Annotated in this window: 54 protein-coding genes, 1 tRNA gene and 1 pseudogene (2 of these 56 running past the window's edge); 32 read left to right on the plus strand and 24 right to left on the minus strand. The window is 64.6% G+C overall.

All coding sequences use genetic code 11. The annotated features are described in order from the left end of the window. Positions 1-481 carry the 3' portion of an outer membrane protein assembly factor BamD gene (locus B6V73_RS07250; RefSeq protein ID WP_075775738.1) on the plus strand. Its footprint begins 368 nt before the window's first position, so only the last 481 of its 849 coding nucleotides appear in the window; its start codon lies beyond the left edge, outside the window; its stop codon occupies positions 479-481. A gap of 21 nt (positions 482-502) precedes the next feature. Then, positions 503-2152: a DNA repair protein RecN gene (gene recN, locus B6V73_RS07255; RefSeq protein ID WP_088724888.1), complete on the plus strand. Its 1650-nt coding sequence runs from the start codon at positions 503-505 to the stop codon at positions 2150-2152. Between the two features lie 55 nt (positions 2153-2207). Here recN and B6V73_RS07260 read toward each other — a convergent pair whose 3' ends face one another. Next, positions 2208-2600, minus strand: a complete 393-nt coding sequence (locus B6V73_RS07260) for an SgcJ/EcaC family oxidoreductase (RefSeq protein WP_075775597.1) — start codon at positions 2598-2600, stop codon at positions 2208-2210. Beyond that, positions 2597-3973 (minus strand): FAD-linked oxidase C-terminal domain-containing protein, encoded by a 1377-nt coding sequence (locus B6V73_RS07265; RefSeq protein ID WP_088724889.1) that lies wholly within the window; start codon positions 3971-3973, stop codon positions 2597-2599. Before B6V73_RS07265 ends, B6V73_RS07260 begins: the two co-directional genes overlap by 4 nt. 178 nt (positions 3974-4151) lie before the next feature. Here B6V73_RS07265 and B6V73_RS07270 point away from each other — a divergent pair, with 178 nt between their 5' ends. Together B6V73_RS07270 and B6V73_RS07275 are read left to right on the plus strand one after the other, a co-directional pair. Next, positions 4152-5540: a bifunctional enoyl-CoA hydratase/phosphate acetyltransferase gene (locus tag B6V73_RS07270; protein ID WP_088724890.1), complete on the plus strand. Its 1389-nt coding sequence runs from the start codon at positions 4152-4154 to the stop codon at positions 5538-5540. Beyond that, positions 5537-6709: an acetate/propionate family kinase gene (locus B6V73_RS07275; protein ID WP_088724891.1), complete on the plus strand. Its 1173-nt coding sequence runs from the start codon at positions 5537-5539 to the stop codon at positions 6707-6709. Before B6V73_RS07270 ends, B6V73_RS07275 begins: the two co-directional genes overlap by 4 nt. 133 nt (positions 6710-6842) lie before the next feature. On the opposite strand, the gene B6V73_RS07280 is transcribed toward B6V73_RS07275, so the two are convergent. Both B6V73_RS07280 and cobT read right to left on the minus strand, forming a co-directional pair. After that, on the minus strand, positions 6843-8642 hold the full coding sequence (locus tag B6V73_RS07280; protein WP_088724892.1) for an aminopeptidase P family protein: 1800 nt from the start codon (positions 8640-8642) through the stop codon (positions 6843-6845). Next, complete coding sequence (gene cobT, locus B6V73_RS07285) at positions 8642-10519, minus strand: cobaltochelatase subunit CobT (protein ID WP_088724893.1); 1878 nt, start codon at positions 10517-10519, stop codon at positions 8642-8644. The genes B6V73_RS07280 and cobT overlap by 1 nt, the downstream gene beginning before the upstream one ends. Before the next feature lie 257 nt (positions 10520-10776). Between cobT and B6V73_RS07290 the strand changes: the two genes are divergently transcribed. Next, positions 10777-11376: an NAD(P)H-dependent oxidoreductase gene (locus B6V73_RS07290; RefSeq protein ID WP_088724894.1), complete on the plus strand. Its 600-nt coding sequence runs from the start codon at positions 10777-10779 to the stop codon at positions 11374-11376. Positions 11377-11483: 107 nt separating this feature from the next. Here B6V73_RS07290 and B6V73_RS07295 read toward each other — a convergent pair whose 3' ends face one another. Both B6V73_RS07295 and cobS read right to left on the minus strand, forming a co-directional pair. Then, on the minus strand, positions 11484-12071 hold the full coding sequence (locus B6V73_RS07295; protein WP_168174874.1) for a hypothetical protein: 588 nt from the start codon (positions 12069-12071) through the stop codon (positions 11484-11486). Continuing rightward, positions 12068-13039, minus strand: a complete 972-nt coding sequence (cobS, locus tag B6V73_RS07300; RefSeq protein ID WP_075775590.1) for a cobaltochelatase subunit CobS — start codon at positions 13037-13039, stop codon at positions 12068-12070. The genes B6V73_RS07295 and cobS overlap by 4 nt, the downstream gene beginning before the upstream one ends. Before the next feature lie 175 nt (positions 13040-13214). Here cobS and B6V73_RS07305 point away from each other — a divergent pair, with 175 nt between their 5' ends. From B6V73_RS07305 to B6V73_RS07315, 3 genes are all read left to right on the plus strand, one after another. Beyond that, positions 13215-13613: a DUF4177 domain-containing protein gene (locus tag B6V73_RS07305; protein ID WP_088724895.1), complete on the plus strand. Its 399-nt coding sequence runs from the start codon at positions 13215-13217 to the stop codon at positions 13611-13613. A gap of 259 nt (positions 13614-13872) precedes the next feature. After that, a complete protein-coding gene (locus B6V73_RS07310; protein WP_075775588.1) occupies positions 13873-14493 on the plus strand; it encodes a DnaJ domain-containing protein in 621 nt (206 codons plus the stop codon). 211 nt (positions 14494-14704) lie between these two features. Further along, positions 14705-15829 carry a PQQ-dependent sugar dehydrogenase gene (locus tag B6V73_RS07315; RefSeq protein WP_206185568.1) on the plus strand — a complete coding sequence of 375 codons (1125 nt, stop codon included), beginning with the start codon at positions 14705-14707 and terminating at the stop codon, positions 15827-15829. Positions 15830-16060: 231 nt separating this feature from the next. On the opposite strand, the gene B6V73_RS07320 is transcribed toward B6V73_RS07315, so the two are convergent. Together B6V73_RS07320 and B6V73_RS07325 are read right to left on the minus strand one after the other, a co-directional pair. Then, positions 16061-16813 carry an SDR family oxidoreductase gene (locus tag B6V73_RS07320; protein ID WP_088724896.1) on the minus strand — a complete coding sequence of 251 codons (753 nt, stop codon included), beginning with the start codon at positions 16811-16813 and terminating at the stop codon, positions 16061-16063. Positions 16814-17039: 226 nt separating this feature from the next. Continuing rightward, positions 17040-17972 (minus strand): hydrogen peroxide-inducible genes activator, encoded by a 933-nt coding sequence (locus B6V73_RS07325; protein WP_088724897.1) that lies wholly within the window; start codon positions 17970-17972, stop codon positions 17040-17042. 189 nt (positions 17973-18161) lie between these two features. Here B6V73_RS07325 and B6V73_RS07330 point away from each other — a divergent pair, with 189 nt between their 5' ends. From B6V73_RS07330 to B6V73_RS07340, 3 genes are all read left to right on the plus strand, one after another. Continuing rightward, complete coding sequence (locus tag B6V73_RS07330; protein ID WP_168174875.1) at positions 18162-18386, plus strand: DUF465 domain-containing protein; 225 nt, start codon at positions 18162-18164, stop codon at positions 18384-18386. Between the two features lie 61 nt (positions 18387-18447). After that, positions 18448-18645, plus strand: a complete 198-nt coding sequence (locus B6V73_RS20755; protein WP_088720228.1) for a hypothetical protein — start codon at positions 18448-18450, stop codon at positions 18643-18645. Between the two features lie 78 nt (positions 18646-18723). Next, complete coding sequence (locus B6V73_RS07340) at positions 18724-19551, plus strand: DUF6544 family protein (RefSeq protein WP_088724899.1); 828 nt, start codon at positions 18724-18726, stop codon at positions 19549-19551. 25 nt (positions 19552-19576) lie between these two features. Here B6V73_RS07340 and B6V73_RS07345 read toward each other — a convergent pair whose 3' ends face one another. Both B6V73_RS07345 and B6V73_RS07350 read right to left on the minus strand, forming a co-directional pair. Next, entirely contained in the window at positions 19577-20488 is a 912-nt protein-coding gene (locus B6V73_RS07345) for a CPBP family intramembrane glutamic endopeptidase (RefSeq protein ID WP_240504113.1), read from the minus strand. A gap of 31 nt (positions 20489-20519) precedes the next feature. Then, positions 20520-20855 (minus strand): DUF1992 domain-containing protein, encoded by a 336-nt coding sequence (locus tag B6V73_RS07350; protein WP_088720231.1) that lies wholly within the window; start codon positions 20853-20855, stop codon positions 20520-20522. Between the two features lie 488 nt (positions 20856-21343). Between B6V73_RS07350 and B6V73_RS07355 the strand changes: the two genes are divergently transcribed. After that, entirely contained in the window at positions 21344-22960 is a 1617-nt protein-coding gene (locus B6V73_RS07355; RefSeq protein ID WP_088720232.1) for a Na/Pi symporter, read from the plus strand. Between the two features lie 83 nt (positions 22961-23043). On the opposite strand, the gene B6V73_RS07360 is transcribed toward B6V73_RS07355, so the two are convergent. Genes B6V73_RS07360 through B6V73_RS07370 form a run of 3 tightly spaced genes read right to left on the minus strand, consistent with a single transcriptional unit; the run spans position 23044 to position 25968 of the window. After that, complete coding sequence (locus B6V73_RS07360; protein WP_075775579.1) at positions 23044-23841, minus strand: SDR family oxidoreductase; 798 nt, start codon at positions 23839-23841, stop codon at positions 23044-23046. Between the two features lie 21 nt (positions 23842-23862). Further along, on the minus strand, positions 23863-24834 hold the full coding sequence (locus B6V73_RS07365; RefSeq protein WP_088724900.1) for a Gfo/Idh/MocA family oxidoreductase: 972 nt from the start codon (positions 24832-24834) through the stop codon (positions 23863-23865). 27 nt (positions 24835-24861) lie between these two features. After that, positions 24862-25968 carry a mechanosensitive ion channel domain-containing protein gene (locus B6V73_RS07370; protein ID WP_088724901.1) on the minus strand — a complete coding sequence of 369 codons (1107 nt, stop codon included), beginning with the start codon at positions 25966-25968 and terminating at the stop codon, positions 24862-24864. A gap of 484 nt (positions 25969-26452) precedes the next feature. Between B6V73_RS07370 and B6V73_RS07375 the strand changes: the two genes are divergently transcribed. Next, complete coding sequence (locus B6V73_RS07375) at positions 26453-26722, plus strand: hypothetical protein (RefSeq protein WP_143597882.1); 270 nt, start codon at positions 26453-26455, stop codon at positions 26720-26722. A 58-nt stretch (positions 26723-26780) separates the two neighbouring features. Here the strand turns inward: B6V73_RS07375 and B6V73_RS20950 are convergent, their stop codons facing one another. Next, complete coding sequence (locus B6V73_RS20950; protein WP_199224674.1) at positions 26781-27125, minus strand: hypothetical protein; 345 nt, start codon at positions 27123-27125, stop codon at positions 26781-26783. 124 nt (positions 27126-27249) lie between these two features. After that, positions 27250-27477 carry a hypothetical protein gene (locus B6V73_RS07385; protein ID WP_088724903.1) on the minus strand — a complete coding sequence of 76 codons (228 nt, stop codon included), beginning with the start codon at positions 27475-27477 and terminating at the stop codon, positions 27250-27252. Between the two features lie 372 nt (positions 27478-27849). On the opposite strand from B6V73_RS07385, the gene B6V73_RS07390 reads away from it, so the two are divergent. Continuing rightward, entirely contained in the window at positions 27850-28350 is a 501-nt protein-coding gene (locus tag B6V73_RS07390; protein WP_233243130.1) for a sigma-70 family RNA polymerase sigma factor, read from the plus strand. A 33-nt stretch (positions 28351-28383) separates the two neighbouring features. On the opposite strand, the gene B6V73_RS20760 is transcribed toward B6V73_RS07390, so the two are convergent. The 3 genes from B6V73_RS20760 to B6V73_RS07400 form a co-directional block, all read right to left on the minus strand. After that, the gene (locus tag B6V73_RS20760) at positions 28384-28542 is read right to left on the minus strand and encodes a hypothetical protein (RefSeq protein WP_157771597.1); all 159 of its coding nucleotides are present in this window, start codon (positions 28540-28542) and stop codon (positions 28384-28386) included. Positions 28543-28727: 185 nt separating this feature from the next. Further along, on the minus strand, positions 28728-29315 hold the full coding sequence (locus tag B6V73_RS07395) for a BON domain-containing protein (protein ID WP_088724904.1): 588 nt from the start codon (positions 29313-29315) through the stop codon (positions 28728-28730). Between the two features lie 143 nt (positions 29316-29458). Next, the gene (locus tag B6V73_RS07400) at positions 29459-30640 is read right to left on the minus strand and encodes an MFS transporter (RefSeq protein WP_088724905.1); all 1182 of its coding nucleotides are present in this window, start codon (positions 30638-30640) and stop codon (positions 29459-29461) included. 290 nt (positions 30641-30930) lie between these two features. On the opposite strand from B6V73_RS07400, the gene B6V73_RS07405 reads away from it, so the two are divergent. The 3 genes and pseudogenes from B6V73_RS07405 to B6V73_RS07415 form a co-directional block, all read left to right on the plus strand. Further along, the gene (locus B6V73_RS07405; protein WP_168174876.1) at positions 30931-31596 is read left to right on the plus strand and encodes a sensor histidine kinase; all 666 of its coding nucleotides are present in this window, start codon (positions 30931-30933) and stop codon (positions 31594-31596) included. After that, complete coding sequence (locus tag B6V73_RS07410; RefSeq protein ID WP_240504114.1) at positions 31574-32293, plus strand: Crp/Fnr family transcriptional regulator; 720 nt, start codon at positions 31574-31576, stop codon at positions 32291-32293. The genes B6V73_RS07405 and B6V73_RS07410 overlap by 23 nt, the downstream gene beginning before the upstream one ends. Positions 32294-32710: 417 nt before the next feature. Further along, positions 32711-33184 (plus strand): annotated as a pseudogene (locus B6V73_RS07415) (IS3 family transposase); the annotation flags it as partial. Between the two features lie 140 nt (positions 33185-33324). On the opposite strand, the gene B6V73_RS07420 reads toward B6V73_RS07415, so the two are convergent. Beyond that, positions 33325-34347, minus strand: a complete 1023-nt coding sequence (locus B6V73_RS07420) for a LacI family DNA-binding transcriptional regulator (protein ID WP_088720240.1) — start codon at positions 34345-34347, stop codon at positions 33325-33327. A gap of 172 nt (positions 34348-34519) precedes the next feature. Here B6V73_RS07420 and iolG point away from each other — a divergent pair, with 172 nt between their 5' ends. The 11 genes from iolG (at position 34520) to B6V73_RS07475 (ending at position 46522) form a co-directional block, all read left to right on the plus strand. Next, positions 34520-35515, plus strand: a complete 996-nt coding sequence (iolG, locus tag B6V73_RS07425) for an inositol 2-dehydrogenase (RefSeq protein WP_088724908.1) — start codon at positions 34520-34522, stop codon at positions 35513-35515. 142 nt (positions 35516-35657) lie between these two features. Beyond that, positions 35658-36584 (plus strand): sugar ABC transporter substrate-binding protein, encoded by a 927-nt coding sequence (locus tag B6V73_RS07430; protein WP_088720242.1) that lies wholly within the window; start codon positions 35658-35660, stop codon positions 36582-36584. Between the two features lie 121 nt (positions 36585-36705). After that, positions 36706-37809 (plus strand): ABC transporter permease, encoded by a 1104-nt coding sequence (locus tag B6V73_RS07435; RefSeq protein WP_088720243.1) that lies wholly within the window; start codon positions 36706-36708, stop codon positions 37807-37809. Between the two features lies 1 nt (position 37810). Beyond that, positions 37811-38632 (plus strand): ATP-binding cassette domain-containing protein, encoded by an 822-nt coding sequence (locus B6V73_RS07440; RefSeq protein ID WP_088724909.1) that lies wholly within the window; start codon positions 37811-37813, stop codon positions 38630-38632. Between the two features lie 41 nt (positions 38633-38673). Further along, positions 38674-39822 carry a Gfo/Idh/MocA family oxidoreductase gene (locus B6V73_RS07445; protein WP_240504115.1) on the plus strand — a complete coding sequence of 383 codons (1149 nt, stop codon included), beginning with the start codon at positions 38674-38676 and terminating at the stop codon, positions 39820-39822. Continuing rightward, positions 39819-41738: a 5-dehydro-2-deoxygluconokinase gene (iolC, locus tag B6V73_RS07450; protein ID WP_088724911.1), complete on the plus strand. Its 1920-nt coding sequence runs from the start codon at positions 39819-39821 to the stop codon at positions 41736-41738. The genes B6V73_RS07445 and iolC overlap by 4 nt, the downstream gene beginning before the upstream one ends. Before the next feature lie 95 nt (positions 41739-41833). Then, on the plus strand, positions 41834-43690 hold the full coding sequence (gene iolD / locus B6V73_RS07455; RefSeq protein WP_088724912.1) for a 3D-(3,5/4)-trihydroxycyclohexane-1,2-dione acylhydrolase (decyclizing): 1857 nt from the start codon (positions 41834-41836) through the stop codon (positions 43688-43690). Between the two features lie 102 nt (positions 43691-43792). Next, entirely contained in the window at positions 43793-44707 is a 915-nt protein-coding gene (gene iolE, locus B6V73_RS07460; protein ID WP_088724913.1) for a myo-inosose-2 dehydratase, read from the plus strand. Positions 44708-44711: 4 nt separating this feature from the next. Next, entirely contained in the window at positions 44712-44915 is a 204-nt protein-coding gene (locus tag B6V73_RS07465) for a hypothetical protein (protein ID WP_078542413.1), read from the plus strand. Next, positions 44912-45718: a 5-deoxy-glucuronate isomerase gene (gene iolB / locus B6V73_RS07470; RefSeq protein WP_088724914.1), complete on the plus strand. Its 807-nt coding sequence runs from the start codon at positions 44912-44914 to the stop codon at positions 45716-45718. Before B6V73_RS07465 ends, iolB begins: the two co-directional genes overlap by 4 nt. A gap of 24 nt (positions 45719-45742) precedes the next feature. After that, positions 45743-46522 carry a TIM barrel protein gene (locus B6V73_RS07475; protein ID WP_088720250.1) on the plus strand — a complete coding sequence of 260 codons (780 nt, stop codon included), beginning with the start codon at positions 45743-45745 and terminating at the stop codon, positions 46520-46522. A gap of 232 nt (positions 46523-46754) precedes the next feature. Here B6V73_RS07475 and B6V73_RS21325 read toward each other — a convergent pair whose 3' ends face one another. From B6V73_RS21325 to B6V73_RS07495, 5 genes are all read right to left on the minus strand, one after another. Beyond that, positions 46755-46886 carry a hypothetical protein gene (locus B6V73_RS21325; RefSeq protein WP_276206793.1) on the minus strand — a complete coding sequence of 44 codons (132 nt, stop codon included), beginning with the start codon at positions 46884-46886 and terminating at the stop codon, positions 46755-46757. 100 nt (positions 46887-46986) lie between these two features. Then, complete coding sequence (locus tag B6V73_RS07480) at positions 46987-48288, minus strand: MFS transporter (RefSeq protein ID WP_088724915.1); 1302 nt, start codon at positions 48286-48288, stop codon at positions 46987-46989. Positions 48289-48753: 465 nt separating this feature from the next. After that, a tRNA-Gly gene (locus B6V73_RS07485) sits at positions 48754-48827 on the minus strand. A gap of 155 nt (positions 48828-48982) precedes the next feature. Further along, positions 48983-49543 carry a fasciclin domain-containing protein gene (locus B6V73_RS07490; protein WP_088720252.1) on the minus strand — a complete coding sequence of 187 codons (561 nt, stop codon included), beginning with the start codon at positions 49541-49543 and terminating at the stop codon, positions 48983-48985. Between the two features lie 168 nt (positions 49544-49711). After that, positions 49712-51730, minus strand: coding sequence for an ASKHA domain-containing protein (locus tag B6V73_RS07495; RefSeq protein ID WP_088724916.1), 2019 nt, complete (start codon positions 51728-51730; stop codon positions 49712-49714). A 159-nt stretch (positions 51731-51889) separates the two neighbouring features. Between B6V73_RS07495 and B6V73_RS07500 the strand changes: the two genes are divergently transcribed. The 4 genes from B6V73_RS07500 to B6V73_RS07515 all read left to right on the plus strand — a co-directional run. Then, a complete protein-coding gene (locus tag B6V73_RS07500) occupies positions 51890-52705 on the plus strand; it encodes a TIGR00282 family metallophosphoesterase (protein ID WP_088720254.1) in 816 nt (271 codons plus the stop codon). A gap of 133 nt (positions 52706-52838) precedes the next feature. Next, positions 52839-54617: an SLC13 family permease gene (locus B6V73_RS07505; protein WP_075775551.1), complete on the plus strand. Its 1779-nt coding sequence runs from the start codon at positions 52839-52841 to the stop codon at positions 54615-54617. Between the two features lie 12 nt (positions 54618-54629). Further along, the gene (locus B6V73_RS07510) at positions 54630-55025 is read left to right on the plus strand and encodes a hypothetical protein (protein ID WP_075775550.1); all 396 of its coding nucleotides are present in this window, start codon (positions 54630-54632) and stop codon (positions 55023-55025) included. Between the two features lie 108 nt (positions 55026-55133). Next, positions 55134-55502 carry the 5' portion of a YebC/PmpR family DNA-binding transcriptional regulator gene (locus B6V73_RS07515; protein WP_075775549.1) on the plus strand. 372 nt of this gene lie beyond the right edge of the window, so 369 of the gene's 741 nt are visible here — the first part of the coding sequence; it begins with the start codon at positions 55134-55136; its stop codon lies off the right edge, out of view.

Genomic DNA, 55502 nt, shown 5'->3' on the forward strand with positions numbered 1-55502 from the left:
CAGCTATTACGATCAGATCGACGAGGTCGGTCGCGATCAGGGCCTGACCTTCCAGGCGCTGCAGGCGCTGCGCGACGTGATCGAGAAATACCCCGATTCCGAATATGCCCAGTCGGCTATGCTGAAATTCGACCTGGCCTTCGATCACCTCGCCGGCAAGGAGATGGAGATCGGGCGCTACTACCTCAAGCGCGGTAACTATACGGCGGCGATCAACCGCTTCCGCGTTGTGGTGGAACAGTTCCAGACGACGACCCACACGCCCGAGGCGCTGGAACGTCTGGTGGAGGCCTATCTCGCGCTCGGCATCACCGATCAGGCGCAGACCGCCGCGGCGATCCTCGGCCACAACTTCCAGTCCTCGCCCTTCTATCAGGACGCGTACAACCTGCTGCAAAGGCGTGGGTTGAAGCCCGAGGCGAAGGGCGACGGGTGGCTGTCCAGCGTGTATCGACAGGTGATTCAGGGCAAGTGGCTCTGATCTGGGCCCTCATGGTCTGACATGCTTCATTCGCTGGATATCCGCGACATTCTGATTATCGAGAGGCTCGAGCTGGACTTCGGTCCCGGCCTCAACGTGCTGACCGGCGAGACCGGGGCGGGCAAGTCGATCCTGCTCGATTGCCTGGGCTTCGTCCTTGGCTGGCGCGGGCGCGCGGAACTCGTGCGTCGGGGCGCCGATCAGGGCGAGGTGACAGCGGTGTTCGAACTGCCCTCCGATCACCCCGCGCGCGACGTGCTGGCCGAGGCCGGTATTCCCGTGACTGACGAGTTGATCCTGCGTCGGGTGAATGCGCGCGACGGGCGCAAGACCGCGTGGATCAACGACCGCCGGGCGAGCGGCGACGTGCTGCGGCAAGTCTCTGCCTCGCTGGTGGAACTGCACGGTCAATCCGACGATGGCGGCTTGTTGAACGAACGCGGCCACCGCGCGCTGCTCGATGCCTTCGCGGGCCATTCCGAGCTGCTGGAGGCTACCCGCTCCGCCTGGAAAGCGCGCGCAGCTGCGGCGCGCAAGCTTGAGGCGGCGCGTAGCTCACTTGCGGCCGTGAAAGAGGAAGAGGAATTCCTGCGCCACGCCGTGAAGGAATTCGACTCGCTCGATCCCAAGCCCGGAGAGGAAGCCGAACTCGACGGTCAGCGCCGCCTGATGCAGGGCGCCGCAAAAATCCGCGAAGATGTGTCCCGCGCCTTTGCCGCTCTGGGCCCGGAAGGGGCGGAGGGGATGATGCGTGACGCCGATCGCTGGCTGCAGGGCGCTGCGGACCGGGCCGAAGGGCGCCTCGACGCGCCGCTGGAGGCCTTGGAGCGCGCGTTCCTCGAATTGGGCGAGGCAGCCCAAGGCGTGGAGACCGCGCTTGATGCGCTCGATTTCGACCCGCATGCCTTGGAGGCCTGCGAGGAACGTCTGTTCGCGATCCGCGGTTTGGCCCGCAAGCATGGCGTGCTGGCCGATGAACTGGCCGATTTCGCCGAAGGCCTGCGCGAGAAGCTTGCTGCGCTGGACGCGGGCGAGGAGGGGATCGGTGCGCTAGAAGCCGACCTCGCGAAAGCCGGTGCAACCTATGACAAGGCCGCCGTGGCCCTGTCGCTGGCGCGCGCCGAGGCTGCGGGGCAGCTCGATGCCGCGATGGCGGGCGAGTTGGCTCCGCTGAAGATGGACCGCGCCGTGTTCGAGACGCGCCTGTCCGAGGGCGAGCCCGGGCCGGAAGGCATCGATACCGTGCGCTTCACCGTCGCCACCAACCCCGGCGCGCCGGCGGGCCCGCTCAACAAGATCGCCTCGGGGGGCGAATTGTCGCGCTTCCTGCTGGCGCTGAAAGTCGTGCTCGCGCGCGGCACCGATACGCTGACCCTGATCTTTGACGAGATCGACCGCGGCGTGGGCGGAGCCACCGCCGATGCCGTGGGGCGCCGCCTCGCAAAGCTGGCCGAAGGGGCGCAAGTCCTCGTCGTCACCCACTCTCCGCAGGTCGCCGCCCGTGGCGCCACCCATTTCCGCGTCGCGAAATCGGTGACTGACGGCATGACCACGTCCGAGGTCCGCGCGCTGGCCACAGCAGAGCGCACCGACGAGATCGCCCGGATGATCGCCGGTGCAGAAGTCACCGACGCCGCGAAGGCTGCGGCGCTGGACCTGCTGAAGGGGTAGGGGAGCGCCGCTTCCGCTCACTCCAAGTCTATCGGATATTCGGTCGGAGCGAGGCTTACCCCGCCTCCACGACGAACTGCGCGGCGACGATTTGCCAGCCATTCGGCGTCAGTTCCAGCGTTGCGGCCAGCGTGCAGCCGATGCGGCCGGCATCGGCGCCGTTCTCGGTGATGATCCCGGTCAGGACGAAGCGCTGCAGTACGACCGCTGCCTCGGCGCCGACAGGGCGCGATTTGGCCTTGCCGGTCACCAGCCGCGCGCGCGAGAAGGCGCCGGCGAGTTCGCCTGCGAACAACTCCGCGATCTGGGTGCGACCGGAGGCGACTCCACCCGTCAGCGAGATGAAATCGGCATCTTCCGCGAAGAATCCCGCAAGCGCCTGCGCATCGCGCGCGCCCCAGGCTTTTGCGAAGGCGCGGGGCAGCGCGTCCGGGGTCTCGAAGCTCATTCGTCCTGCTCCACCAGTTTACCGGGATTGAGAATGTTCTGCGGGTCGAGCGCGCGTTTGATCTGGCCCATCACGTCCCAGCCCGCGCCATGCTCGTCGCGCATGTAGCCCGTCTTGCCCATGCCGATGCCGTGCTCGCCAGTGACGGTGCCCTGCATCTCGAGCGCGCGTTCGGCCATCTTCGCGGCCACTTTCTTTGCGCGTTTGAACTCGTCCTTATCCTCGGGATCGAGCAGCAGGACAGAGTGGAAATTCCCGTCGCCGACATGGCCCACAACGGGACCGATCAGCCCGGCCTCGATGATGTCGCGCTTGGTCGCGGCCACGGCCTCTGCCAGCCGCGAGATCGGCACGCAGATATCGGTCACCAGTCCCATGCAGCCGGGGCGATGCGCGATCGTGGCGGGGTAGGCGCCGTGACGCATCTTCCACAGCTTATTGCGGTCCTCGGTCGTCGTCGCCCATTGGAAATCTGCGCCGCCCATCTCGGCCACGACTTCGCCGAACCGCTCGGAGGCCTCGGCCACACCGCTTTCCGAGCCGTGAAACTCGATCATCAGATGCGGTTTCGCGGGGAAATCGGTGCCGTTGGCCTCGTTGAAGATCTGCGCGGTGAGGTCGTCGACGAATTCGATCCGCGCCATCGGGATGCCCATCTGGATCGTCATCTGCACCGTCTCGACCGCCGCTTCCAGCGTATCGAAGGCGCAGACCGCAGAGGAGATAGCCTCGGGCTGGCCATGCAGGCGCAACGTCAATTCGGTGATGATTCCGAGCGTGCCTTCCGAACCCAGCATCAGCGCGGTCAGGTCATATCCGGCGGAGGATTTCTTCGCGCGGCTGCCGGTCCGGATGATGCGCCCGTCGGCCAGCACCACTTCCAGCGCCGCCACATTTTCGCGCATCGAGCCATAGCCCACCGTCGTCGTCCCGCTCGCCCGGGTCGCCGCCATGCCGCCAAGCGAGGCATTCGCGCCCGGATCGACCGGGAAGAACAGCCCCGTCGCGCGCAGATCCTCGTTCAGCGCCACGCGAGTCACGCCGGGCTGGACGCGGACCTGCATATCCTCGGCCAGAACCTCCACCACTCGGTCCATCTTCATCAGGTCAAGGCTGACCCCGCCGCGCACCGGCACGGCGTGTCCCTCCAGCGAGGTGCCCGTGCCGTAGGGCGTGATCGGCACGTCATGCGCGGCGCAGATCTTCACGATCTGGCTGACCTCTTCGGTGCTGGTCGGATAAGCCACGGCATCGGGGGGTGAGAAGGGAAACCACGTCTCGTTGCGGCCATGTTGGTCGCGCGCGCCTTTCGAGGTATCGAGCCGGTCGCCCAGCAAAGTTTCGAGTTCCGCCAGCGCCTCTGCCAGTGCCATGCAACGCCTCCCATGTCTTGCTGCCAAAGGTTTAGGCTCAGCCGCGCGGGAGTGAAAGGGTTTCAGCGGATTGTCGGCGGTTTTTGTCTCGGATCAAGGATTTGTCGCGAATCTTTGCCTAGGCAGCAGCGTGCAGGTCTCGCAGACTTGCAGTGCAGGAAAAAGAAGGAGCGCGCCAATGATGTTCGAGAGCCGGAAATGGGACGAGATCGAGGTCGGCCAGTCAGCCGAATTGAAGCGGCTATGCACTGCCGACGATTTCTACGTTTTCGCCGCCGCCTCCGGCAATCACAACCCGGTCCATCTCGAAGACGAGGATGGCGATGGCGATGGCCAGAAGGAGGCCTACGCGCCGGGCATGTTCGTGGCCTCTCTGATCACCGCCGTGCTGGGCAACCTGCTGCCGGGGCCGGGGACGCTCTACCGCGCGCAAAGCCTGCGCTTCCATGATCACGCGATGGCGGGTCAAGAGCTCTGCGCCCGCGTCGAGGTTCTCGAGAAGCTGCCCGGCGAGCTGCTGCGGATGAAGACGGAAGTGCGCCGTGTGGGCGATGACGCGCTGATCGTCGAGGGCGAGGCCGAGGTCCATGCCCCGCAGAAACACCTGAAATTCGATGCGCTCGAAGTGCCCGGCCTGATCTCGCAGCGCCATCGCCATTTCGAGAAACTGCTGGAGAAGGCCGAGCCGCTGCCCGATCTGGTCACCGCCGTCGTCTGCCCCGAAGAGCCGGTGTCGCTCGACGGTGCGCTCCTCGCCGCCGAGCATCACCTTATCGAGCCGCTGCTGATCGGCCATCCCGAAAAGATCATGTCGGTCGCGAAAGAGCTCGGCCGCGACGTGACCAAGTTCGAGATCCTGCCCGCCGAGACCGCCCGCGATGCCGCGCGCATGGCGGTGCAGCTGGTCAACGAGGGGCGCGCCGGCGCGGTGATGAAGGGCCATCTGCATACCGATGCGCTCTTGAAGCCGATGCTCGACAAGAATACCGGGCTGCGGATCGGCAAGCGCTTCACCCATGTCTTCGTCATGGATGTGCCGGGCGTTGTGCATCCGCTGATCGTTACCGATGCCGCGATCAATATCGCGCCGGATCTCGAGACCAAGGTGCATATCGTGCAAAACGCGATCGACGTGGCGATCTCGATCGGGATCGAGGTGCCGAAAGTGGGCGTGCTGTCTGCAGTCGAGACCGTGACGCCCGCGATCCCGTCGTCCCTCGATGCGGCGCTGCTGTCGAAAATGGCCGAACGTGGGCAGATAATCGGCGGCGAGGTCGATGGCCCGCTCGCGATGGACAATGCCGTCGATCTGGCCGCCGCGCGCACGAAGGGCATCCGTTCCGCCGTGGCGGGCCGGGCCGAGGTGCTGGTCGCACCCGGGATCGACTCCGCGAATATGCTGGCCAAGCAGCTCGCTTACATCTCCCACGCGGAAGGGGCGGGGCTGATGCTGGGCGCGAAGGTGCCGGTGATCCTGAACTCGCGCTCCGATAGCGGGATGGCGCGGCTGGCCTCTGCCGCCGTGGCCTCGATCCACTACCACCGCACCTGCGGGGGCCGCGCATGAGCACCCGTGCGATCCTGACACTGAACTCCGGCTCGTCCTCGCTGAAGCTGGGGCTGTTCTCGGAAGACCTCGAGACGCTCGCGCTTGGCCATGTCGACCGGATCGGACGGCGCGAGGCGGCGATGAAACTCGGCGGACCCGATGGATCGCCACTGCCGCTGCCCGCCTCCGCGCCAGATGACTTCGTCACCAATGCGGCGGCGCTACACACTGCGCTTGCGGCCTTCCAGTCGGCCTTTCCCGGGCTGGAAGTGATCGCGGTCGGCCACCGGATCGTGCATGGCGGGATCGACCACGCCGCGCCGGAACCCCTGTCCGAGCCGCTCATGGCGGAATTGGCCAAGCTCGCCCCGTTCGCGCCGCTGCACCAGCCACATAACCTCGCCGGTGTCCGTGCCGCGGTCGATACCTTCCCCGGCACGCCGCAGGTCGCCTGCTACGACACCGCCTTTCATCGCGGCCATCCCTTCGTCAGCGACACATTCGCGCTGCCGCGCCGCTATTACGAGCAGGGGGTGCGCCGCTACGGCTTCCACGGGCTGAGCTATGATTTCATCAATGGCGAACTGACGCGGACCGAGCCCGAGTTGCACAAGGGGCGGATGATCGTGGCGCATTTAGGCTCGGGTGCGTCGATGTGCGCGATCGAGAACGGCCAGTCCGTCGCCTCGACAATGGGGTTCTCCGCGCTGGAAGGCCTGCCGATGGGCACACGCCCGGGCGAACTGGACCCCGGCATCCTGCTCTACATGATGGATCAGGAGGGGATGAGCCCGTCCGAGATTTCGACGCTGCTCTACAAGGAATCGGGCCTATTGGGCATGTCCGGCATTTCCAACGACATGCGCACGCTCGAGGCCTCGGACGATCCCAAGGCAAAAGAGGCGATCGACTATTTCTGCTTCCGCATCAAGCGTCAGATCGGCGCGATGGCGGCGGCGATGGGCGGCTTGGACGGGATCGTCTTTACCGGCGGGATCGGGGAGAACTCGGCGCGCGTGCGCGCGCAGGCCTGCGGGGGGCTGGGCTTCCTCGGGGTCGCGGTCAATGCCGACGCCAATGCCGAAAATGCGCGCGAGATCGGGGCGGGCGCGGTTCGGGTTCTCGTGATCCCGACCAACGAGGAAATCGTCATCGCGCGGGCGGCGAAGGCGGTACTCGACCTTTAGACGACGGCGCATGCGGCCCCTGCGGGACGCTCCGCGGGGGATATTTAGACCAATACGAAAGAGGGGACCCAGCTTTTCGGCTTGGTAAAAATATCCCCGCCGGAGGCATCCCCGGCATACTGTGCGCGCAGCCTCAGATCGGCGCGCAGGCGGTTTGCAGCCACGCCTTGGCGCCCTCGCTGACCTTGGGCCCGATACGCTCCAGAACCTCGGCGTGATAGGCGTTGAGCCAGTCGCGCTCCTCGGGGCCGAGCAGATCGATGTCGATCAGGCGGCGGTCGATCGGCACCCAGGTCAGCGTCGAGAAAGAGAGCTGGTCGCGGTTGTCGCCCTTGGCCTCGGCCTCTTCGGTGAGGATCAGGTTCTCGATCCGGATGCCGAATGCGCCTTCGCGGTAATAGCCCGGTTCGTTCGACAGGATCATTCCGGGTTCGAGCGGCAGGGTCGAGACGCGCGAGATCCGCGCGGGGCCTTCGTGCACGCAAAGCGCAGCGCCGACGCCGTGGCCTGTGCCGTGATCGTAATCCCAGCCCTCGGCCCACAGGGGCGCACGGGCGAGCGCATCGAGATGGGCCCCCGCCACGCTGCGCGGGAAGCGCGTACGCGACAGTGCGATCATGCCCTGCAACACCCGGGTGAAGGGACGTTTGGCGTCTTCCGGTACATCGCCCACGGCGACGGTGCGGGTGATGTCGGTGGTGCCGTCGACATATTGCCCGCCCGAATCCACCAGCAGCAACTCACCCGGTTTCACGGGGCGGTTGGTGTCCTCGTTCACGCGGTAATGGACGATCGCGCCATTGCCGCCCGCGCCGCAGATCGTCTCGAAGGAGATGTCGAGCAGCGCATTGGTATCGCGGCGGAAGCCCTCGAGGGCGGTGACCACGTCGATCTCGGTCAGCTGGCCTTTCGGGGCCTCCGCGTCGAGCCAGCTGAGGAATTCGACCATCGCGGTGGCGTCGCGCAGATGGGCGGCTTCCATGCCCGCGATTTCGGCTGCGTTCTTGCGCGCTTTCGGCAGAATGCAGGGATCGCGCGCCTCAACGATCTTGGTGTCGTGATCGGCCAGCAGCAGAGAGACAGCGAGCGGCGCGCTGTCGGGGTCGACCAGCACCGGGCCTTCGATCGCTTCCAGCGCGGCGGTCAGGCTGTCGGGCGGCAGGATCGAGACCCCGTCGCCCAGATGGGCGCGCAGATCGGCGTCGAATTTCGCGTCATCGGCGAAGAGCTTCACCGTGCCGTCGTCGAAGAGTACCGCGAAGGACTGAACCACCGGGTTGCGGGGGATATCCGCGCCGCGAATGTTCAGCAGCCAGCAGATCGAATCCGGCAGGGTGAGCACGGCGGCCGCGATATCCTCTTCGCGCAGGTCTTCGGCCAGACGCGTGCGTTTCTCCGCCGCAGTCTCGCCTGCGAATTCCGCCGGATGGATGCGGGCGGGCTCGGCGGGCGGGGCAGGGCGGTCGTCCCAGACGCGGTCCACGAGGTTCTCGCTCTCGATCAGCGCGATGCCGGTGCCTTCAAGCCCCTCGCGGATCTTCGCGATCTCGGATTTGGTGTGCAGCCACGGGTCGAAGCCGATCTTGGCGCCTGCATGGGCGTTTTCCGTCAACCAGTCGGCTGGTTTCACCTCGGGCCAGCTCACCGGCGTGAAGTGGTCGAGCGAGACCTCGGCGCGTACCTGCACCCGGTAGCGGCCATCGACGAAGACGCCTGCGATCTCGGGCAGCGCGATGCAGAAGCCCGCCGAGCCGGTGAAGCCGGTCAGCCAAGCCAGACGCGCATCGCAAGGCGCGACGTATTCGCCCTGATGTGCGTCGGCCCGAGGAATGATGAAGCCGTCGAGCCCGGCGGCTGACATGGCTTCGCGCAGCGCCGCCAGCCGGGGCGGGCCCAGTTCGGGGCGCGATTGCACCGAGAAATCCTGAAACATCAGATAGCCTTCTTGATCCCGAGGAAGCGGGCGCGGGCCCGCGGATCGCTGTCGAAGAGGGAGGCGAGCTGTTCGGTCATGGCGCCCGCCAGTTGCTCCACATCGGTGATCGTCACCGCGTGCTGGTAATAGCGCGTCACGTCATGGCCGATGCCGATGGCGATCAGCTCCACCGCGCGGCGGCGCTCCACCATGGCGATCACGTCGCGCAGGTGTTTCTCCAGATAGATCGCGGGGTTCACCGACAGCGTCGAGTCGTCCACCGGTGCACCGTCCGAGATCACCATCAGGATCTTGCGCTGCTCGGTCCGGGCGAGCATCCGGCGATGCGCCCATTCCAGCGCCTCGCCGTCGATGTTCTCCTTCAGCAGACCTTCCTTCATCATCAGGCCCAGATTGGCCCGCGTCCGGCGCATCGGCGCATCGGCCCGCTTGTAGATGATGTGGCGCAGGTCGTTGAGGCGTCCGGGGCTTTGCGGGCGGCCATCTGCAAGCCATTTCTCGCGCGATTGCCCGCCTTTCCAGGCGCGGGTGGTGAAGCCGAGGATCTCGACCTTCACGTCGCAGCGCTCCAGCGTGCGGGCGAGCACGTCGGCGCAGATCGCCGCGATCGAGATCGGGCGACCGCGCATCGAGCCGGAATTATCCAGCAGTAGCGTCACCACGGTGTCGCGGAACTCGGTGTCCTTCTCGACCTTGAAGCTGAGCGGCGTGGTCGGGTTCGCGACGACACGGGCCAGGCGGCCCGCATCGAGCATACCTTCCTCGCGGTCGAATTCCCACGCACGGTTCTGCTGCGCCTGCAGGCGGCGCTGCAGCTTGTTGGCGAGCCGCGAGACAGCCCCTTTCAGCGGGTCCAGCTGCTGATCGAGATAGAGGCGCAGACGCTCCAGCTCGGCCGGTTCGGCCAAGTCCTCGGCGGCGATCTCCTCGTCGAATTCGGTCGTGTAGACCACGTAATTCGGGTCGGCCTGCGAATGCGGCGGGGGCGGCGGCGGTTCCAGCGGCGCATCGGCCTGCGGCATATCCATCTCGTCGCTCATTTCCTGATCGGCGAGATCGTCGGAGCTGACGGAGGTCTGGGTCTGGTCGTCCTGCGCTTCCTGGCTGGATTCGGGCGAGGCCTCGGCGTCGTCGTCTTCCTGCTCGTCGCGGGCCTGCTCTTCGCCCTGTTCCTCGTCGGCGTTCTCTTCCTGCTCGTCCTCGGCGTCGTCGCCCATCTCCTCGTCGGGATCGTCGCCCAACTGATCGGCATAACCGAGATCGGCGATCACCTTGCGGGTGAGGCGCGCAAAGGCGGCCTGATCGGCAAGGACGTGTTTGACGTTTTCCAGATCGTCGCCCGCCGATTGCTCGATGAAGGGGCGCCACAGATCGAGCACGTTATCCGCGCCGGGCGGCAATTTCCGGCCGGTTGCCAGTTCGCGCACGAAATACCCCGCGGCGACCGAGAGCGGCGCTTCCTCGGGAGCGCGAATCTGGGCGTAGCCCTTGCGCTCTGCCTCATGGGCGATCTTGGCGTCGATATTCGACAGGGTGCCCGGCATGTCGCGCGCGCCCAGCGCCTCACAGCGCGCGGTCTCCATTGCCTCGTAGATCGCGCTCGCCAACTCGCCCGACGGGGCGTAACGGCTGTCGATCTTGGCGTCGTGGTGACGGCGGCGCATCGCCATCGCATCGGCCGTGCCGCGCGCCAGCAGAACCTCGTCGCGGCTCATCCGGCGCGAAACCTGCGGCAGGCGTATCGTATCGGCGGTCATTCCCGAAGGATCGACCGTGTAGCTCACCGTCATGTCGGGCGCGTCGGCCATCGTCTTGGTGGCTTCGGCCAGCGCCTTTTTGAAGGGATCCGCGGGGTTGTCGGAAGGCTTGCTCATGGCCTCAGATAAAGCACCGCGCGCGCCGACCCGCAAGAGCCGATCGCGTAAGCGGGCGATGCGGCGCAGACGGGCAGCGCCGCCGGCGCGGTTCCCGCATTTGACGCGCGACACTCGTTCGCATCCGCACATAACTCCCGGTTGGAAGCGGGCGATTACGTCTTAGGTTAACTCGCAACACGGACAGCACGTCTCCCCCCCGTGGCCCTTCCTCACCCGAGGGCCTTCCCGTGCGACATACCGGAAAGGAGTTCGACATGAGCGAGACCCTGAATATCGGCCTTATCGTCGGCACGACCCGCGAAGGTCGCTTCGCCGACCGCGCGCTCGAATGGTTCGAGACCAAGATCGCTGCGCGCGACGACATGCGCTACGAGGTTCTGGATCTGCGCGAAGCCGCGCTGCCCTTCTTCGACGAGGCAGGCCCGCCCGCCGCGAAACCCGTGACCAGCGAGAACGCGCGCGCTTGGGGCGAAAAGCTCAAGGAATTCGACGGGTTCATCGTGGTGACGGCGGAGTATAACCACTCAATTCCCGCGACGATCAAGAACGCTTTCGACTACGCGTTCGAGGGCTGGCGCCGCAAGCCGCTGGGCACCGCCGGCTATGGCGGCGTGGGCGCGGCCCGCGCGGTCGAGCATCTGCGCCTCGTCGCGATCAATTTCGGCATGGTCCCCGTCGCGGGTGCGGTCAGCATTGGCGGTGCTGATTTCGTGAAGGCCTCGCAGGGCACGCCGATCGCGGAACTGGGCGACCATCTCGACGGTCCGGCGAAAACGCTGCTCGACGACATGGCCTTCTGGGGTCAGGCGGCGAAACTTGCCAAGAGCGAAGCAGAAAACCGTCAGGCCGCGTGATCCGACCCCGCCTGTTTTTCGTAGTTAGTTGAGTAACGAGTACCAGCCCGGCCTTTGTGCCGGGCTTTTTTGCGCTGCTCCTCGCGAAGAGGTCGCAGCGCGAGCGGTTACTGGAAAAGCCCCGAGCAGATCATCGGCATCCAGTCCGCGCGCAGCGTACTCAGCGGGAAGGCGCGACGATCCTGCGAGCCTTTCGCCTCCTGCCCGCGCCGTGTCATGACGTAATCCCCATTGAGCAGGTTGACGTCGCAGGTGCCGGTATTCTCGTTATCGATCCGGTCGTAGAAGCTGTAGCTGTAGCCCGAGACGACAAAACCACCATTGCGCCACGCGATGGAATAGGTGCTCTCCCACGGGTTGCGCCCGATGCCGATCTGCTCGGAATGCAGCCTGAACGCGCCGTTGGGAAGCGGCTCGAGAGATGGCGTCTGGCCGCCTGCCTGACCGGAGAAGACAACCCGCTCGACCGTCATCTCGCGCTTCAGTCCGAAGGTCGGATCGCCGAGATAGACCACCAGATCGGCTGCATCCGCACCGTTCTGCACCAGCATCGCCGCATCCTGCGTGCCGTCGCCGTTCCAATCGCCGGTGAGCGCCGCGAAAATCTCGCCATCCTTGGGCGCCTCCTGGGCTGCCGCCGCGAAGGGCAGCAGCGCCGCGAGAAGCACGCCCCGGATCGCGAGGCGCGGCATCACGAGGCGATGGCCGCCGCCGATTCCGGCAGCTCCTCGTCGAAGAGGCGCTGGTAGAACTCGGCCACGGTCTGACGCTCCAGCTCGTCGCACTTGTTGAGGAAGCTCAGGCGGAACGCGTAGCCGATATTGTCGAAGATGCGCGCGTTCTGGGCCCAGGCGATCACCGTGCGCGGCGACATCACCGTCGAGAGATCGCCATTCATGAAGGCGGTCCGCGTCAGGTCTGCCACGGTCACCATCTGGCTGATCACCTTGCGGCCCTCGGCCGTGTTGTATTGCGGGTTCTTCGACAGAACGATAGCGACTTCGGCGTCGTGGCTGAGATAGTTCAGCGTCGAGACCAGCGACCAGCGGTCCATCTGGCCCTGGTTGATCTGCTGGGTGCCGTGGTAGAGGCCCGTCGTGTCGCCCAGACCCACCGTGTTCGAGGTCGCGAACAAACGGAAATAGGGGTTCGGCGTGATCACTTCGTTCTGGTCGAGCAGCGTCAGCTTGCCGTCGGCTTCCAGCACCCGCTGGATCACGAACATCACGTCGGCGCGGCCCGCATCATATTCGTCGAAGACGATCGCGGTCGGGTTGCGCAGCGCCCAGGGCAGGATTCCCTCGTGGAACACCGTCACCTGCTTGCCATCGACCAGCTTGATCGCATCCTTGCCGATCAGGTCGATCCGGCTGACGTGGCTGTCGAGGTTGACGCGCACACAGGGCCAGTTCAGGCGGGCGGCGACCTGTTCGATATGGGTCGATTTCCCGGTGCCGTGATAACCCTGGATCATCACGCGGCGATTATAGGCAAAGCCTGCGAGGATCGCCATCGTGGTGTCGGGGTCGAATTTGTAGGTGGAGTCGATCTCCGGCACGCGGTCGGTGCGCTCTGCAAACCCTTTGACCTTCATGTCGGAATCGAGGCCGAACACCTCGCGCAGGTCGATTTCTTCGGTGGGCTTGGCGGTCTGGTCGAGCATCGCGGACGTCCTTTCGTGGTTGGGTCGATTTGTGAACCATCGCGCGCAGGCGTGCAAGGGGGCGATCGTGCGCGATGCGCGGGGCTTTTATCGGCCCGTTCCCGCCAGTGTGGCTTGGAGTGAGTTGACCCGGACCCGGCATCCGCTAGAAAGACGCGAAAGCTTGAGGTGCATCATGCAGCATTACGAATACAAGGTCATCCCGGCGCCCGCGCGCGGCGACAAGGAGCGCGGCTTGAAATCCGGCGCCGACCGTTTCGCCCATGCGCTTTCCGGCGTGATGAACGAGATGGCGGCGCGCGGCTGGGAATACCTGCGCGCAGAGACCCTGCCTGCGGAAGAGCGCACCGGCCTGACGGGTAAGTCCACGGTCTATCACAACCTGCTGGTCTTCCGCCGCCCGACCAGCGCCGATCCGACGCAGGCGATCGGTGCACATCCCGACCCCGAGGCTGCGGCGAATGACGAGGACGCGCCCGAGGCCAAGCGCCGCGCGCTTCTCGCCGATGCGCCCGAGGGCCGTGCGCCGAAACTGCGCGCCAGCCGCGACGGGTCGTCAGGCGACGGGGACTGACCGTTACGGACAGGGCGAAGGTAGGGCGGCTTGGAACCGGACCAATCCACCCGAAACGTGCCGCGCGCCCGCACCGGCGCGCCAGTCGCGTTGCCGTCGCGACGCTCCTTGCTCGCCCTTGATCCGCGCAATTAGCGGCCCCATTTCCGCCCGACCCCCTTTCAACATCCGTCATTTCCAGTAGACTGCGTGACCCGACTCGGAGGCAGGCCCAAATGCCGCCCCGAAGTGGCATTCGGGCAGCAGGCAAGAGGCAAGCATGAGCAACAGCGATCCTTTCGGCTTCAACATTTCGGCCGCGGCGGACAAGAAGCGCCGCTCGCGTGGCAGACGCGGCATGTCGGGGGCTTTCGAGACCTCGACCCGGATCTGCGACAAGGAAGGCTGCAACGAGCCGGGCAAGTACCGTGCGCCGAAAAGCCCGAAAATCCTCGACGACTACTACTGGTTCTGCAAGGACCACGTCCGCGAGTACAATCTGAACTGGAATTATTTCCAGGGTCAGTCCGAGGAGGAATTCCAGGCTTTCCTGGACAATGCGACCGTCTGGGAGCGGCCCACGAAGCCCTTCAGCAAGGCCAAGGAAGAGGCGGGCTGGGCGCGTCACGGCATCTCGGACCCGCATGAGATCCTCGGCGACAACGCCACGAAGAACCCGGGCCGGACGATGGGGCGCAAGCTGCCGCCGACCGAACGCCGCGCGCTCGACATTCTCGAGGCGAAGGACTCGATGTCCAAGGCCGAGATCCGCAAGTGCTACAAGGCGCTGATCAAGGTGCTGCACCCGGATATGAACGGTGGCGACCGCTCGCAGGAAGAGATGCTTCAGGAAGTCGTCTGGGCCTGGGACCAGCTGAAGGACAGTCGCAACTTCAAGTGACGGCAGGGGGGCTCTGCCCCCTCGCGCTGCGCGCGTCCCCCGGTATATTTTCGCAAACCCGAGGCAAAGAGGCGCGCTCAAATCCTCGGGCTTGCCGAAATATCCCGGGGTGAATGCCGCAGGCAGAGGGGCTGCGCCCCTCGCACCCGTTGCCATCGCGCGCCCTTCCCATTCCGTGCCCCCGCCCCATCTCTAGGGGAGGAGGTGCTTCATGAACCCGTTTCCGAGTATGCCCGCCGCTCTGGCGCTCGCCCTGACGATCCCCGTCCTCTCGAGCCTCGGCCTTGCGCCCCTCGCCACGCCTGCCGCCGCGCAGAACGTGGGCGAGAAGCCGATAAGCCGCGATCTTCCTTTCGTCCTCAAGCCGGTGGCGCTGCTGGAAAACCCATGGGCGATCGCGCCCTTGCCCGACGGATCGGTGCTGGTGACCGGCAAGGCGGGCAAGATGTGGCATGTCACGGGCGGCGGGGCGCAGGCGGTGGCCGGCATGCCGGAGGTGCAATATAGCGGCCAGAACGGGCTGCTCGATGTTGCGGTGCCGCCCGATTTCGCTGAGACGCGCGAGGTCTATATCACCTATGTCGCGCCGGATAACGCGCTGCATCTGGCGCGTGGGGTGCTGGATGGCACCCAGCTCACGCAGCTGAAGACGATCTGGCAGCAGACGCCGGGCGGGCGTGGCCAGCCGGGCGGGATCGTCGCCTTCGGGCCCGACGGAATGGTTTATCTCACGGTCGGCGACCGGATGCAGCCCGACACCGCGCAGGACCCGGGCAACCCGCGCGGCAAAATCCTGCGCCTGACCCGCGAAGGTCAGCCCGCGCCCGGCAATCCCGATGAAGGGGCGGGCGGTGTGCGCGCCGAGACGTGGACTGAAGGGCACCGCAACCAATACGGCCTCGCTTTCACGCCGGACGGCAAGCTCTGGGAGCACGAGATGGGCCCGCGTGGCGGCGACGAGCTGAACCTGATCGAGAAGGGCAGGAATTACGGTTGGAACGCGGTCTCGAACGGCCGACACTATTCCGGCCAGCCGATCCCGGATCACGACACCCGGCCCGAATTCGCTGCGCCGAAGCTCTGGTGGACGCCGGTGATAGCGCCGGCAGGGCTTGCGGTCTATCAGGGTCGCGACTTTCCCGACTGGCAAGGCGATATGCTGATCGGCGGGCTCGCCGGGCAGGGGCTGGCACTGGTGGCGGGCGACGGCTCGGACCAGATCGCGCGCTGGAACCTGCAGATGCGCGTGCGCGACGTGGCCGTGGGGCCCAATGGCGAGGTCTGGATCATCGAGGACGCGGGCGAGGGCGCTGTCTACCGGCTGATGCCGAAATGAGCTTGCCCGGCGCTTGACCGAAAACGGCGGTACGCGCATCCGAGCGCGGTGCGGCCGGAATTGGCGAAGGTCGGGCAGGGGTGCCCGGCCTTTCCGTTTGCGGGCTTATATTCGGCCCAGCCGAGGCGCGATCTTATTCTCGCCCCGGCGCATCGCCAGATCGAAGCACCAGACGATGCCGCCGCACAGGGAGATACCCACGAGCACGCGTTCCGATTGGCTTGCCTCGGACTATTCGCGGTGGATCTGGAACGGCGCCCAGCTCTGGCTCACCGGCATGATCTCGATCGAGTTGATGTTCACATGCGCGGGCAGGGTGGCGACCCAGTAGATGCTCTCGGCGATATCCTCGGGCTGCAGCGGATTGGCCCCGGCATAGAGCTTGTCATAGGCTGCCTTGTCGCCGCCGGTGCGCACGAGGGTGAATTCGCTCTCCGACAGGCCCGGCTCGATCGAGGTCACGCGCACGCCAGTGCCCGACAGGTCCGAGCGCAGCCCAAGCGAGAACTGCTGCACGAAGGCTTTCGTGCCGCCATAGACATTGCCGCCCGGATAGGGCCAGTTCGCCGCGATCGAGGCGAGGTTCACGATCAGCCCGCGGCGCGCGATCAGCCGATCCAGCGTGAGCCGCGTCATCACCGCGAGCCCGGTGATATTGGTGTCGATCATCGCGCGCCAGTCATCCAGATCGCAGTCCTGCGCAGGCGCGGTGCCGCGCGCGAGGCCCGCATTGTTGATCAGCGCGTCGATCTGCGCGAAACCTTCGGGCAGGCTTTCGAGCGCTGCACGCGTCGCCGCCTCGTCGCGAATGTCGAAGCACATAGGGTGCGCCACCTCCGGTCCGCCGAGGGCCTCGACCAGCGCGTCGAGCCGTTCCTGACGGCGCCCGGTCACGATGACCTTCCAGCCCTCATGGGCGAAACGGCGGGCGATTGCGTCGCCGAACCCTGCGGTGGCTCCGGTGATGAGGGCGGTCTTGGTCATGAAGGGGCCTTCCTGTCTTGCTGCCTGTCGGGCCACGCGTCTCGGCGCGGCGGTCGCGGCCCGCTTGTGTTCGTGGTCTGCCGGTGCGACAGGGCCAGTCGGGAATTTCCCATGGGGCCAGTCCTGCGCGCCTGCTCGGCGGTTGCCGCGGCACGATAGGGGCAGGGGGCCGGAACTGCAATTTCACGGGCGCGTGACCGCATCCCTGTCGCCCGCGTCCCGGCAATCAGCTCTCGGGTTGAAGCACCTTCGCAAAACCGGTGCGCACGACCTCGCGGATCACGTCGGCGAAGACCGGCGGAATGCGCGCGCTGCGCCGGGTCACCAGCCCGATCGAGCGCATCACCCGCCCGCGCCGGAACGGCACGAGGGCGATATCCCGTCCGGCCTGCTCGACCTCCGAATGGGCATAGAGCGCGGGCAGGAGCGTGATGCCCATATTCATCGCCACCATCTGGCGCAGCGCATCGAGACTGCTGCCCTCGTAATCCTGCCGCAGGGTGGTTTTCATCTCGCGCGCCAGCTCGACAAGCTGGGCATGCAGCGAAAATCCGTTCGACAGAACGAGCAGCGTTTCGCCCGCGAGATCGGCATCCTCGACGTTTGTCTTCTCCGCGAGGCGATGATCCCTGGCGACGGCAAGCTGGAGGGGTTCGCGGAACAGGCGGGTGACGGTGAAATCCGACGAGAGCACCGGCAGTTGCGTCAGGACCAGATCGAGGCGGCCCGCGCGCAGATCGTCGAGCAGGGCGCTCGGCTGCCCGTCGCGGATGAACAGGCGCAGCTCGGGGTGCTCGGCGTGGAGCCGTCGCACCACGCTCGGCAGCAGATAGGGCCCGAATGTCGCCGATGCCCCGAGCCGATAGGTCCCGGCAAGGCCCGCGCGTGTATGTTCGGCAAGGCCCGCAAGGGCTGCGACCTCGTCGAGAATGGCGTCGATCCGCGCGCGCACCTCGCGCCCGGCAGCCGTCAGCACCGCGCCGCTGCGTCCGCGTTCGACGAGGGCCGCACCGAGCGTGTCCTCGAGATTGACGATCTGCTGGCTCAGCGAGGGCTGACTCACGCCGACACGCTCGGCCGCTTTGCGGAAGTTCCCGGCATCCGCGAGGGCGCGGAAATATTCGAGTTGGCGCAGGGTCGGCAGGCGCGGCTTATCCATAGGAATTTCCGATCATAACTTCAGGATACTTAGGATTGAGCTTACCAGCCCGCAACCCCAACTCTGATCTGTCGAGGGGGCCTTGAGGGAGCGCGAATGACGGAGGCGGCGGATAGTGTCCCCCCGCAGTCTCCCCGCGAGGATCTCCCCTCGGCACGAGTGAATCCAAATCTTTACAGGAGTTTAGAGATGAGCCTTTCGGATCGGACCCATGCCGCCATCGCGGCCCGTATCGCAGCCCTGCGGGCGCGGCATCGCGACCTCGATGCGCGTGTGGAGCAGGAGCAGAAACGGGCCTGGCGCGACATGAGTGTTCTGCAACGGCTCAAGCGGCGTCGCCTGCGTCTGAAGGACGAGCTGGGCCGCTACGAGGAGCTGCTGCGTACGCTCGCGCGTCGGCGTCTGCCCGGCTGATATCGTTTTTCTCCAGTCCCGGCGCGCGCGTGACGGGGCCCTTTTCGCGAAAGGAATTCACATGGCATCCCGAACCGACCCGTTCCTCCCCTACCGTTTTCTCAAGAGCGCGGAGATTTCCGAGCTGGAAGAGGCGCTGTGTCACAGGCATATCAGGCGCGCCCCGGTCGCGCGCGCAACATGTTCCGAGGCGTGGTTCGATCTCTTCGATGACCCGTGCGAACGGGACGCAGAGGTCAGAGGGCGTGCCCTGCGCTGATCGCTTCATGCTATCATCCGGCTCGGGATGCGGCGGTTGCCGCGTGGTCGCTTGAGCGTGGAAAGGTAGGGAAGCTGCATGGCTCTTTGGATATTCGCCATCCTCGCCATCGGGCTTTTCGGCCTTTTCGCGAGGCGGCGTCTCGATCGGCGCGCCGACCGCGCAGAGATGGCGCGACTGAGCGCATCGCAGCCTGTCGATCCGCCGCGCTTCTCTGCCGATATGGTCGCCGGTCTTCCAGAGCCCGCGCGGCGATTTTTCACCTTCGCCATCGCGGAGGGGACGCCGCTTTACACCGTCGCACGGCTGGAGATGCACGGACAGTTCGGCATGGGTGACAAATCCGCGCCGGGCTACATGCCGATGCGCGCCACGCAGGTGCTCGCCGCGCCGCACGGCTTTGTCTGGACAATGTCGGGCGGCTCCGGTGGAATGCGCCTCAGCGGCTCCGACAGCGACAAATGGACCCGGTTCTGGGTCGCCGGGTTCGCCCCCGTGGCCCGGTTCGGCGGCAACCCGGATCACAAACGCTCCGCCTTCGGTCGCTACGTGGCCGAGGCAGTGTTCTGGACGCCCGCGGCAGTGCTGCCGGGCCCGAATGTGACCTGGGAGCCGGTCTCGAGGAACATCGCCCGGATGACGATGCGGCATGACGGGTTGGAGCAGGCGGTCGACCTCACCGTCGCCGAGAGTGGCCGGCCGGAGCAGGTCTGCTTCCAGCGCTGGAGCAATGCGAACCCGCAAAAGCGTTACCGCCTTCAGCCCTTCGGCGGCTATCTCTCGGAGTTCCGTAATGTCGACGGGTTCCGATTGCCGACCCATGTGGAAGCGGGGAACAACTTCGAAACCGAGGACTATTTCCCCTTCTTCCTCGTCGATGTGACCGAAATCCGCTTTCCCAAGTGATTGTGTCTGCCTGTGCCACATCGCCTCATGGCCGTGCCTCACCGGGGACCACTTCAGTCACGGCGCCCGCGCGCGTGAACATCTTCTCGCGCTTCCACCAGACGACCAACGCGGCGACGCCCACCAGCATCCACGTGTCCCAAGGCTGCGCATCCGGCCAGAACGGATTGATGAGTTGCCAGTGAAACAGCATCGGCAGCAGCAGGCTGCCACGCGCCGCGTTGAAAATCGGCGTGACCAGAACCGCGAGGGTGATATTGCCGATGAAGAAGGGCAGGTAGCTCCACTGCGCGAAGACCACGCCGGCGAGGTAGAAGGCGGGCAGGTGCCAGATGCCCCAGATCGCGCCGATCAGCACGCCGGCCCAGAACGGGGCGACATGGCGCTGCAAGAGCGGTTGTGCGACGCCGCGCCAGCCGAACTCCTCGATAGGTCCGAGAAGCAGCATCATGAACATCACGCTGACCGTCGCGCCCACGCCCTCGGGCGGCATCGGCGCAAGCAGGGGCCCGCCCTTGATCAGTGAGCCCGCCATGAAGACGAGCGGGATCACGAGCAGGATGAAGCCCCAACACGAGACCGGGCAGTGCCAGATCAGAAGGCGCGACAGGAACCGGCGCAAGCCGCCAAGCCCGGCAGAGAACAAGACCACCGTGAACCCTGCGATTGCCGGAGCCCAGGTTGCGAGGAAGAAAAGTGGGTGGGAGCCGCTGATCTGGCCGAACCGCGCGGTCATTTCCGCGGACAAGAAGATGTAGCTGCCGATCACGCCCCAGGTGATCGCGAAGGTCAGCGCGAGAAAGGCGAGCAAGGCGCGCGCGGTGGCGTGCAGGGGCAGGTCTTCGGGTGCGACTGGCATTTGGCTGACCATGGATGTGTGTTCAGGGGCCGCCCGACCATCGTCATTTTCCGCGCCGAAATCCTTGTTCTGGGTCAAGCGCATCGCGCCAACGATGACCCGGCGCGTCCTACGGCGCCATGAACCGCCGCCGCGCCTCGACCGCGATGTTGTAGCGCTGTTCCAGATCGGCGATCAGCGCCATAGCGACGCGTTTGGCCTCGTCTCCCTCCGCCTCCCGGTAGCTTTGCTTGGCCGCCTCCAGCAGCTTCTTGAGTTTGAACTCCTCGGGCAGCGCGCCGGCTTCGGCCATGATCCGGGCGGCCACGGCGGTCGCCATGTCGGTAAATGCCTCGCCCGAGCGATCCGGGAGCGGCTTGCCCTCGCCGGAAAGCCCGCTCAACTGGCCCTCCGCAAGGGCCTTCTGGATTTGCCGCTCGACGAGGCGGTTCAGGGATTGGCTCATGCCGCGTTCCTACCGTTTCCGAGCACCGCGGGAGGCGCGGTACCCTCGCGAGCATAGCCCACTTCTGGCGATGCCAACACTCAGACTTCCGTGCGAAACCTGTGACAGGGCGGCGCGCGGGCTCAGGCTAGTCGCGCGAATTGCGGCAGTTCCCAAAGCCCGTCCGCGACCGCCGCGCCGACCTGCAACTCGCACGCATAGCTGCGACTAAGGGTCGGCGTTCATCGAGGGGTCACGCAACAGCGGAGTGCCCCCGCGAGACATGTAGATAGGAAACCTCAAGCGCCGAAGCCCGGAATGAAGTGCTCTTTCGAATTCATCGCCCGCGGTTAGCCCGCGACTGCGGGGCGCGCCGAAGGTGCACTGCCGTCTTCGACGCCAGACGGTCACGAATTCATCCGGCAAAACAGAACCTTGCGAGGCGTTCCTGCCGGCGCTTGAATTCCGTGTCGCGCGGCCGCATGCTCGATCGCGAGGGATGGAGAACCATGTCGGAGACACTGGCGGCACTTGGCGGAGTCGGGCTGTTCCTGCTCGGCATGAAGATAATGACCGAGGCGCTGCGCGAAGCCGCCGGGTCCAATCTGCGCCGCCTGCTGGCGCGGTTCACTACCACGCCGCTGAAGGGCGTCGCGAGCGGTCTGGTGACGACGGCGGTGATCCAGTCGTCTTCGGCGACGACGGTGATGACGGTCGGCTTCGTCGGCGCGGGACTGCTTAGTTTCCCGCAAGCGCTCGGCGTGATCTACGGCGCCAATATCGGCACGACGGTCACCGGCTGGATCGTGTCGCTGGTGGGCTTCAAGCTGAAACTGGGCGCGGTGGCGATGGGGCTTTTGTTCTTCGCGAGCCTGACGCTGTTTCTCTCGCATGGCCGGGCGGCGCGCATCGGGCGCGTCCTCGCCGGGTTCTGCCTGCTCTTCATTGGGCTCGACATGATGCAGCAGGGAATGTCCGGGGCGGAGGCCTGGATCACGGTGGAGCGCACGCCCGGAACCGGGGTGGGCGGCTTGCTCGCGATGGCGGCGCTGGGGCTCGCGGTCACGGTGGTGATGCAATCCTCCTCGGCGGCGATCGCGGTTGTGCTGGTTCTGGTCAGCAACGGTGCGCTGCCGCTGATCCAGGCGGCTGCGGCGGTGATCGGGATGAACCTCGGCACCACCTTCACCGCGCTGATCGCGGCCCTCGGGGGATCGCGCGCGATGCAGCAGACCGCGATCGCGAACCTGCTGTTCAATTGCGGAACGATGGTGATCGCCTTTCCCCTCCTGCAACTGGTCGCGGCTCCTTTGGAGGGGCTGGCGGCGCGAACCGGGGTCGATACGGCGCTCGTGCTGTTTCACACCGGGTTCAACCTGCTGGGAACGCTGGTCTTTCTTCCCGTTACTCGCCAATTCGCCACGCTCGTCGCGAAATTGCGGCCCGATCTCGGCGGGCGGGCGCCCCCGGAACTGGACCGGCGCCTGTTGAGCGACGAAGGGGCCGCGATGCAAGCGGCGCATTCCATGGTGATCTGGGCCGCGCAAGAGATTTTCGCAGCCTATTCGCTGGCGATCGGCCGCGCGCGCGATCTGCGGCGGATGTCGACGCTGGGGCCACGGATCGCGATCGCTCTGGATGACCTGAAGGATTACATGGCGCAGATTTCGGTCCCGCGAGACCGGCCCGCCGAAGCCGCCGCCTTCGCCGCGCTGATGCATCAGGCCGACCATCTCATGCGTCTGGTGGAGCAGGCCGAGCACCGCGGCTACATCCCGATCCTGTTGCGCGGCAAGATCACGCCCAGACCCGCGCAATGGTTCGCCGCCTGCCTGTCACCCGAACGTCCGCTCGATCTGCCGCAGATCGGGGAGCGCATGGCGCGGATGGCCGACCCGGTCGCCCATCGCCTCGCGCGGCACCGGCGCGGCCTGTTGCTGGGCGAGCATGTTGGGCTCTACACGATGCAGGAGACGTTTCAGGCGACTGATGCGATGCGGTGGTTTGCGCGGATCATGCACAATGTCCAGCGCGTCGGCGAATACGAGCGCGAGGTGCAGGCGAAGCTGGGGCATGTGGCGGTCGCCTCTCCCGAGGCGGACTCGCCGCTTAGCGCCGGTTCCTGATCCTGAGGCGTATTGCCATGGCGGCGTGGGCCCTCCGGCGACGGCTTGATCTACGCACCAAGCGCGTCTTCGACCCCCGACCGTCACACGGCGATGGAGGCGACCGAGCCGCCGTCCACGCGGTAATTGGCACCGACAACGAAACTGGCTTGCTCGGAACACAGGAAGGCGATGGTCGCGGCCACTTCCTCGGGTCTGCCGCGCCGCTCCAGCGCCAGCCACGGGCGATCCGATTTCAAGAAGCTCCGGACAGCCTCGTCATGGCTGATGCCTTCCGCATCCGCCTTCTGGGCCATCATCCCATCGGTCATGGGTGTCTCGATAAAGGCGGGCGAGACGCAATTGACCAGCACGCCCCGGCGCGCGGCCACCCCGCTCAGCCCCTTGGCGAAATTCAGAAGCGCCGCCTTGGCCACATTATAGACCGCCTCGTTCTCGTAGGGCTGCGCCGCATTCTCGGAACAGAGGATGACGACGCGACCCCAGCCGCGGTTTTCCATCGTCGGCTCGAAGGCGCGCACGGTGCGGACGACCGACATGAAATCGCTCTCCCACGCGTCGTGCCAGTCGCTGTCCGTCATCTCGAGCGGGTGCCCCTTGGCGCCGGTGACACCGGCCGCGCAGACGAGGATGTCCGGCATGGTGAAGCGCTCTTGCGTGGTGGCGGCGAGACCCTTGATCTGGTTCGGATCGCGCAGGTCGGCCTGAAGCGCGCAGGTGCCGTGGGCGAGCTCCTTGGCGGCGCGGGACACCTCGTCACCCTTGAGGTCCACGAGGATAACCTGCGCGCCCTCGGCCAGCAGCGTTCTGGCGGCGGCTTTGCCGATGCCCGAGGCGCCGCCCGTGATCAGGGCCGTTTTGCCTTGAAGTCCATAATCCATCGTCGTGCTCCTTTCGCGTGTTCAGTTGAGCCGAAGCCCGAGATCGTTCAGCACCCGGTTGACGCGCGCCGCCTCGGCGGCCGAGACCAGCCCCGGTGCGGCACGGCCTTCGAGCGCGCTCAGGAAAGGCAGGATTCCGGTGCCCGCGTCGAGCGGATCGAGCCCCATGCGCTCGGTCGGGCTCTCGGCCCCGCGCGGGGTCAGCGTCATCTCGCCTTCCTTGAGTGAAATCGCACCAGCATCGCCCACGAGGTCCAGTTCGAGCCGCATCCGGGTGTCGGTCCAGCCCGCTTCGACAACGCCGGTGGCGCCGCTCGCAAAGCGCAGGATTGCGGCGCCGTGATCGTTCAAGGGCCACCCCAGCGCGTTGCCGGTGCCCGCATGTCCCTCGCGGATCGGCCCGAGTATCCACTGCAAGGCGTCGATCGCGTGCACCGCCTCGTCGACGAACCCGTCGTAGCAGGCAAGCTCCGGGTCGGTCATCCAACTGTCGAGATTCAGCCAGTCCGCGTAGCCGCCGTCGTGATTGAAAAGCATTCTCGCCGATCGTACCTCGCCCAGCCGTCCCTCGGAGACCCAACCCTTCGCCTTGCGCAGGGCGGGCACGGTTCGGAAGAAATACGCAGTGTGCAGTATCGCTTCGGCCTTCGCGGAGTGCTGCGCCACGGCCTCAGCGTCGCGGGCGCTACCGGCGAGCGGCTTCTCCGAAAAGACCGGCAGCCCCGCAGACAGCGCCGCTCCGATATCGATGGCATGGTGGGCTGTCTCGCTGCAGACGACTGCGCCCGCCGTTTGCAGCCCCTGAAGGGCGTCGAGCGTTGCGAGGGGCTTGGCGTCAAGCTCGGCGCAAAGCCGGTCGCGGCGGTCCGGATCGCGATCATGCACGTAGCCGACACGAAAGCCGCGCGCCTTCATCTGCTGCAGGTGGTCCGGCAGATGAACATGCGCGCCGCCAAGCAGCGCAAGGGTCGAAATGTTCATGTCGTTATCCATGGCAGCTCTCCTGTGGTCGGTCGCGGATCAGGCCGGCGACGCGCCGGTGTCAGCGGGGGAAGAAAGGAGTTCCGCGCGCATCCTCGGGAGCGCCTCGGGGTAGGCTTCCTGCAGCCACGCGATCAGCTTCTCGCGCACTTCGCAGCGCAGGTCCCAAGCCTGCGGCGAGGTGCGTGCGCTCATCAAACCGCGCAGCGCAATCGTGTCCTTGTCGGCATCGGTGACCTGAAGGTTGATCACCTGGCCGTCCCAATGCGGCGACTCGCGGACGATCTCTTCGAGCTTTTCGCGCACTTCGGTCACGGGCACGGTGTAGTCGAGATACCAGTGCACGGCGCCGATGATCGACGCGCTTTCGCGGGTCCAGTTCTGGAACGGTTGTTCGATGAAATAGCTCAGCGGCACCACCATGCGTCTCCAGTCCCAGATCCGCACGATAACGTAAGTGGCAAAGATCTCTTCGATCCAGCCCCATTCGCCGTCGACGATCACCACGTCCTCCAGCCGGATCGGCTGAGTGATCGCGATCTGGATGCCCGCGATCAGGTTGGCCAGAACCGGGCGCGCCGCGAGCCCGAGGATCAGGCCCGCCGCGCCCGCCGAGGCGAACAGGCTGACGCCGTATTTCTGTACGGTTTCGAAGGTCAGCAGCACGCCCATGACGGTAAAGATGGTCAGCAGGATCGTCGCGGTGCGCCGCAGGACACGAAACTGCGTCACCAGTTTGCGCGCGGCAAGGTTGTCATCGAGGTCCATCCGCTGGCGACGGATAACCCGGTCGCTCAGGTTTCGGGTCAGCAGGATCGAGGTCCAGCCGATCAGCACGATCAGGAGGATCAGGAATATGTGCCCCAATACGTCCTGCAACCGCCACGGCAGGTCGGTGCGCGGCACCGCGATCGCCAATGCCGCGAGCAGAAATGCCAGCCGCATCGGTCTCTTTGCCTGTCGCAGCGCCGAGCCCGCCATGCCGCTGCCCGCGTCCACCCAGCGCCTAAGGGCGCGGAAAAGCAGCCAATGCAGCAGCAAGGACAGCAGGAGCGCGCCCAGAAGCACGACTGCGGGCCCGAGCCAGTCTGGCCCTCCGGCCATCGTCCGCCGGATGAAGTCGGAAATGCGACCTGCAAGCACCATGGCGTCACCCGCCTCCGCTCACAGAGCGGAGCGCATCGGCCTCGCTTTTGCGCTCACGAGGGACGGGGAGCCCGAGCGTAAACCCGGCCGCGCGGGAAACGTGGCCGATCAGGCCCGGGTCGAACGTCGCATGTTCCACGCGTGTGCCTCCTGACTCATGGGGATCGATCGGAGCGTGTCCTTGCGTGCCGCGTTACGTCAGGGGATCTTCGAAATCCCCTGCCTATGCAGAGCCAACCCGCGTTCGCCGCTTCGGTTTCCCAAAAAGGTTCAATAGAGCTGAGGGCGCTTGTCGCAGCCGCATTTTCCCCGGCGGGAAATGGGGGCCTTCTTCGGTGAGCGATTGTCAGGGATACAATTTTACGCGTTGCCTAAAATTGCGGCAGGCGGCTTGCTGGGGCTTTGATGATGGAAGGCTTTGCAGATGGAGACTCATTTGGAGGGGGAGCAGGCCGACCCGGCCGTGTCCCATAGAATGGTCGAGATGGCCCTGACGGGCTTGGACATGAACCGGGCCGAGGATGTGAAAATCGCAGTTGAGCGCGTGAAGGGGTTTCCGCTCGCAGATCTCTACCTCAGTTCGTCGCTCGGCGCGGAAGCACATCCCCACGAAGTCTGGATCGCGCGCATGGAAATTCATCGACAGGCAGATGAACGCCGCCGCGCGCATGAGAGGCGCCTCACTTTCGTTGCCGGGATATCGGCCGTGGTCGGTGGCGCAATCGGTAGCGCGCTGCATTTTCTCTGGTCTTGAGGGCCCGGGCCCTCGGCCGCGCCGACGGACTGCGCGGGATCCGCGCGGATCGGGCGAGTCAGCCGATCCACATCCACGTCACCACGAGGACGACAAGGACCGCGACGGCGATCGCGACGGCGGTCCACTTGCTGATCCCGCTGTTGCGTTCGGCCGGGGTCTGCTTTTCGACCTCCGCCTCCGACCGGCGGCCCTCCAGACGCTGTGCCATACGTACCTGATCGGGGCTCGGAGGTGTGCCGGCCGCCTCGTCATCGGTGCCGAGAGGCGCGGCGGCGGGGTCGCTGAACCCCACCTTGTCACCCGCGCCGCCTTTGTCGATGGTCTCGCGTAGCTGGCTGGCTTCCGCCGACCCTGAACGTGCCTTGCCGTCCACGTATTCGATATCTTCCTTGTTCGTCATCGAACGCCTTCCTTGGTCCTCGGGTGGGCGACGGGCCTGTCGCGTGGAGAGACTGGATTTGCCTTGCGTAAAAGCCGAAACCGGCGAACGCGCCAACGCCATCCGGCAGGGGCGCGAAGCCGGTTCAGGTGATGCCGCTGCGCGAGGGCGACCGGTTCCAGTCCGGGTCCTCCCGTCTGACCTTGAACGTGTTCCAAAGGCCCGCCGGAACGCCCGCCAGCAGACCGATCAGGGCTGCCACGACGAAGGCCTGCCAGTTCATCCAGTCGAATGCGAGAAAGGCGGTCACAACGGCTCCGGCAATGCAGAGCACCCAGAGCGGAATGAAAAGAAGTCTCCATCCGTATTTCATGGCGTGTCTCCTGTCTGGTTCGGGAAATCAACAAACGGCTGACCTGTTCGGTTCCTGCTTGCGCGGCCCTTGGGGTGTGACAGCAAGCCGCGAAGCTGACCTTTCTGCAACCGCGTCACCGCACAGCGCTCGATTGCCGGTCGGACCGGACAACCGCTGTCCCCGACGTTCGCGCGGGACTTATTCTGGCTTTCTGTCGGAACTTCCTGCGTTTTCGCCGCTTAGGCCCGAGCACATTTTGAACCAGACTTTTCCAGCTAGAGGGAGCCGCATTGCCGCCAACGTCTCAGCGGGTCGCTGCTCACACTTCGCTCGGCAGGAACTTCGCCCCCTCGCGTTTCATTGAGTCCTCAACGAGAAGGACAGGTTGGCGTGAGCAAGGAACGCGACATTATCGAACTCATACCGGCGCTGCGCTCTTATGCTTGGGCGCTGACCAAGCGGCACGAGGACGTGGACGACCTGGTTCAGGACACGTTGGTCAAGGCGATCGACAAGGTCGACAGCTTTCAATCCGGGACCAACCTGCGCGCGTGGCTGATGACGATCATGCGCAATACCTTCCTCAACAACATCGCGAAATCGAAACGCTCGACGACAGGCAAGAAGGATTGCGTCTCGACCACCTTGTCGACGCCGGCCACGCAGGATTGGTCGGTCCGGGGCGGCGAGCTGATGCGTGCCGTCGAACGCCTGCCGCGTCATTACCGCGAGGTTCTGATCGTCGTCGTGATGCTGGGGGAAAGTTACCAGGACGCGGCAAATCTATTCGGTATCGAGATGGGAACGGTGAAGAGCCGCGCCAACCGCGCACGCGCGATGGTGGTCGAAGACCTCGAAGCCCGCGCGCCGAACGATCCCCTCGAAGATTAGAGATGAACCCTAGGTTGCCGCGGATCGCGCCGATTACTCGGGCTTGTCGCGTTCATCGAGGCGTTTGCCCAGGCGTCGTGCCAGCGACACGAGGCGTTCGGGAACGTCCTTGTTCCAGACCTCGCCTGCCTGCTGCCGGAGCGCTTCATCCAAATCCTCGCCTGGAGGCTTTTTGTCGTGCTCTTTTTCCATGCCTTGCCTCCTTATGCCTTTTACGGCGGTCGAGGCAAACCGGTTTATATTTGGCGGATGCCTCCGTCGGATAAGCGCAATCCATGGCGAGGCTTCACACCGATGGCGCACCCGGCCATTCCGGGGCGTGGCGCAGCGGTGCCCGACGGCGCCGCCGCGCTTTGCGTTTCGTTGCTGCGACAGCGTCACTCCGCCGTCCGGACACGCAGATTGTTCTGCACATGGGTGACGCCGGAGACGCTGTCGGCGCAATCTTCGGCCCGGCGTTTGGCGCGGCGGGAGTCCACGTAGCCGTCCAGCGTGATCTCCTGATCCGCGACGCTGACGGTTATCTCGCGCGCGTCCACCAGCCGATCGTCGGTGAGCCGGTCGTGAACATCTTCCTCGATCCGGGCATCCGAGCGCCGGTAACCCTTCGGGCCGCGCCCGCGATGATCCTCTTCCCGACGCGCTTCGGCGTCTTCGTCCCCCAGCCATGAAGCGACCTCGTCGCCGGCCCGGTCCATGAAGCTCCGTCCGCCGTGCGCTTCACGTCCTGCGCCGCGCCGCCGCGCTGGTCGCGCCCGCCAATAGGGGTCCGGATCGTAAGGTGCTCCGCCGTAGACGGGCGGGAGGAATGGCCAAGCATAGCCTCCAGCCATCGGCGCCGCTGGATAGCCGTACTGTTCGAGCCGAGATCTGCGGTCTTCCGGGTCGCCTTCGTCTGGGTGGTGCCGCCGCGACAGGGCACGGCGGGCCTCTTCTTCGGTCATATCGTCATAGTGCCGTGACATGAGCTTCTCCTCTCGTGTTTGGCAACCGCGCAAAGCAGCGCGGTCTGAGCCGGGAACAGGAGCTGGCGCGATATGTTCCTGCCTGCTGCGGAATGCAGCGCGCCGCGATTACGCGGGGCAGGGGTGGCAGCGCGCCTTCCCTCTCAGGTCGCCACCATCCTCGCGGGCCGTTCCACAACGAACCTCGTGCGCAACGACAAGGCGGCGAGGAGCGGGATCGCCGCCGTTCCGCAGAACATCGCGGCGGGCCCGAAGCTCCCGGCGACCATGCCTGCGATCGCCGGGCCGATCACGCTGCCCGCAGCGGTCGCCAGAAGCGTCGCCGTAAAGCCGAGCGCGGGGAAGGACGGGAATAGACGTTCGGACCAGAAGGCGAGCACCGCGCTCGTCATCATCACGTTGATCCCCTGCAGGGCGGCGGAAGCGACGAGCGCGACCCAATTTCCGGGCTCGAGCGCTGCGAAAACAAGCGATACAGCTGCGACCACAAGAAGGATACGCACCAGCAGGCTCAGACCGACCGCATCCCGCGCCCGCTTCGTGAACAGACCGCTCAGCCCGAAGAAGCCGAAAAAGAGGAAGAGGACGGACGGCGTCGCGTCTTCGGGAAGCCCGGGATACTCCGCCTGCGCGAAGCGGTCTGCCGCGAAGGAGACGTAGACGGCGGAGGTGATGCCGAACACGAAGGCGATGGAGAAAAGGGGCAGCGCGCACCGATTGAGAAGGTCGCCCCAACTCCGATCGGGGGCCTCCTCGGGGGCCTTGTCCACCTGGCGCAGAGCTGCCCAGTTGCCAATAAGTGCCAGAGCGCTCGCCCCGGCGAAGACCGACCAGCAGATCCGCCAGTCGAACTCCATCACGACCATTGCCAGGGCCAAAGCGCCTGCGCCCATGATCCCCACGCTGGTGCCCGTGCTGACCTGCGACAGCGCGGTCGGGCGGTCCAAGTCGCTGACCTTGCGGTGCACCGCGTCGTTGAAGGGGGTCCAGGCAAAGCCGGCGCTCGAAGTCGCGAGGAAGATGCCGAGCGCCAGAACGCCGACAGTCGGAGCAAGTGCGACAATCGCCATCCCGGCGGTCGCCGCGCTCAATCCGGTCAGGACTGGGAATTCCGGTCCCCGGCGGTTCAGGAAAAACTGGGCGACGAGCAGGCCGAGGAAGAACCCCACGAAGCCGATGCTGGACACCGTGCCCACCGCGGAGGGTGACATCGAGAATGTGGACGAGAATTGGGGCACGAAGAGGCCGAACCCCATGCGGCCGGGGCCGTAGCTGATTGCGGTCGCCGCGAAACCGGCGGCTGAAAGACTCCGAAAGAAAGTGATTGCTAAACCCTCCGTCCGGGCCGAATGCGGCCCGCGTCATGCGTTGCTGTTGCGCGTCGTCAGGGGGTCGATCCCGGCGAACGGCCGTTGGAACAAAGTGGGCAGCAACTTGTTCCTGGAGCCTTCGGATTGAGCGCAACCCGCCGCGTTGCCCCATTCGCGTCGGCAAGCCTCCGCCCGCCCACAAAGGCGTGAGCGTGTAATGGGCTTAACCCAACAATTGTTCGAGACAGCCGCGCCCCATGAATTCAGCGTCGATGCATCAGGAAATGGCTCGGAAAGGCATTGACGTGAAACAGAAATCCCACGAGAGCGTCGAGGCCGATCGCGTCGCGGAAATCCGGCACCGGATGGCCAATAGCTTCCAGCTTCTGTCGGCACACACCCGCCGCCAACTCAGAGAGGCCGAGACCCCCGAAGCGCGCTCGCGCCTCGCGCTTGTCCTCGACCAGATATTGACGGTCTCGCAGCTTCAGACCGGTCTCTCGATCGCCGAAGACGGGGGGCTGCATCGATATCTGGACGGGGTCGAGCAGCTTTGGCGGCAGATCGCATTGCCGCACAGCATCGAAATCTCGGTGCGGCGGGACGATCTCTCCGGACTGTCGCGCCAATGCACCGGGGCGATCGCGCTCATTCTGCAGGAAGCCGTCACCAACTGCATCCAGCATGCGTATCCGGCGGCGATGAACGTCAACGGCCATATCGACATCGAGGTGACCCTGTCGTCTGCGGGCACTGGGCGGCTGTGTGTCTCCGATGACGGCGATGGTATGCCCGACGATGCGAATTTGACGAAAAGCCAGGGGTGCGAACTCATTCGAGACCTTGCTTCGGAGATCGGCGGGAGCGCCCGCTGGACCGCAGGCGACAATGGCGGAACGGTGCTCACGGTCGAATTTCCCGCGGGTCCGCGAGATAGGACAAGGAGCCATGATGGTGGAGATCCTCACTAGGAAACTGAAGCACGGAGGCTTTTTGGCCGAAGACGATTGCGACCGGCTGACGACCGTGACCAAGGAGGCCTACGACCTCGGGCCCAGAACGGATGTGATCCGGCAGGGCGAGAGTCCCGATGCCGTGCGCCTCGTGATCGAGGGTATCGCGTGTCGCTACAAGCTGATGCCGGACGGGCGCAGGGCGATCGTCGCGCTGCTTTTGCCCGGCGATTTCTGCGATCTTCATATCTCGATGCTGAAGCGGATGGATCACAGCATCGGCACACTCACCCAATGCAAAATCGTCGACATTCCCCGTAGCACGGTCGACGATCTCTTGGAGAATTACCCGAGAATCCAGCGCTCGCTCTGGTGGGCGACGCTCGTCGACGAGGCGATTCTGCGCGAATGGCTCGTGAACATGGGCAAACGAAGATCGGATCGGCAGATGGCGCATTTGCTGTGCGAGATGCATTTCCGACTGAAGGCGGTCGGCCTCTCGCTCGGAAGCATGTTGCCGCTGACGCAGGAAGAACTGGCCGACATTCTCGGCATCTCTCACGTGCACGCCCAACGGGTCATGGCGAGCCTTCGGGACGCGGGGCTGGTGTCGCTCCAGGGGCGAAGGATCGTGGTTACAGACTTCGAGAGGATGATCGAATTTTCCGAGTTCGATCCCGATTACCTTCATCTTGACGAGGGTTCGACGTCATAAGCGCATGAGTGAAGGAATTGTTTGATGGCATTGTTCTTTTTCGACACTGACGACGGACGGATGAGTGTCCGCGATAGCACCGGGCTGGAATTGGAGGACCGGGAGGCCGCACGGCGAGAGGCCATCGCCGCACTCACCCTTATTGCCAAGGACGTCCTCCCCAATGACGACCCGCATGCGATCTCGGTCACCGTCCGAGACGACCAAAGGCAAGCGATCTTCCATGCCAGCCTGACGCTCGTCGCCGAATGGCTCGATGAGGGAAAGACACCGGCAGCGGCCCTGACCTTCTGGCGAGATTATCGTCGGAATTCGGAATTCTACAGGTCAGGGAAGCTTGGAGCGGGTAGCGCGCTGCACTTTCGGCAATCGAACTCCGGAAGGGCGCGGTATTCTCCAACGTTCTCAATTGCCTCCACGGCTATCCGCACGCAGGAAGGCTTCGCCTATCTTGCCGTTGTCATCGATCTCTTCTCGCGTCGTGTCGTTGGATGGGCGATGCAAAGCCGCCAGACGACCGAAGTTGTCCTGCAAGCGCTGCTCACGGCGACATGGCGGAGAAAGCCCAGGGAAAAGGTTCTGATCCATTCGGACCAGGGCAGCCAATTCACCAGCATGGACAGGGCAGCGTTCCTTCGGGCCCACAATCTGGAGCACTCGATGAGCCGCCGCGGAAACTGCCATGACAACGCGGTCGCTGAGAGCTTCTTTAACCTGCTGAAGCGTGAGCGGATCAGACGACGGACCTACCGATCCCGCGAAGAAGCCAGGCAGGATGTGTTCGACTACATCGAGATGTTCTACAATCCAAAGCGCAAGCACGCCCGGAACGGAATGCTGTCGCCCGTCGACTTTGAACGGCAGCAGAAACTGAGACACGAAGGCGTCTAAAAAACGCGGGGCTATTCAGTGTTTTGGGGGCTACGGGAGATCTTTAATCGCTGAAAAAAAGAAGTAGTTACGCCCGCTCAAGGCGCTTTTCGCCCCCACGACCAATTCTTCAGTCGATCGATGGACCGGGCTTTGCTGCATCAGGCGCTTGCGCGAGGGACAAGTGTGCCCTTGAACGCGCGGTCGAAGTCGCGATCTTCACTGCTTTCGAGCACTTCGACGAGATATTCGGCCATCTCCGTCAATGGCTGACGATAGGTCGTTAGCGCGTAATTCGGGCTCTGGCATTGGGGCACGTCATCGAAGCCCGTCACCGCGATATCCTCGGGGATGCGCAGTCCGAGTTTGTGGCGGATTACGTCGATCGCTCCGATCGCGAGCGCGTCGTTTTCACAGACGAGAATATCGGGCATCTCGTCGCGTGGGCGATCCGTGAGCATTCGGGTTACGACTTGCTCGGCGAGTATCGGATCATAGGCGGGCACTTCGGCGAATTCAGGAATTGTTCCGAAACGCCGCTCCCAGCAGCCCAAAAAGGTTTCTTTGCGCAGCAAATGCGCGGAGTAGGTGCGCGGACCTGCAAGGAACAAGGGGCGGCGATAGCCACGTTCGGCGACATAGGCGGTGATCTCCTGCATCGCCAAGGCATCGTCGACCGCGATCGAGATCGTGTCCGGGTGGCGAGAGGTGCGCGCGAAAATGATCAGCTTGTGGAAGCGCCGGGCATGCAGCGCGGTCTCGAGCACGTCGTCATCGAACTGGATCCCGATCAGGATCGCGGCATCGACGCGGCGTTGGCTGGCATTCAGGATCGCATGTCCCGCATCGTCGCGATCGAGCGTGTTCACGAGAAGCGTATCCCAGCCATGCTTGCGCAGGATGCGCGTCAGGCGCTCCATCATTACCAACTTGTGGGGGTTGGCGAAGTCATCGACCAGAAGCGCAACGAGATTAGAACGGTCCGAGGCCAGAGCGGCGGCGCGCAGATCGGGCACGTAACCGAGTTTGTTCGCGGCCTCCATTACCTTGGTGCGCGTTTTAGGCGAGATCGAAGCGTCCTTCTTGAAGGCGCGATTCACCGTCCAGCGCGACACGCCGGCGGCTTCCGCGACATCATCGGCGGTGATGTTGTTTTCGAAATTTGGTCTTCGGACTTCGGTCATCGGGCTCTCCTCCCAAACTGACCTATCAGCTTTCACGCAAGCATACACACAGAAATGAGCGCCAACGGAGTCGGTTTTGCACGCGCGTGCAAAAAATTCTTGCACGCGCGTGCAAAAAGTCTGATGTTAACGCCAATCGTCGGTCGAATCGGACCGGTTCTGGGAGGAATGGATGCTGAAAATCGGATTGCTCGGCGCCGGCCGTATCGGTCAGGTGCATGCGGTCAATATTGCCGGACATGCGGGCAGCGCGCTCGTTGCGGTCTCGGACGTGAACGCGGAGGCTGCGCGGGCACTTGCTGCGAAATTCGGGGCCAATGTGGCGAGTTCGGAGGAGATCATCGCCGACCCGGAGATCGACGCGGTTCTCGTCGCGACCTCGACCGATACGCATTCGGATCTGATCGAAAAGGCGACTGCGGCGGGCAAGGCGGTGCTGTGCGAAAAACCCGTCGATCTGTCGTTGGAGCGGGCGAAGGCCTGCCTGGAAGTCGTGTCGAAAACCGGCCAGCCGGTGATGATCGGGTTCAACCGTCGCTTCGACCCGAACTTTGGTGCGTTGCGCGCAGCCCTGCAGGCCGGTGAGATCGGCAAGCCCGAGCTTCTCTCGGTCACGTCCTTCGACCCGGCGCCGCCGCCAGTTTCCTACATCAAGGTCTCGGGCGGTCTGTTCCGCGACATGATGATCCATGATTTCGACATGACGAATTTCATCATGGACAGTGCGCCGGTCAGCGTTCGCGCCGTCGGTTCGTCCATCGTCGATCCGGCGATCGGAAGGGCGGGCGACGTGGATACCGCCGTGGTCACGCTAACCTACGCAGACGGACGCATTGCAGTCATCAAGAACTCGCGCCGGGCCGTCTACGGCTACGATCAGCGGGTCGAGATTCTGGGTTCGGAAGGGCTGCTGAGCGCGGCGAACATGCTGGAGAACACCGTCTCGAAGTCGACCGTGGCCGGGGTCTCCTCGGCGAAGCCCACCTATTTCTTCCTCGAACGTTACATGCCCGCCTATGCCGCGGAATGGGACGTGTTCGTCACTGCTCTGGCTGAAGGCCGCCCGATGCCGGTGACGCTCGAGGACGGCGTGGCCGCGCTCGCGATGGCCGAGGCCGCAACCAAATCCGCCAAGACGGGGAAAGCCGTCGATCTGGCGACGCTTTGAGGCTCGGCCTCGGAGTGGACGGAGATCGCAGGCGCGAGGAGGTGCCTGTGGTTCAAAGGCCGAAGGGATCGGTCAGGCCGCATCGGAAGCGACATGGAGGGTCGTGGTGCGGTGACAAACAGAAAGAGTCTGGGAGGAATAAATGAAACAGTTTCTGCGTGCTGCAGTCGCGGCCACTACGGTTGCCTTCGCTGCACCGGCTTTCGCGACGGATATCGTCGTGGTCTCGCACGGGCAGGCCAATGACCCGTTCTGGTCCGTTGTGAAGAACGGCGTCGAACAGGCGGCGAAGGATACCGGCGTGAATGTCGAATACCGCTCGCCCGAAACCTTCGACATGGTCGCGATGAGCCAGCTGATCGACGCCGCCGTGAACCAGGAGCCGGACGGGCTCGTCGTCTCGATTCCTGATGCGGACGCTCTCGGGCCGTCTATTAAACGCGCGGTCGAAGCGGGTATTCCGGTGATCTCGATGAACTCGGGCTCGGACGTGTCGAAATCGCTCGGCGCCCTGCTGCATGTGGGGCAGGACGAGGAAGACGCGGGTAAGCGTGCGGGTGAGAAGCTCAAGGAAATGGGCGGCACCAAAGCGATCTGCGTCAACCAGGAGGTCGGTAACGTCTCGCTCGACCTGCGTTGTAAGGGCTTTGCGGAAGGCTTCGGTGACTCGACCGTTCTGCCGACTACCAATGACCCGACCGATATCGAAGCCAAGGTGCGCGCAGCGCTCGATTCCGATCCTTCTATCGACACGGTGATGGCACTCGGCGCGGCGACCGCAGGCGAGCCCTCGGTGGCGGCTGTGAAGGCGCTCGGCAAGGGCGGCGGCCAGATCAAGGTGGCGAGCTTCGACATGTCGCCCGGCTTCCTGAAGGCGGTTGAAGATGGCGACGCGGCTTTCGCGATCGACCAGCAGCAATACCTCCAGGGCTACCTACCGGTTTCGTTCCTCGCGCTCTATGCGAAATACGGCCTGATCCCGGCCTCGGACGTCGCCTCGGGTCCGAACCTTATCACCAAGGACAAGGCCGCCCAGGTGGTTGACCTGTCAGCCAAGGGCATCCGCTGATCCGCATCGGATGACAGACAAGGGGATGCGCGCTCCAAGAATACGTGCGCATCCCACCGGCGCCGTCGCGAGCTATCGCGGGACAACAGCGCCACGGAGCAGCATTTTCAGGGAGGGCAAAATGCCAGCCGACACTACGGTCACCGACGAGCGCGTTCGCGAGGAGTCACTGCTCGCGCGCTTGATGAAGCGGCCTGAGCTGGGCGCGATCGCCGGGCTCGTTCTCGTAACGATCTTCTTTCTCTTCACCGCCAACGGTTCGATGTTCACCCTCTCCGGGATCATGAACTTCCTGACGCCCGCCGCACAACTCGGCATTCTCGCCATCGGCGCGTCGCTTTTGATGATCGGAGGCGAGTTCGACCTCTCAATCGGTTCGATGGTCGCGTTCGCGGGAATGATTTTCGGCGCGTTGGTGGTCAATCTCGGTCTGCCGCTCATCGTCGCTATTCCCGGAACTCTGATCTTCGCGGGGCTGATGGGCGTGGTGAACGGTCAGTTGGTGATCCGCACCGGCTTGCCGTCCTTCATCGTGACGCTGGCATTCCTCTTCATCCTGCGGGGCCTGTCGCTCGTCGGTCTGAAGTATCTCACCGGCGGATCGACCCAGCTGCGCGGCGTGCGCGAAGCGGTGGGCGACGACTGGTTGGCGCCGTTCTTCTCGGGCGACGCGTTTACGGGTCTCTTCGCGAAGCTCGCCGAATGGGGCTGGATCGACCGGTTCAAATCCGGCGCGCCCAAAGTGCCGGGCATCCCGGTCGAGATCCTTTGGTTCATCGCGATCGCACTTTTCGCGACCTGGATCCTGCTTCGAACCCCTGCGGGCAACTGGATTTTCGCCGCAGGCGGCGACAAGACCGCCGCCTCCAATTCGGGCGTGCCGGTCAACCGGGTGAAGACGACGCTCTTCGTCGTGACCGCCTGCTGCGCCGCCCTGGTCGCTATCATGACGGTGATCGACGCAGGCTCCACCGATGCACGGCGCGGCTTCCAGAAGGAATTCGAGGCAATCATCGCCGCGGTCATCGGGGGCTCGCTGCTGACCGGGGGCTACGGGTCGGCGATCGGCGCCTTCTTCGGTGCGATCATCTTCGGCATGGTTGTGATCGGTCTGACCTACACCTCTATCGATCAGGACTGGTTCCAGGTCTTCTTGGGGGGGATGCTGCTGCTAGCCGTGATCTTCAACAACGTGATCCGCAAGCGCGTGACGGGGGAACGCTGATATGGAACTCGAAACCGCATTCCATCACGGCGCCGTCTCCGCCGACACGAAACCGATCCTCGAGATGCGCGGCATTAAGAAGCATTTCGGCAACGTGATCGCGCTGGCGGGCGTCAGCTTCGACATCCGCCCCGGCGAGTGTCACTGTCTTCTGGGCGATAACGGCGCGGGCAAATCGACCTTCATCAAAACGATGTCCGGCGTGCATAAGCCGACAGAAGGCGAAATACTCTTCGAAGACAAGCCGATGAACTTCTCGAGCCCGCGCGACGCGATGGAAGCCGGGATCGCCACGGTCTTCCAGGACCTTGCGATGATCCCGCTGATGAGCGTGACGCGCAACTTCTTCATGGGCCGCGAACCCACGAAAGGCTCGGGTCCGTTCAAGCGCTTCGATGTGAAGCACGCCAATGAAGTCTGCGTCGAAGAGATGCGCAACATGGGCATCAACCTGCGTGGTCCCGATCAGGCGGTGGGCACGCTCTCGGGCGGCGAGCGCCAGACGGTGGCCATCGCCCGCGCGGTCTATTTCGGGGCGAAGGTGTTGATCCTCGACGAGCCGACCTCGGCGCTCGGCGTGCGCCAGACCTCGAACGTGCTCGCCACGATCGACAAGGTGCGCAAGCAGGGTGTGGGCGTCGTCTTCATCAGTCACAACGTGCGTCACGCGATGGCGGTGGGCGACCGCTTCACCGTGCTCAATCGCGGCCAGACGCTGGGCACCGCGAACCGCGGTGAGATCACACCCAACGAGTTGCAGGACATGATGGCGGGCGGTCAGGAGATGGCGCAGCTCGAAGGTTCGCTCGGCGGCACAATCTGACAGGCGGGCAGGGGCGCGGCATGCCCCTGCCACGAGTGACAATGACTTCAGAAACCGAGGGTGACATGGCGCTTCAGATGCCCGAAACTCCGCTTGGCGTGGCCCTGATCGGGACCGGCTTCATGGGGAAATGTCACGCAATGGCGTGGCGCAACCTCGCGACCGTGTTCGGCGGTGCGCATCCCCGGTTGGAGGTCCTCTGCGACACGCCCTCCGACAAAGCCCGGGCGTTCTCCGAGCAGTTCGGCTTCGCACGCGGAAGCGACGATTGGCAGGCGAGCTGCACCGACCCGGCGGTCGACGTGGTCTCGATCACCGCGCCCAACGGTCTGCACCGCCCGATGGCGGAAGCCGCGCTGCGTGCAGGCAAGCATGTCTGGCTCGAAAAGCCGATGGCGCTGACGTTGGAGGATGCGCGGGCGATGGCGGCGCTTGCTACTGAGCATCCCGGACAGGTCACGATCCTCGGTTACAACTACCTGCGTTCGCCCGCCTTCCAGATGGCGCGCAAGCTGATCGCCGAAGGCGCGATCGGCACGCCGCGCGCCTTCCGCGGAGTTTACGACGAAGACTATTCCGCCGACCCGCGCCTCCCGTGGTCATGGCGGATGACGCGCGAGGCTGGTGGTCTGGGCGCCCTGGGCGATCTGGGCTGCCACCTCGTGTCGCAAATGGTCGCGCTTATGGGCCCGGTTGAGGAACTGACCGCGATGACGCAGATCGCTATCCCAGAGCGCGGCTCCCCCGATGGGCCGAAACCGGTCGAGAACGAGGACAGCGCGATGGCGCTGATCCGGTTTGCCAGCGGCGCGCAGGGCTCCTTCGCCACGTCGCGGGTCGCGCGGGGCCGCAAATGTCGCCTGCAATGGGAGATTCATGGCTCGGACGGCACGTTGGTCTTCGATCAGGAGAATATGAACGAACTGTGGCTGCACCGCGCTGGAGAGGCGGGCTTCACACGTCACCTCACCGGTCCCGAGCAGCCCGACTTCGCCGCCTTCTGCCCCGCGCCGGGGCACAATTTTGGCTTCAACGAACAGAAAGTGATCGAGGCGCGTGACCTGTGCGCGGCCATCGCGAGTGGCTCGAATGCCGGTCCCGATTTCGCCGCCGGTCTGGAGATCGAGACGGTGATCCACGCAATGGCGCGCTCCAACGGTGCCCCGATCCGGATCGGAGATATGGCATGAAAAACCTCGACGTGATCACGATTGGCCGGGCCGGCGTGGATTTGTATGGCGCGCAGATTGGCGGGCGTCTGGAGGATATGGGCTCGTTCGAGAAGTATATCGGCGGGTCTCCGACGAACATCGCCTGCGGGACGGCGCGGCTGGGGCTGAAGTCCGGGCTGATCACTCGCGTCGGCGACGAGCATATGGGCCGCTTCATCCGCGAGCAGTTGCTGCGCGAAGGGGTGGATGTGACCGGCGTGAAGACGGACCCGGAGCGGCTGACTGCGCTGGTGATCCTCGGCATCCGTGATGAAGAGCAGTTCCCGCTGATCTTCTACCGCGAGAACTGCGCGGATATGGCGCTGAGCGAGGAGGACATCGACGAGGCGCTGATCGCGCGGACGCGGAGCGTGCTGGCGACCGGCACGCACCTGTCGCATCCGCGCACGCGGGCGGCGGTGCTCAAGGCGCTGGAACTGGCCCGCAAGCATGGGGCCAAGACCGCGCTCGACATCGACTACCGCCCGAACCTCTGGGGCGTGGCGGGCCATGGCGAGGGCGAGAGCCGTTTTGTGGAAAGCGCCGAGGTCACGGCCAAGCTGCAGGACGTGCTGCATCATTTCGACCTGATCGTGGGCACCGAAGAGGAGTTCCACATCGCGGGCGGCTCGACGGACACGATCGAAGCGCTGCGTGCGGTGCGCAAAGTCTGCGATGCCACGCTGGTCTGCAAACGCGGAGCCGCCGGCGCGGTGGCTTTCGAGGGCGAGATTCCCGACAGCCTCGATGACGGCCAGACCGGTCCGGGCTTCCCGATCGAAGTGTTCAACGTGCTGGGCGCAGGCGACGGGTTCTTCTCGGGTCTGATGAAGGGCTGGCTCGACGGCGAGAGCTGGCCGAAGGCACTGGAATACGCCAATGCCTGCGGGGCGTTTGCGGTCTCGCGCCATGGCTGCACGCCCGCTTATCCCTCGCTGACCGAACTGGAATTCTTCCTCAAGCGCGGCGTGAAGCAGCCCGATCTGCGCAACGATGCGGAGCTGGAGCAGATCCACTGGTCGACCAACCGCCACACGCGCTCTCTGCCCGATTGGTCGGATTACCGGGTCTTCGCCTTCGATCACCGGATGCAGCTCGAAGAGATGCCGGGTTACACGCTCGAGAAGGGTGGGGCGTTCAAGGAGCTGTGCCTGTCGGCGGCAACCCAAGTGCAGGACGGCCGCCCGGGCTATGGTATTCTCTGCGACGATCGGATCGGGCGCGCGGCGTTGCATGCGGCCTCCGGGTCCGGCCTCTGGATCGGGAGGCCTGCGGAATGGCCCGGGAGCCGCCCGCTGGAGCTGGAACCGCAGCTTGGCCCCGATTGCGGCGGGCTGACCCAATGGGCGCGCGAGGAGGTGGTGAAGGTCCTGTGCTTCTGCCACCCCGACGACGATGCCGAGACGCGCGTCAATCAAGAGGCTACCGTCAAGCGCCTCTTTACCGCGGCGCGCAGGAACGTGCTGGAATTCCTGCTCGAGGTCATTCCGTCCAAGGTGGGGGCGGTCGATGCCGACACCACCGCGACCCTGATCCGGCAATTCTACGAGATCGGCGTCTACCCGGATTGGTGGAAGCTGGAACCGATGGCGGACGCGGCCGGATGGGCCAAGGCCGTGGCCGCCATCGAGGAATACGACAAGCACACCCGCGGAATCGTGGTGCTGGGCTTGGATGCGCCCGAGGCCGAGCTGGCCGCCAGCTTCGAGGTCGCGGCGAGTTTCGATCTGGTCAAGGGCTTCGCCGTCGGCCGGACGATCTTCGGTGACGTGGCGCGGGCCTGGATGCAGGGTGAGCTGACTGATGCCGAGGCCGTGGCCGAGATGGCGCGCCGCTACACGCGGCTCTGCGGGATCTGGGACGGAGCACGTGCGAAGGCGGCCAAGGCTGCTTGAGGTGTGATCGGGGAGGGGGCTCTGCCCCCGCTCCCTTCGGGAGCCCCCCGGGATATTTGGGCCAAGAGGAAGTGGCCCCAGAGAGGAAGAGAGAGATGGGTGAGACGATCCGGCTGACCGCCGCGCAGGCGATGGTGAAGTGGCTCTCGGTGCAGATGACCGAGGATGGCGAGCGGTTCATCGAAGGGATGTGGGCGATCTTCGGGCATGGCAACGTGGCCGGGATCGGTGAGGCGTTGCATGCCTACAAGGAGGTCTTCCCGACCTGGCGCGGGCAGAACGAGCAGACGATGGGTCATGCAGCGATCGCCTATGCCAAGGGCAAGAAGCGGATGCGCGCGATGGCGGTGACCAGTTCGATCGGGCCGGGATCGACGAACCTCGTGACGGCGGCCGCGCTGGCGCATGTGAACCGGCTGCCGGTGCTGATCGTGGCGGGCGACGTGTTTGCCACGCGCCGTCCCGATCCGGTGCTGCAGCAGGTCGAGGATTTCGACGATGGCACCGTCAGCGCCAATGACTGCTTCCGGCCCGTGAGCCGCTATTACGACCGGATCTCGCGCCCCGAACATATCCTGAGCGCGCTGCCCCGCGCGCTGCGGGTGATGACCGATCCGGCCAATTGCGGTCCCGCCGTGCTGGCCTTCTGTCAGGACACGCAGGCCGAGGCCTATGATTACCCGGTCGAGTTCTTCGAGCCGCGCGTCTGGCGTATTCGCCGTCCCGCTCCCGATGCGGGGGAATTGGCGCGTGTGGCTGAGATGGTGACGAAGGCCAAGAACCCGGTGATCATCGCCGGTGGCGGTGTGGTCTATTCGCAGGCCGAAGACACGCTGGCCGAGTTCGCGTCGAAGCACCGGATCCCGGTAGCCGAAACGCAGGCGGGCAAGTCGAGCCTCGCGCAGAGCCATCCGATGAGTTTCGGAGCCTCCGGCGTGGACGGTTCGGCGGCGGCCAATGCCGCCTTGCAAAACGCCGATCTGGTGATCGGGGTCGGCACGCGGTTCCAAGACTTCACCACCGGCTCGCGAACGCTGTTCGGGGAAGGGGCGAAGCTCGTCTCGATCAATATCCACGGCTATGACGCGGCCAAGCACGGGGCGGAGAGCCTCGTGGCCGATGCCAAGATCGCGTTGGAGATGCTGAGCGCCGCGCTTAGCGACTATCAGGCCGCGGCGCCCGATGCGGAGGCCCGCGAGGACTGGCTGCGCGCGGTCGACGCCTATTGCGCGCGTCCCGAGGATCAGGCGGCACTGCCCACCGACGGTCAGGTGATCGGCGCGGTGCAACGCGCGACGGGTGACGACGCGGTCGCGATGTGTGCGGCGGGCACGATGCCCGGCGCGCTGAAGCTGCTGTGGAAGCCCTCTCAGGGCGGCTATCACATGGAATACGGCTATTCCTGCATGGGCTACGAGGTGGCGGGCGCGATGGGGCTCAAGCTCGCGCGGCCCGAACGCGAGGTGCTCTGCTTCGTGGGCGATGGTAGCTACATGATGGCGAATTCGGAGCTCGCGACGGCGGTGATGCGGCGGGTGCCCTTTACGGTGATCCTGACCGACAACCGCGGCTATGGTTGCATCAACCGGCTGCAGACGATGGGCTGCGGCGGTGAGCCTTTCAACAACATGTATGTCGATTGCAACGTCGAGGTGCAGCCCGAGATCGACTACGTCGCACACGCGGCGTCGATGGGCGCGCATGCGGTGAAGGCGGCCAATACCGACCAACTGGAGGCGGAAGTGAAAGCCGCGCGCACGCGCGACATTCCGACGGTCATCGTGATCGACACGGTGGCCAAGGACTTCCCCGGCACCGGGCTCGAAACCAGCGCAGGCAAGCACGGCGCATTCTGGGACGTGGCGGTGCCCGAGGTCTCGGACCGCCAGAAGCAGCGCGATCGCTTCGAAGAATACCTGACCCAGATCGCAAACGCGCGGCTGGTGAATTGAGAATACGACCTGAGACCGGGGGCTCTGCCCCCGCTCGCGGACGCGAGCCCCCGGGATATTTGAACCAAGAGGAAGGGGTATCCCCCTTCGAGGAGTTGAACCATGATCCGTTTCGGCACGAACCCGATCGCCTGGGCCAATGACGACGACCCGTCGCTGGGCGCGCATATCCCGACCGAACAGATCCTGCGCGAAGCCGCTGAGATCGGTTTCGAGGGGATCGAGAATGGCCATCGCTGGCCGCAGGACGACGCGGAAGCGCTCAAGCAATTGTTGGGTGGCTATGGGCTGGATTTCGTTTCGGGCTGGTATTCGCTCAACCTTCTGACGCAATCAGTGGAAGCTGAGAAGGCGGCGATCCAGCCGCATCTCGACAAGCTCAAGCATAATGGCTGCAAGGTCTGTATTGCCTGCGAGACGTCGAATTCGGTGCAGGGGCAGGACGTGCCGCTGAGCGAGAAGGCGGTTCTGAGCGCCGCCGAAATGGCCGAATTTGGTGCCAAGGTCGAGGAACTGGCGGCGTTCACCGCAGGGCAGGGCATTGATCTGGTCTATCACCACCACATGGGCACCGTCGTCGAGACGCCTGCCGAGATCGACGCGTTCATGGCGGCGACCGGCCCTGCGACGAAGCTGCTGTTCGATGCGGGGCATTGCTATTTCGGCGGCGACGGGATCGATCCGGCTCCGATCCTGCGCAAATACGTCGACCGCGTGCGCCATTTCCACGCCAAGAATGTTCGCCCCGAAGTTATGCGCAAAGTGCGCGAGGAAGGCATGTCCTTCATGGACGGGGTGCGCGGCGGCGTCTTCACCGTCCCCGGCGATAGCGAAGGAGGGATAGATTTCGCGCCGCTGCTCTCGATCCTCAACGAGGCTGGCTATGACGGATGGATCGTGATCGAGGCCGAGCAGGATCCCGATCAGCGCAACCCGTTCGAGTATCAATCTCTGGGGCTCAAAACCCTCAAGTCAGCCGCCGTCAAGGCGGGGCTGATCGCCACCGAACAGGCCTGAGCGCATGGCCCGTGATCGCTTCCTCGATTTCGACACGCCTTGGTTCCGCCCGCTTTGGAAGCGGCTGCTGGTGGTGGGGGTGGCCCTTGGCTGGGGGCTGTTCGAACTCGTCGCTGGAGATCCGGGTTTCGCGATCCTGTTCCTCGCGATGGGCGGGTATGCCGCCTATCGTCTTTTCGTGACCTTCAAGCCGAGAGAAGACAAATGACCGATCTGCTGCGCAAACCCTTTGGCACTCATGGTAAAGTCCACGAGATCACCCCGCAATCGGCGGGCTGGCGCTATGTCGGCTTCTCGCTCTATCGGCTGCGGGCGGGCGAGCGTGCGGCGGAGGCGACCGGTTCTAACGAGGCGATCCTCGTGATGGTTGAGGGCAAGGCCGCGATTAACGCCGCCGGGCGGGATTGGGGGGTATTGGGCGAGCGGATGGATGTGTTCGAGAAGACGCCGCCGCATTGCCTTTATGTCCCGAACGATCAGCATTGGGGGGCCGTGGCAGAGACGGATTGCACGATCGCGGTCTGCCTCGCGCCGGGCAAAGGCGGGCATGAGGCGCGCCGCATCGGCCCCGACGGGATCAGCCTGACCGAGCGCGGAAAGGGCACCAATACGCGCTACATCAACAATATCGCGATGGAGGGAGAGGATTACTGCGACAGCCTTCTGGTGACTGAGGTGTTCACGCCAGCGGGCCACTGGTCGTCCTATCCAAGTCACCGCCATGACGAGGATGACTTCCCGCGCATCACCTATCTCGAAGAGACCTACTACCACCGCCTGAACCCGGCGCAGGGCTTCGGCATCCAGCGCGTCTATACCGAGGATGGCACGCTCGACGAGACGATGGCGCTCTCGGATGGCGACGTTGTGCTGGTCCCGCGCGGGCATCACCCCTGCGGCGCGCCTTACGGGTTCGAGATGTATTACCTCAACGTCATGGCCGGGCCGCGCCGCAACTGGCGTTTCCAGGCTGATCCTGCTGTGCAGTGGATCATGGAGCGGGATGCCTGAGCGGCATCCGTTGGGAGAAGAACCATGGGACAACCATTTCAACTGGCCGCCTGCGCAGAAATGCTCTGGAGTGACCGCCCGATCGAATGGCGCGCGGCGCGCCTCACCGAGATGGGCTTCGGCGTAGGGCTGTGGAACGGGCCCGACCACGATCTCGACAAGCTCGAGGCGGTGGGAGCGAATTACACGATCATGAACGGCTATCTGCAGGGGCGGCTGAGTGACCCCGAAGGTGCCGAGATGCTGTTACGCTCGGCCCGTGAGATTGCGCAGATCGGCAAGCGCCTTGGCGTGGACCGGCTCAACCTGCATGGCACGGGTCTTGGGGACGGCGGTCTCCCGATCCCGCACTCTGGGAGCTTCGCTCCGGGCATGTTCCAGCGTGCTTGCGATACGCTGAACAGGATTTGCGATCTGGCCGAGGAGGAGGGGGTGGTCTTCACCCTCGAGAACCTCAACCCGATCGACCATCCGGGATGCCCGTTCGGCGCGACAGCGGATGTTCTGGCGCTGGTCTCGACCGTCAATCGACCACAGCTGCGGATCAATCTCGACCTCTATCACACGCAGATTGGCGAAGGCGATGTGATCCGCTGGTGTGAGGCCTGTTTGCCTTGGATCGGTGAGGTTCAGGTGGCGGACAATCCGGGTCGCTGTGAGCCGGGCACTGGCGAGATCAACTACGCCGGTGTGGCGAGGGCGTTGCAGAAAATGGGGTATCAGGGCCCTGTGGGCATGGAGGCCTTCGCGCAAGGCGATGATGAGGTCGCACTTGAGGCTTTCCGCAGAGCCTTCACGGTCTGAGAGCATTTACCACTGGAAAGGAGTGTGCCGGTCATTTTTCCGACCAGCACACTATTGTGCGCTCGATCCTTTTACAGTCTCAAGGAACCAGCATGTCATGTGAACGGAAATGCTGGTTTTCGCGGCTTTGAATTTGAACTGACAGCTCTCGCGTCTACGGATCGAGACTTCACGATGCGTGCCGACCCAGGCCCGTTCTCAGCCTTGATCACCTGCTCGTCGCGCTACGCCGTTAGCGGACTTTCGCACCAAATGCAGCGAATGACTGTTTTTCCGCCCATTCCTGCATCACTTCGTTAACGGCCCAAAGCTGACCCTCAGCCTTTGTCAGACCGCTGCGCTGCAGCTTCATGAGACCGGCCATTCCTCCATCGTATGCAGAGCGGACGGAGCAGCACCGCGCACAAGGAGTTCGCCGCCGACCACCACACCTGCAAGGCCAATTGTCGCCAAAATAACGGAGTTCATTCTCTTGGGTCCTGTTGCGCCAATTCCATGGGGAGGGGAGCGTCTTCGGGCTGGTCCGCATCCAGTTCGGCCTGATCAGCACCGAGGGCGACCGTTTCAGGTGTCGAAGCGCGGGCCATCGGTTTGGATTGGAACGCCACCTTGTTTTCACTCGAGACGGCAGGAGCATTTCTTAGCCTGTAGGCCGCGAAAGCAAACAAAAGGATGTGTGCAGCGCCGGTGACAGCGAACAGGCTGAGAGCCCCGAATGCCGTCATCGACATACCGGCAACCGTAGGGCCGATGATCGACCCGATCCCGAACACAAGCAACAGACCACCGCTCACCTGAATATATGTTCCGGGCTCGGCATGGTCGTTTGCATGGGCCACGATCACCGGATACATCGCAAAAACCGTCGCTCCAAACAGAGCGGAAAGGCTAAGCACAGCGGCTGGAGTGGTCGCGCCCGAGACCAGAAAGAGCGCATCAGAAACAAGGGCAAAGCCGGCGATGGCGATCAGCACTTTTCTTCTGTCAAGACGGTCCGAGGCGATCCCGACGGGGATTTGCATCGCGGCGCCTGCCAGAATCGGAATGCTGGCGAACAACGCAATATGGCCCAGCGTCAGGCCGATCCGGGCCGCGTAAACGGCGGCCAAAGTTCCGAAAGAAGCATTTGAGACACCGACCATCAACACCGCAAAGACTGCGATGGGTGAATTTTTCCAAAGTCCCCGCAGATTGAGCGAGACCTTTGTAAGCGGCCGCGGGGTCGTTGTCGCGCTTATGGCTGTCGGCAGAAGCGCCAGACAGTAAACCATCGCGGCCAGAACGAAGAAGAAAAACCCGCTGGCATCCCCGAGTGTCAGCACCATCTGGCCAGCCGTCGTCGCAGCAAGATTTACCATCGTATAGATGCCGAAGACCCGACCGCGCGAGGATGCCTCGGTCCGCTCGTTGAGCCAACTTTCGACGATCATTGCCGCTCCTGCAAAACAGAAACCGGACAGCGCCCGCACAGGGATCCAGACCCATGGTGTGATAAGGATGAGAGAAGTAAGAATGGCAATGGCAGCAATCGCGCACATGGCCCCAAATGCCCTGATGTGGCCGACACGTGCCACGAGGGCAGGCGTGCGCAAGCACCCCGCGATATAGCCGATTGCCCACCCTGTCCCGAGCAGGCCGAGCGACGCTGCCGTGAAGCCTTCGGCCTCGCCGCGGACAGGCAGGATCAAGGCATTGACGCCACCCGCGAACAGCAAAAACGCTGAACCCAGAAACAGGGCACCGAGAGAGAACAAGCTCTTCACCATGCGACCGAACTGCTCCTTCTTGGTTCTTCATTGAAAATCTGGACTCGGAGGGACCAACGTCAAGAAATTCAGTGCTTTCCGGAGAAGAATATCTCCAAAACTGAGAACTGCGCCAGTGCAGGCATGACAGACAGTCTGCCGGTGGCCACGTCGACCTGTCGGCACGGCATCCTCGGTCATCTCGGGGTCAAACCAGATCGTCAGCGAGCCCCGCGACCATCGCGACCGCTGTTAGGCTCAACCCAGCGACGCTGCCGCCGGCTTACTGTAGGCTGGCCAGCTCTTGGTTTTGTAGGTCGGGCGCATGGGGTCCATCCGCTTCGGGAGTTTCTTCGGGACTCTTCGGGAATTTCCGTCGAATTATGTCCTGAATTGGCTTCTCAGTCAGCAAAACAGCCGAAAGCTCTTCTCCGCCGTAGTGCGGGGATGGCGCATTCAAAACAGCAGCTTATCGTCTCGGGAGGGTGGAGCGGGTAGCGGGAATCGAACCCGCGCGTTCAGCTTGGGAAGCTGACAGGCTACCATTACATCATACCCGCATGGTGCGAACGCAGAGGTATTCCAGCCGAAAGCCACGGTCAAGAGGGATCGCGCGTGGCCCCGCGCCCTCCCATGAAAAAGCGCCCGGCGAGGATCAGCTCACCGGGCGCCAGGCGCCGCGCGAAAAAAGGGAGACGAGGCGCGCGGGGGGTAGTTACATCTTCGGCTGAAGCACCGTGTCGATCACGTGGACCATACCGTTCTTCTGTTTCACATCGGCGGTCTGAACCGTCGCGACATCGCCTTTCGGGTCCTTAAGCATCACCATGCCGTCCTTGACCATCGCGGTCAGATCACAGCCGCCGAGCGTCTTGATCGTGGCCATGCCGTTACCCTTCTGAACGGTCGCGATGATATTCTCGGCGGTGATCACGCCCTTGGCGACGTGGCAGGTCAGGATATGCGTCAGCATCTCCTTGTTCTCCGGCTTCACCAGCGTGTCGACGGTGCCCGCGGGCAGCTTGTCGAAGGCCGCGTTGGTCGGCGCGAAGACGGTGAACGGGCCGGGACCCGCCAGCGTGTCGACGAGGCCCGCAGCTTTCACGGCTGCGACGAGCGTCGTGAGGTTCGGAGCGGCCGAAGCGTTCGCCGCGATCGGCTTGCTCTCATACATTTTCGCGCCACCGACCATCGGGTTCGCCAGCGCGGGCAGGGCGAGGCCCAAGGTTGCGGCTGCGGTGAGCGACGCGGCGAATGCGCGGAATTTCATGGACATAGGTTTTCCTTCCCTGTTGAGCGACGGTTGTCCCCGCCAAAGCAAGAGGGTTACGGCGCGCCGGGGGCGAGCCGATCACTTACGTCTCATCACGAAATCGTGTGCAGGCTGATCCGGCCCGAAATCGGGCCGCTCGCAGCGCTCTGAATCGAGGCCTGCAGGCACGCCTCAGCCGCGCCTGCGCCGTCTGCGCCCGCCATCCTCGCCGGAGCCGCCGGTGTTGAAGCTGACCTCCGGAAGCGGCGCAATCTTGCGCAGCTCGGGGAAGGGGGCGGTGGCGTGCGGTAGCGCGTTCGCGGCCACGAAATGCTCCTGGAAGCGCGGCTCGATCGCGGTCTCGACCTTGGTGATCTGATGCACCTGCGCCTCGATCTCGCGCCGCGCCTTCACCGAGCACAGCGCCATATGCGCGCCGGTGCCCGCTGCGTTGCCCGCCGAGGTGACACGATCGAGCGGCGCATCCGGGATCATCCCCAGCACCATCGCGTGTTTCGGAGAGATATGCGCGCCGAACGCACCCGCGAGCACCACGCGGTCGACCGTGTCCACGCCCATCTCGTCCATCAGCAGACGCGCGCCCGCGTAGAGCGCGGATTTCGCCAGCTGGATCGCACGGATGTCGCCTTGGGTGACGGTGATGCGCGGGCCTTCCTCACCACCGTCGTAGATCACGTATTCATGGGTGCGCCCGTTTGGCTCGCAGCGCGGGGTACCGACCTGCTCGGCCGAACCGATCAGCCCTGATGTGTCCACGATCCCGGCCATCCGCATCTCGGCCACGGCCTCGATGATGCCCGAGCCGCAGATGCCGGTGATGCGGGGCGTGCCGAATTCGGGATCGGTCGACCAGTGCTCGTTGCCGATGATCTTGAAGCGCGGCTCCTTGGTCTCCGGGTCGATCTCGATGCGCTCGATCGCGCCGGGTGCGGCGCGCTGGCCGCTGGAAATCTGCGCGCCCTCGAAGGCCGGGCCGGTGGGTGAAGAACAGGCCAGAACCCGTTGTTTGTTCCCGAGAATGATCTCGGCATTGGTGCCGACATCGACGATCAGCGACAGGTCGTCGCGCTTCTGCGGAGCCTCGGACAGCGCCACCGCCGCCGCATCCGCGCCGACATGGCCCGCGATCAGCGGCAGGATATAGGCGCGCGCGCCGGGGCTGGCCTCGATGCCGATCTCGCGCGCGGCGAATTCAAGGCTCTCCGAGGTCGCCAGCGCAAAGGGCGCCTGACCCAACTCCACCGGATCGATGCCCAGCAACAGGTGGTGCATCACCGGGTTGCAGACGACGACCGCCTCGACGATCTCGCCCGTCTCGACCTTCGCCTCTTCCGCCAGTTGCCGCGCTAGATCGCCCATCGCATCGCGCACGGCGTTGGTCATTTCCTGATCGCCGCCGGGGTTCATCATCACGTAGGAGACCCGGCTCATCAGGTCTTCTCCGAAGCGGATCTGCGGGTTCATCACGCCCGCGCTCGCCAGCACCCGCCCGTCATCGAGCGCGACCAGATGCCCCGCAATCGTGGTCGAGCCGAGGTCGATCGCCAGCCCATACAGCGGCACCTCGCGCACGCCGGGGAAGATGCCCGTCACGCGCGGCCCGTCGCCCGCATCGTGGATCGCGACCGTGACCTTCCAATCGGCCTTGCGAAGCGCGGGCTGCAGGATTCGCAGAACATCAAGATCGGCGCGCACGCCTTTGATCTGCCACTGCTTTTCGAGGGCCTGCGAGAGCCGCTGCAGGTCGCCCTCGGGGCGGTGCATATCCGGTTCCGCGACTTCGACATAGACCGGGCGCGTCGCCGGATCCATCTCCATCACGCGTTCGGAAGCCGCCTTGCGCACGACCTGTTTGTGCACCTGACTTTCGGGCGGCACGTCGATCACCACGTCGTCGAGGATTTCGGTCTGGCAGCCCAGCCGCCGCCCCGGTTTCAACCCGCGAATCCGGTCATAGCGTTCCTCGACCGCGTTGATCGGGCTGACCGCGCCGGGCTCCACATGCAGGCCGAGTTTGGGGAAATCGCCGAAGGACGGCGTGCACTGGCATTTCGAGCACACGCCGCGCCCGCCGCAGACGGAATCGAGATCGACACCCAGCTTGCGCGCCGCCGCGAGCACTCTTGTGCCACGCGCCACGCGCCCCCGCTTGCCAGAGGGGGTGAAGATTACCTGCACGTCTTCGGTCATATCGCGCTCCCGTTTTCCTTGCCCCTCGTTCTAGGGCCCATGCGGGGCAGAGCAAAGCCCGCAACCGACGCGCCTGCATGAGAAATCGTCATCATCATCATGCAGCCGATGCGCGCCGCCCATTGCTCTCGCTGGCGCCGCGCTCTATCTAATCGGGCCATGAAGATACTCTTTCTAGGCGATGTGATGGGCCGCGCGGGCCGCGCCGCGATCACCGAAACCCTGCCGAAACTTCGCGAGGAGTGGCGCCTCGATTTCGTCGTGGTCAATGGCGAGAACGCCTCGGGCGGCATGGGGCTGACCGGCGATCACGCGAAGCTTCTGCTGGATGCGGGCGCGGACGTGGTGACGCTGGGCGATCACGCCTTCGATCAGAAGGACATGCTGCGCTTCATCGAGAGCGAGCCGCGCATCATCCGCCCCGTGAACTACGCCAAGGAAGCGCCGGGCAAGGGCGCGCGGGTGTTCCAGGACCGGCGCGGGCGCAAGGTGCTGGTGGCGCAGGTGCTGGGCAACGTGTTCATGAAACGCGCCTTCGACGATCCCTTCTCGGCCATCGAGGCGGAACTGAAACGCTACCCGCTGGGCGGGGCGGTGCAGGCCGCGCTGGTGGATGTGCATTGCGAGGCGACCTCGGAGAAGATGGCGATGGGCCATTGGTGCGACGGGCGTGCGAGCGTCGTCGTGGGCACCCATACCCATGTCCCCACAGGCGATGCGCAGATCCTAGAGAAGGGCACGGCTTATCTCAGCGATGCGGGAATGTGCGGCGATTACGACTCCGTCATCGGCATGGCCAAGGCCGAACCGATGCGGCGCTTCGTGACCGGCATGTCGAAGGAACGCTTCTCGCCGGCGCGCGGTCCGGTGACGCTCTGCGGCTTCTATGTCGAGACCGACGACAAGACCGGCCGCGCCACCCGCTGCGAAGCGGTGCGCACCGGCGGCAGGCTCGCGCAATCGGTGCCGCTCTGAGCGCCGTTCGCGTCCCGATTTGCCCGAACCTCATGCCGTTGCGTGCAAATTTCCTTTGCTGTGGGCAGAGCGCGCTTGCTCGTGCATCGCGTGTCGATAGTATCGGCCCGATGCGCCTTCGCGAGAGCCTGACATGATCCAACTGCCCTTCACCGGCACCGAGACGGCAGTCGCGGCCCTTCTCGTCGTGGGCTGGATGTTCGCGATGTTCGTCCGCGAGACTTGGCCGCCAGAGGTCACCGCGATCGCGGGCGCGGCGCTGATGCTGATCTTCGGCTTCGTCCCCTACGAGAACGCGGCCGCCATCCTGTCGAACCCGGCGCCCTGGACCATCGCCTTCATGTTCCTGATCGTGGGGGCCTTGGTGCGCACCGGCGCGCTCGACGCGATGACGCGCTATGCGGAATCGCGGATCGACCAGAACCCGAAGCTCACCGTGCTTCTGATGTTCGCGATCACCATGTTCGCCAGCGCGGTGATGAACAACACGCCGGTCGTTGCGGTGATGATCCCGGTCTTCATTCAGGTCGCGCGCAAGCTGAACCTCTCGCCGTCGCGCCTGCTGATGCCACTGAGCTACGTCACGGTGATGGGGGGCATGATCACCCTGATCGGTACCTCGACCAACATCCTCGTCGACGGCGTCGTGCGCGGCCGCGGCATGGAGCCCTTCACCATCTTCGAGATCGCGCCGTTGGGCTTCGCGATCTGCCTCGTCGGCGGGGCGTTCCTGATGATCTTCGCGCCGAAACTGATCCCCGAGCGGCAATCGCTGTCCTTCATGCTCGGCGATCGGCCGAAGATGAAATATTTCACCGAGGTCGCGATCCCGGAGGAGAGCGGCTTGATCGGCGAGAAAGTGCAGGAGGCCGACACTTTCAAGCGCGAGGGCGTACGGGTGATCGACGTGCTGCGCGGCGATGCCTCGCTGCGCCGAGATCTGGCCTCGGTCGAACTGATGGCGGGCGACCGCGTCGTGCTGCGCTCCGAGATGGAAGAACTGCTCGGGATGCAGAAGAACCGCGACCTTCGCATGGTCGACAAGCTGTCCTCTGTGCAGACCGAGACGGTGGAAGTGCTGATCTCGCCCGGCTGCCGGATGATCGGGCAGCGTCTGGGCGACATGCGCCTGCGCCGCCGCTATGGCGTCTACACGCTGGCCGCGCACCGCCGGAACCAGAATATCGGTCGCCAGCTCGACGATCTGATCGTGGTGGTGGGCGATACGCTGCTGCTTGAAGGCGCGCCCGAGGATATCGCGCGTCTGGCCTCTGATATGGACCTTGTGGACGTGTCGAAACCGCAGGCGCGCGCCTATCGCCGCTCGCATCTGCCGCTCGCGATGGGTGCTTTGAGTGCGGTGGTAATCTTCGCGGCGCTTGGCGTGGCCCCAATCCTCGCGCTCGCGATGGTGGCGGTGGCGGGCATCCTCGTCAGCCGCTGCATCGATACCGACGAGGCCTTCACCTTCATCGAGGGCCGCCTGCTCGCACTGATCTTCGCGATGCTCGTGGTCGGCGCGGGGCTCGAGCATTCCGGCGCAGTCGAACTGATCGTCTCGGGCGTGGCGCCCTTGCTGAAGATGCTGCCGCCGCAGCTTGCGCTTTTCGTGGTCTATTTCCTCGGCCTGTTCATGACAGAGCTGCTGTCGAACAACGCCGTGGCGGTGATCTACACCCCGATCGCGATCTCGCTGGCCGCCGCTCTCGGGCTCGATCCGCGGCCCTTCGCCGTGGCTGTGATGTTCTCCGCCTCGGTGGCTTTCGCGACCCCGATAGGATATCAGACCCATATGATGATCTATGGCCCAGGTGGCTATAAGTTCACCGATTTCCTGCGCGTCGGCATCCCGATGGATATCGTGACCGGGGTGACCGCCTGCCTGCTGATCCCGCTGATCTGGCCCTTCTGAGGAGGTTCCCCCATGCGCTTTGCCGCTCGTCTCGCCGCCCTGTCGCTTCTCGCGCCGCTCGCGCTCGCCGCATGCGTGCCGGGGCCGGGGACCCGCGCACCGTCCTGGCCGGACAAGATCAGCTTCCGGGGCACGGTGATGCAGGTGTCGTTCAATGACGGAACCAACTGCCACGCCAATATCTCGGGCCAGTATACCGGCGACCTTGTGGATTGCCCCTATCCGATGCGCTACCAAGTGACCCGCTTCGAGCCGAGCTATCTCGCGGGCAGTGGGGTGGGGGACCTTTTCCAGCCCTATGCCGAGGTGACGCTGAAAGACGCGGCCGGTCGGCGCTGGCACTTCAAGACGCCTCGTGACGTGCCGCCGCATGCCCGCGGCGAGGGCCAGATCCAGCTGCCGCAGTAACCTCGCGCCGGCGGGCACGGAGCCGGCCCGCATCCATCGATCTTGAATCATCCCCCCGTTGCGCACTATACGGGGTCGATTTCGCGACTATTCCGAACGGAGATACCCATGGCAGGCCACTCAAAATGGGCCAACATCCAGCACCGCAAGGGCAAGCAGGATGCGGCGCGCTCGAAGATGTTTTCCAAGCTCTCGAAAGAGATCACGGTTGCCGCGAAGATGGGCGACCCCGATCCCGAGAAGAACCCGCGCCTGCGCCTCGCCGTGAAAGCGGCCAAATCCCAGTCGATGCCGAAAGACGTGATCGACCGCGCGATCAAGAAATCGCAGGCGGGCGACGGCGATGACTATACCGAAATCCGCTACGAGGGCTACGGCCCCGAGGGCATCGCGGTGATCGTCGAGGCGATGACCGACAACCTCAACCGCACCGCGTCGAACGTGCGCTCCACCTTCACCAAGAACGGCGGCAATCTG

The sequence above is a fragment of the Thioclava sp. JM3 genome, from assembly GCF_002213185.1.
Taxonomy (GTDB): Bacteria; Pseudomonadota; Alphaproteobacteria; order Rhodobacterales; family Rhodobacteraceae; genus Thioclava; species Thioclava nitratireducens.

Excerpts from the sequence above, each read along its gene's own strand:
- B6V73_RS07270 (WP_088724890.1), top strand. The coding sequence starts at position 4,152 with ATGATGTTCGAGAGCCGGAAATGGGACGAGATCGAGGTCGGCCAGTCA.
- B6V73_RS21325 (WP_276206793.1), bottom strand. The coding sequence starts at position 46,886 with ATGGCCGGTCTCATGAAGCTGCAGCGCAGCGGTCTGACAAAGGCTGAG.
- B6V73_RS07510 (WP_075775550.1), top strand. The coding sequence starts at position 54,630 with ATGCGCTTTGCCGCTCGTCTCGCCGCCCTGTCGCTTCTCGCGCCGCTC.
- B6V73_RS07395 (WP_088724904.1), bottom strand. The coding sequence starts at position 29,315 with ATGTCACGGCACTATGACGATATGACCGAAGAAGAGGCCCGCCGTGCC.
- B6V73_RS07375 (WP_143597882.1), top strand. The coding sequence starts at position 26,453 with ATGGCCCTGACGGGCTTGGACATGAACCGGGCCGAGGATGTGAAAATC.
- B6V73_RS07500 (WP_088720254.1), top strand. The coding sequence starts at position 51,890 with ATGAAGATACTCTTTCTAGGCGATGTGATGGGCCGCGCGGGCCGCGCC.
- B6V73_RS07475 (WP_088720250.1), top strand. The coding sequence starts at position 45,743 with ATGGGACAACCATTTCAACTGGCCGCCTGCGCAGAAATGCTCTGGAGT.
- B6V73_RS07290 (WP_088724894.1), top strand. The coding sequence starts at position 10,777 with ATGAGCGAGACCCTGAATATCGGCCTTATCGTCGGCACGACCCGCGAA.
- B6V73_RS07275 (WP_088724891.1), top strand. The coding sequence starts at position 5,537 with ATGAGCACCCGTGCGATCCTGACACTGAACTCCGGCTCGTCCTCGCTG.
- B6V73_RS07490 (WP_088720252.1), bottom strand. The coding sequence starts at position 49,543 with ATGTCCATGAAATTCCGCGCATTCGCCGCGTCGCTCACCGCAGCCGCA.
- B6V73_RS07505 (WP_075775551.1), top strand. The coding sequence starts at position 52,839 with ATGATCCAACTGCCCTTCACCGGCACCGAGACGGCAGTCGCGGCCCTT.
- B6V73_RS07340 (WP_088724899.1), top strand. The coding sequence starts at position 18,724 with ATGGCTCTTTGGATATTCGCCATCCTCGCCATCGGGCTTTTCGGCCTT.
- B6V73_RS07315 (WP_206185568.1), top strand. The coding sequence starts at position 14,705 with ATGAACCCGTTTCCGAGTATGCCCGCCGCTCTGGCGCTCGCCCTGACG.
- B6V73_RS20755 (WP_088720228.1), top strand. The coding sequence starts at position 18,448 with ATGGCATCCCGAACCGACCCGTTCCTCCCCTACCGTTTTCTCAAGAGC.
- B6V73_RS07280 (WP_088724892.1), bottom strand. The coding sequence starts at position 8,642 with ATGTTTCAGGATTTCTCGGTGCAATCGCGCCCCGAACTGGGCCCGCCC.
- B6V73_RS07435 (WP_088720243.1), top strand. The coding sequence starts at position 36,706 with ATGCCAGCCGACACTACGGTCACCGACGAGCGCGTTCGCGAGGAGTCA.
- B6V73_RS07430 (WP_088720242.1), top strand. The coding sequence starts at position 35,658 with ATGAAACAGTTTCTGCGTGCTGCAGTCGCGGCCACTACGGTTGCCTTC.
- B6V73_RS07440 (WP_088724909.1), top strand. The coding sequence starts at position 37,811 with ATGGAACTCGAAACCGCATTCCATCACGGCGCCGTCTCCGCCGACACG.
- cobS (WP_075775590.1), bottom strand. The coding sequence starts at position 13,039 with ATGCTCGACCAGACCGCCAAGCCCACCGAAGAAATCGACCTGCGCGAG.
- B6V73_RS07465 (WP_078542413.1), top strand. The coding sequence starts at position 44,712 with ATGGCCCGTGATCGCTTCCTCGATTTCGACACGCCTTGGTTCCGCCCG.
- iolE (WP_088724913.1), top strand. The coding sequence starts at position 43,793 with ATGATCCGTTTCGGCACGAACCCGATCGCCTGGGCCAATGACGACGAC.
- B6V73_RS07360 (WP_075775579.1), bottom strand. The coding sequence starts at position 23,841 with ATGGATTATGGACTTCAAGGCAAAACGGCCCTGATCACGGGCGGCGCC.
- B6V73_RS07260 (WP_075775597.1), bottom strand. The coding sequence starts at position 2,600 with ATGAGCTTCGAGACCCCGGACGCGCTGCCCCGCGCCTTCGCAAAAGCC.
- B6V73_RS07385 (WP_088724903.1), bottom strand. The coding sequence starts at position 27,477 with ATGAAATACGGATGGAGACTTCTTTTCATTCCGCTCTGGGTGCTCTGC.
- B6V73_RS07355 (WP_088720232.1), top strand. The coding sequence starts at position 21,344 with ATGTCGGAGACACTGGCGGCACTTGGCGGAGTCGGGCTGTTCCTGCTC.
- B6V73_RS20760 (WP_157771597.1), bottom strand. The coding sequence starts at position 28,542 with ATGGAAAAAGAGCACGACAAAAAGCCTCCAGGCGAGGATTTGGATGAA.
- B6V73_RS07310 (WP_075775588.1), top strand. The coding sequence starts at position 13,873 with ATGAGCAACAGCGATCCTTTCGGCTTCAACATTTCGGCCGCGGCGGAC.
- B6V73_RS07325 (WP_088724897.1), bottom strand. The coding sequence starts at position 17,972 with ATGGATAAGCCGCGCCTGCCGACCCTGCGCCAACTCGAATATTTCCGC.
- cobT (WP_088724893.1), bottom strand. The coding sequence starts at position 10,519 with ATGAGCAAGCCTTCCGACAACCCCGCGGATCCCTTCAAAAAGGCGCTG.
- iolG (WP_088724908.1), top strand. The coding sequence starts at position 34,520 with ATGCTGAAAATCGGATTGCTCGGCGCCGGCCGTATCGGTCAGGTGCAT.
- B6V73_RS07370 (WP_088724901.1), bottom strand. The coding sequence starts at position 25,968 with ATGGTGCTTGCAGGTCGCATTTCCGACTTCATCCGGCGGACGATGGCC.
- B6V73_RS07320 (WP_088724896.1), bottom strand. The coding sequence starts at position 16,813 with ATGACCAAGACCGCCCTCATCACCGGAGCCACCGCAGGGTTCGGCGAC.
- B6V73_RS07445 (WP_240504115.1), top strand. The coding sequence starts at position 38,674 with ATGACTTCAGAAACCGAGGGTGACATGGCGCTTCAGATGCCCGAAACT.
- B6V73_RS07420 (WP_088720240.1), bottom strand. The coding sequence starts at position 34,347 with ATGACCGAAGTCCGAAGACCAAATTTCGAAAACAACATCACCGCCGAT.
- B6V73_RS07495 (WP_088724916.1), bottom strand. The coding sequence starts at position 51,730 with ATGACCGAAGACGTGCAGGTAATCTTCACCCCCTCTGGCAAGCGGGGG.
- B6V73_RS07330 (WP_168174875.1), top strand. The coding sequence starts at position 18,162 with ATGAGCCTTTCGGATCGGACCCATGCCGCCATCGCGGCCCGTATCGCA.
- B6V73_RS07305 (WP_088724895.1), top strand. The coding sequence starts at position 13,215 with ATGCAGCATTACGAATACAAGGTCATCCCGGCGCCCGCGCGCGGCGAC.
- B6V73_RS20950 (WP_199224674.1), bottom strand. The coding sequence starts at position 27,125 with ATGACGAACAAGGAAGATATCGAATACGTGGACGGCAAGGCACGTTCA.
- B6V73_RS07350 (WP_088720231.1), bottom strand. The coding sequence starts at position 20,855 with ATGAGCCAATCCCTGAACCGCCTCGTCGAGCGGCAAATCCAGAAGGCC.
- iolB (WP_088724914.1), top strand. The coding sequence starts at position 44,912 with ATGACCGATCTGCTGCGCAAACCCTTTGGCACTCATGGTAAAGTCCAC.
- B6V73_RS07365 (WP_088724900.1), bottom strand. The coding sequence starts at position 24,834 with ATGGATAACGACATGAACATTTCGACCCTTGCGCTGCTTGGCGGCGCG.
- B6V73_RS07480 (WP_088724915.1), bottom strand. The coding sequence starts at position 48,288 with ATGGTGAAGAGCTTGTTCTCTCTCGGTGCCCTGTTTCTGGGTTCAGCG.
- B6V73_RS07265 (WP_088724889.1), bottom strand. The coding sequence starts at position 3,973 with ATGGCACTGGCAGAGGCGCTGGCGGAACTCGAAACTTTGCTGGGCGAC.
- recN (WP_088724888.1), top strand. The coding sequence starts at position 503 with ATGCTTCATTCGCTGGATATCCGCGACATTCTGATTATCGAGAGGCTC.
- B6V73_RS07410 (WP_240504114.1), top strand. The coding sequence starts at position 31,574 with ATGATGGTGGAGATCCTCACTAGGAAACTGAAGCACGGAGGCTTTTTG.
- iolC (WP_088724911.1), top strand. The coding sequence starts at position 39,819 with ATGAAAAACCTCGACGTGATCACGATTGGCCGGGCCGGCGTGGATTTG.
- iolD (WP_088724912.1), top strand. The coding sequence starts at position 41,834 with ATGGGTGAGACGATCCGGCTGACCGCCGCGCAGGCGATGGTGAAGTGG.